This window comes from Marinobacterium stanieri, from assembly GCF_900155945.1.
In the GTDB taxonomy this organism is placed as follows: domain Bacteria; phylum Pseudomonadota; class Gammaproteobacteria; order Pseudomonadales; family Balneatricaceae; genus Marinobacterium; species Marinobacterium stanieri.
In genome coordinates this window covers 173,015-230,685 of the sequence record NZ_FTMN01000001.1, presented here as the reverse complement: position 1 = coordinate 230,685, position 57,671 = coordinate 173,015, and the positions used below count along the sequence as shown (strand labels likewise).

General features: G+C 56.8%; 51 protein-coding genes and 1 pseudogene (2 of these 52 running past the window's edge). 34 read left to right on the top strand and 18 right to left on the bottom strand.

Annotation, left to right across the window (positions count from 1 at the left end; genetic code table 11):
* Together BW956_RS01050 and BW956_RS01045 are read left to right on the top strand one after the other, a co-directional pair.
* Nucleotides 1–787 carry the 3' portion of an NAD(P)/FAD-dependent oxidoreductase gene (locus BW956_RS01050; RefSeq protein WP_010321748.1) on the top strand. 503 nt of this gene lie to the left of the window's left edge, so only the last 787 of its 1,290 coding nucleotides appear in the window; its start codon lies off the left edge, out of view; its stop codon occupies nt 785–787.
* A 91-nt stretch (nt 788–878) separates the two neighbouring features.
* Entirely contained in the window at nt 879–2,381 is a 1,503-nt protein-coding gene (locus BW956_RS01045) for a Na+/H+ antiporter NhaC family protein (protein ID WP_010321747.1), read from the top strand.
* Nucleotides 2,382–2,506: 125 nt separating this feature from the next.
* Here BW956_RS01045 and BW956_RS01040 read toward each other — a convergent pair whose 3' ends face one another.
* On the bottom strand, nt 2,507–3,409 hold the full coding sequence (locus BW956_RS01040) for a LysR family transcriptional regulator (RefSeq protein ID WP_076460145.1): 903 nt from the start codon (nt 3,407–3,409) through the stop codon (nt 2,507–2,509).
* 192 nt (nt 3,410–3,601) lie between these two features.
* Between BW956_RS01040 and BW956_RS01035 the strand changes: the two genes are divergently transcribed.
* From BW956_RS01035 to BW956_RS00995, 9 genes are all read left to right on the top strand, one after another.
* A complete protein-coding gene (locus BW956_RS01035; RefSeq protein WP_076460143.1) occupies nt 3,602–4,918 on the top strand; it encodes an aminotransferase family protein in 1,317 nt (438 codons plus the stop codon).
* 27 nt (nt 4,919–4,945) lie between these two features.
* Complete coding sequence (locus BW956_RS01030; protein WP_217695076.1) at nt 4,946–5,710, top strand: ABC transporter substrate-binding protein; 765 nt, start codon at nt 4,946–4,948, stop codon at nt 5,708–5,710.
* Between the two features lie 11 nt (nt 5,711–5,721).
* Nucleotides 5,722–6,384: an amino acid ABC transporter permease gene (locus BW956_RS01025; protein WP_076460141.1), complete on the top strand. Its 663-nt coding sequence runs from the start codon at nt 5,722–5,724 to the stop codon at nt 6,382–6,384.
* 2 nt (nt 6,385–6,386) lie between these two features.
* On the top strand, nt 6,387–7,145 hold the full coding sequence (locus tag BW956_RS01020; RefSeq protein ID WP_076460139.1) for an amino acid ABC transporter ATP-binding protein: 759 nt from the start codon (nt 6,387–6,389) through the stop codon (nt 7,143–7,145).
* Nucleotides 7,142–7,837: a CoA transferase subunit A gene (locus BW956_RS01015; RefSeq protein WP_076460137.1), complete on the top strand. Its 696-nt coding sequence runs from the start codon at nt 7,142–7,144 to the stop codon at nt 7,835–7,837. The genes BW956_RS01020 and BW956_RS01015 overlap by 4 nt, the downstream gene beginning before the upstream one ends.
* Nucleotides 7,824–8,471: a 3-oxoacid CoA-transferase subunit B gene (locus BW956_RS01010; RefSeq protein WP_175611945.1), complete on the top strand. Its 648-nt coding sequence runs from the start codon at nt 7,824–7,826 to the stop codon at nt 8,469–8,471. Before BW956_RS01015 ends, BW956_RS01010 begins: the two co-directional genes overlap by 14 nt.
* Entirely contained in the window at nt 8,468–9,742 is a 1,275-nt protein-coding gene (locus BW956_RS01005; protein WP_076460135.1) for an ArgE/DapE family deacylase, read from the top strand. The genes BW956_RS01010 and BW956_RS01005 overlap by 4 nt, the downstream gene beginning before the upstream one ends.
* Nucleotides 9,739–10,920 carry an acetyl-CoA C-acyltransferase gene (locus BW956_RS01000; RefSeq protein ID WP_076460132.1) on the top strand — a complete coding sequence of 394 codons (1,182 nt, stop codon included), beginning with the start codon at nt 9,739–9,741 and terminating at the stop codon, nt 10,918–10,920. Before BW956_RS01005 ends, BW956_RS01000 begins: the two co-directional genes overlap by 4 nt.
* Before the next feature lie 122 nt (nt 10,921–11,042).
* Nucleotides 11,043–11,501: a methyltransferase family protein gene (locus tag BW956_RS00995; RefSeq protein WP_083702931.1), complete on the top strand. Its 459-nt coding sequence runs from the start codon at nt 11,043–11,045 to the stop codon at nt 11,499–11,501.
* A 16-nt stretch (nt 11,502–11,517) separates the two neighbouring features.
* Here BW956_RS00995 and BW956_RS22830 read toward each other — a convergent pair whose 3' ends face one another.
* The 9 genes and pseudogenes from BW956_RS22830 to doeB2 form a co-directional block, all read right to left on the bottom strand.
* Entirely contained in the window at nt 11,518–12,519 is a 1,002-nt protein-coding gene (locus BW956_RS22830; RefSeq protein ID WP_420811599.1) for a substrate-binding periplasmic protein, read from the bottom strand.
* A 108-nt stretch (nt 12,520–12,627) separates the two neighbouring features.
* Nucleotides 12,628–12,939, bottom strand: a pseudogene (locus BW956_RS22825) (methyl-accepting chemotaxis protein); the annotation flags it as partial.
* Nucleotides 12,940–13,522: 583 nt separating this feature from the next.
* Nucleotides 13,523–15,259 (bottom strand): SulP family inorganic anion transporter, encoded by a 1,737-nt coding sequence (locus BW956_RS00985; RefSeq protein ID WP_076460126.1) that lies wholly within the window; start codon nt 15,257–15,259, stop codon nt 13,523–13,525.
* Between the two features lie 42 nt (nt 15,260–15,301).
* On the bottom strand, nt 15,302–17,035 hold the full coding sequence (locus BW956_RS00980) for a bifunctional protein tyrosine phosphatase family protein/NAD(P)/FAD-dependent oxidoreductase (RefSeq protein WP_076460124.1): 1,734 nt from the start codon (nt 17,033–17,035) through the stop codon (nt 15,302–15,304).
* Nucleotides 17,036–17,079: 44 nt separating this feature from the next.
* Entirely contained in the window at nt 17,080–17,943 is an 864-nt protein-coding gene (locus tag BW956_RS00975) for an MBL fold metallo-hydrolase (RefSeq protein ID WP_076460122.1), read from the bottom strand.
* A 222-nt stretch (nt 17,944–18,165) separates the two neighbouring features.
* Nucleotides 18,166–19,536: an NAD-dependent succinate-semialdehyde dehydrogenase gene (locus tag BW956_RS00970; protein WP_076460120.1), complete on the bottom strand. Its 1,371-nt coding sequence runs from the start codon at nt 19,534–19,536 to the stop codon at nt 18,166–18,168.
* A gap of 10 nt (nt 19,537–19,546) precedes the next feature.
* Complete coding sequence (gene doeA / locus BW956_RS00965; protein ID WP_076460118.1) at nt 19,547–20,824, bottom strand: ectoine hydrolase; 1,278 nt, start codon at nt 20,822–20,824, stop codon at nt 19,547–19,549.
* Nucleotides 20,824–22,080 (bottom strand): diaminobutyrate--2-oxoglutarate transaminase, encoded by a 1,257-nt coding sequence (gene ectB, locus BW956_RS00960; protein WP_010321739.1) that lies wholly within the window; start codon nt 22,078–22,080, stop codon nt 20,824–20,826. The genes doeA and ectB overlap by 1 nt, the downstream gene beginning before the upstream one ends.
* A 235-nt stretch (nt 22,081–22,315) precedes the next feature.
* Nucleotides 22,316–23,488, bottom strand: coding sequence for a N(2)-acetyl-L-2,4-diaminobutanoate deacetylase DoeB2 (gene doeB2, locus BW956_RS00955; protein ID WP_076460116.1), 1,173 nt, complete (start codon nt 23,486–23,488; stop codon nt 22,316–22,318).
* A gap of 213 nt (nt 23,489–23,701) precedes the next feature.
* On the opposite strand from doeB2, the gene BW956_RS00950 reads away from it, so the two are divergent.
* The 8 genes from BW956_RS00950 to BW956_RS00915 all read left to right on the top strand — a co-directional run bounded on the left by BW956_RS00950 (nt 23,702) and on the right by BW956_RS00915 (nt 32,514).
* The gene (locus tag BW956_RS00950) at nt 23,702–24,277 is read left to right on the top strand and encodes a response regulator (RefSeq protein WP_010321737.1); all 576 of its coding nucleotides are present in this window, start codon (nt 23,702–23,704) and stop codon (nt 24,275–24,277) included.
* Between the two features lie 36 nt (nt 24,278–24,313).
* Entirely contained in the window at nt 24,314–26,299 is a 1,986-nt protein-coding gene (locus BW956_RS00945) for an EAL domain-containing response regulator (protein ID WP_083702884.1), read from the top strand.
* Nucleotides 26,292–27,428, top strand: a complete 1,137-nt coding sequence (locus BW956_RS00940; protein ID WP_076460113.1) for an HDOD domain-containing protein — start codon at nt 26,292–26,294, stop codon at nt 27,426–27,428. The genes BW956_RS00945 and BW956_RS00940 overlap by 8 nt, the downstream gene beginning before the upstream one ends.
* 117 nt (nt 27,429–27,545) lie before the next feature.
* On the top strand, nt 27,546–28,997 hold the full coding sequence (locus tag BW956_RS00935) for a DNA recombination protein RmuC (protein ID WP_076460111.1): 1,452 nt from the start codon (nt 27,546–27,548) through the stop codon (nt 28,995–28,997).
* 38 nt (nt 28,998–29,035) lie between these two features.
* On the top strand, nt 29,036–29,905 hold the full coding sequence (locus tag BW956_RS00930) for an oxygenase MpaB family protein (RefSeq protein WP_076460110.1): 870 nt from the start codon (nt 29,036–29,038) through the stop codon (nt 29,903–29,905).
* A gap of 113 nt (nt 29,906–30,018) precedes the next feature.
* The gene (locus tag BW956_RS00925) at nt 30,019–31,557 is read left to right on the top strand and encodes a diguanylate cyclase (protein ID WP_076460108.1); all 1,539 of its coding nucleotides are present in this window, start codon (nt 30,019–30,021) and stop codon (nt 31,555–31,557) included.
* 45 nt (nt 31,558–31,602) lie between these two features.
* On the top strand, nt 31,603–31,935 hold the full coding sequence (locus BW956_RS00920) for a YnfA family protein (protein ID WP_010321731.1): 333 nt from the start codon (nt 31,603–31,605) through the stop codon (nt 31,933–31,935).
* A 219-nt stretch (nt 31,936–32,154) separates the two neighbouring features.
* Nucleotides 32,155–32,514 (top strand): DUF6559 family protein, encoded by a 360-nt coding sequence (locus BW956_RS00915; RefSeq protein ID WP_010321730.1) that lies wholly within the window; start codon nt 32,155–32,157, stop codon nt 32,512–32,514.
* 86 nt (nt 32,515–32,600) lie between these two features.
* Here BW956_RS00915 and BW956_RS00910 read toward each other — a convergent pair whose 3' ends face one another.
* The gene (locus tag BW956_RS00910) at nt 32,601–33,533 is read right to left on the bottom strand and encodes a DMT family transporter (protein ID WP_076460107.1); all 933 of its coding nucleotides are present in this window, start codon (nt 33,531–33,533) and stop codon (nt 32,601–32,603) included.
* A gap of 166 nt (nt 33,534–33,699) precedes the next feature.
* Between BW956_RS00910 and BW956_RS00905 the strand changes: the two genes are divergently transcribed.
* Nucleotides 33,700–34,530, top strand: coding sequence for an ATP-grasp domain-containing protein (locus tag BW956_RS00905; RefSeq protein WP_076460105.1), 831 nt, complete (start codon nt 33,700–33,702; stop codon nt 34,528–34,530).
* On the opposite strand, the gene BW956_RS00900 is transcribed toward BW956_RS00905, so the two are convergent.
* The 7 genes from BW956_RS00900 to BW956_RS00870 form a co-directional block, all read right to left on the bottom strand.
* On the bottom strand, nt 34,467–34,970 hold the full coding sequence (locus BW956_RS00900) for a hydrogenase maturation protease (RefSeq protein WP_076460104.1): 504 nt from the start codon (nt 34,968–34,970) through the stop codon (nt 34,467–34,469). The two genes, BW956_RS00905 and BW956_RS00900, sit on opposite strands and share 64 nt — an antisense overlap.
* Nucleotides 34,967–36,265, bottom strand: coding sequence for a Ni/Fe hydrogenase subunit alpha (locus BW956_RS00895; protein WP_076460102.1), 1,299 nt, complete (start codon nt 36,263–36,265; stop codon nt 34,967–34,969). Before BW956_RS00895 ends, BW956_RS00900 begins: the two co-directional genes overlap by 4 nt.
* Nucleotides 36,258–37,055 carry an NADH-quinone oxidoreductase subunit B family protein gene (locus BW956_RS00890; protein WP_076460101.1) on the bottom strand — a complete coding sequence of 266 codons (798 nt, stop codon included), beginning with the start codon at nt 37,053–37,055 and terminating at the stop codon, nt 36,258–36,260. The genes BW956_RS00895 and BW956_RS00890 overlap by 8 nt, the downstream gene beginning before the upstream one ends.
* A complete protein-coding gene (locus BW956_RS00885) occupies nt 37,055–37,930 on the bottom strand; it encodes an FAD/NAD(P)-binding protein (RefSeq protein WP_076461251.1) in 876 nt (291 codons plus the stop codon). The genes BW956_RS00890 and BW956_RS00885 overlap by 1 nt, the downstream gene beginning before the upstream one ends.
* Nucleotides 37,931–38,119: 189 nt before the next feature.
* Nucleotides 38,120–39,271 carry an iron-containing alcohol dehydrogenase gene (locus BW956_RS00880; protein WP_076460099.1) on the bottom strand — a complete coding sequence of 384 codons (1,152 nt, stop codon included), beginning with the start codon at nt 39,269–39,271 and terminating at the stop codon, nt 38,120–38,122.
* A gap of 157 nt (nt 39,272–39,428) precedes the next feature.
* Complete coding sequence (locus BW956_RS00875) at nt 39,429–40,514, bottom strand: 4Fe-4S dicluster domain-containing protein (protein ID WP_076460098.1); 1,086 nt, start codon at nt 40,512–40,514, stop codon at nt 39,429–39,431.
* 60 nt (nt 40,515–40,574) lie between these two features.
* Nucleotides 40,575–42,554 carry a GGDEF domain-containing protein gene (locus BW956_RS00870; protein WP_076460096.1) on the bottom strand — a complete coding sequence of 660 codons (1,980 nt, stop codon included), beginning with the start codon at nt 42,552–42,554 and terminating at the stop codon, nt 40,575–40,577.
* A gap of 452 nt (nt 42,555–43,006) precedes the next feature.
* Here BW956_RS00870 and mraZ point away from each other — a divergent pair, with 452 nt between their 5' ends.
* The 14 genes in view from mraZ to ftsA are tightly spaced (at most 41 nt apart) and all read left to right on the top strand, a layout consistent with a single transcriptional unit that may run on beyond the window.
* Entirely contained in the window at nt 43,007–43,492 is a 486-nt protein-coding gene (mraZ, locus tag BW956_RS00865) for a division/cell wall cluster transcriptional repressor MraZ (RefSeq protein WP_010321720.1), read from the top strand.
* Between the two features lie 19 nt (nt 43,493–43,511).
* Nucleotides 43,512–44,450 (top strand): 16S rRNA (cytosine(1402)-N(4))-methyltransferase RsmH, encoded by a 939-nt coding sequence (gene rsmH / locus BW956_RS00860; RefSeq protein WP_076460094.1) that lies wholly within the window; start codon nt 43,512–43,514, stop codon nt 44,448–44,450.
* Nucleotides 44,447–44,878 carry a cell division protein FtsL gene (gene ftsL, locus BW956_RS00855; RefSeq protein ID WP_244894307.1) on the top strand — a complete coding sequence of 144 codons (432 nt, stop codon included), beginning with the start codon at nt 44,447–44,449 and terminating at the stop codon, nt 44,876–44,878. Before rsmH ends, ftsL begins: the two co-directional genes overlap by 4 nt.
* Nucleotides 44,865–46,583 carry a peptidoglycan D,D-transpeptidase FtsI family protein gene (locus BW956_RS00850; RefSeq protein WP_010321717.1) on the top strand — a complete coding sequence of 573 codons (1,719 nt, stop codon included), beginning with the start codon at nt 44,865–44,867 and terminating at the stop codon, nt 46,581–46,583. The genes ftsL and BW956_RS00850 overlap by 14 nt, the downstream gene beginning before the upstream one ends.
* A complete protein-coding gene (locus BW956_RS00845) occupies nt 46,580–48,094 on the top strand; it encodes a UDP-N-acetylmuramoyl-L-alanyl-D-glutamate--2,6-diaminopimelate ligase (RefSeq protein WP_076460093.1) in 1,515 nt (504 codons plus the stop codon). Before BW956_RS00850 ends, BW956_RS00845 begins: the two co-directional genes overlap by 4 nt.
* Nucleotides 48,091–49,464 (top strand): UDP-N-acetylmuramoyl-tripeptide--D-alanyl-D-alanine ligase, encoded by a 1,374-nt coding sequence (locus BW956_RS00840; RefSeq protein WP_076460091.1) that lies wholly within the window; start codon nt 48,091–48,093, stop codon nt 49,462–49,464. The genes BW956_RS00845 and BW956_RS00840 overlap by 4 nt, the downstream gene beginning before the upstream one ends.
* Before the next feature lie 4 nt (nt 49,465–49,468).
* A complete protein-coding gene (mraY, locus tag BW956_RS00835; protein ID WP_010321714.1) occupies nt 49,469–50,551 on the top strand; it encodes a phospho-N-acetylmuramoyl-pentapeptide-transferase in 1,083 nt (360 codons plus the stop codon).
* A gap of 9 nt (nt 50,552–50,560) precedes the next feature.
* The gene (gene murD / locus BW956_RS00830; protein ID WP_076460089.1) at nt 50,561–51,910 is read left to right on the top strand and encodes a UDP-N-acetylmuramoyl-L-alanine--D-glutamate ligase; all 1,350 of its coding nucleotides are present in this window, start codon (nt 50,561–50,563) and stop codon (nt 51,908–51,910) included.
* A complete protein-coding gene (gene ftsW / locus BW956_RS00825) occupies nt 51,907–53,139 on the top strand; it encodes a putative lipid II flippase FtsW (RefSeq protein ID WP_076460088.1) in 1,233 nt (410 codons plus the stop codon). Before murD ends, ftsW begins: the two co-directional genes overlap by 4 nt.
* The gene (gene murG, locus BW956_RS00820; protein ID WP_076460086.1) at nt 53,136–54,215 is read left to right on the top strand and encodes an undecaprenyldiphospho-muramoylpentapeptide beta-N-acetylglucosaminyltransferase; all 1,080 of its coding nucleotides are present in this window, start codon (nt 53,136–53,138) and stop codon (nt 54,213–54,215) included. Before ftsW ends, murG begins: the two co-directional genes overlap by 4 nt.
* 41 nt (nt 54,216–54,256) lie before the next feature.
* A complete protein-coding gene (gene murC, locus BW956_RS00815) occupies nt 54,257–55,675 on the top strand; it encodes a UDP-N-acetylmuramate--L-alanine ligase (RefSeq protein WP_217695089.1) in 1,419 nt (472 codons plus the stop codon).
* Nucleotides 55,662–56,606 (top strand): D-alanine--D-alanine ligase, encoded by a 945-nt coding sequence (locus BW956_RS00810; protein WP_076460083.1) that lies wholly within the window; start codon nt 55,662–55,664, stop codon nt 56,604–56,606. Before murC ends, BW956_RS00810 begins: the two co-directional genes overlap by 14 nt.
* A 2-nt stretch (nt 56,607–56,608) precedes the next feature.
* The gene (locus BW956_RS00805; RefSeq protein ID WP_076460081.1) at nt 56,609–57,361 is read left to right on the top strand and encodes a cell division protein FtsQ/DivIB; all 753 of its coding nucleotides are present in this window, start codon (nt 56,609–56,611) and stop codon (nt 57,359–57,361) included.
* A protein-coding gene (ftsA, locus tag BW956_RS00800) for a cell division protein FtsA (RefSeq protein WP_083702882.1) crosses the window boundary here: on the top strand, nt 57,351–57,671 show its beginning. It continues 981 nt past the right edge of the window; 321 of the gene's 1,302 nt are visible here — the first part of the coding sequence; the start codon lies at nt 57,351–57,353; the stop codon falls past the right edge of the window. The genes BW956_RS00805 and ftsA overlap by 11 nt, the downstream gene beginning before the upstream one ends.

The window sequence follows — 57,671 nt, the reverse complement described above, 5'->3', positions numbered from 1 at the left end:
AAGCCGTTACGAAGGCGCACTGCTGGATAAATCCGGCGGTCATTTCCACCCATTGAACCTGGTGCTGGGTGAAGCCCAGGCCGTTGAGTCCATGGGCGGTGTCATCTACGAAGGCTCACCCGCTGTGAAAGTGGAAGAGGGTGAGAAGGTTAAGGTTCACACGCCCAAAGGCTGTGTAACCGCCAACTTTATCGTGGTGGCTGGCAATGCTTACCTCGGTGACCTTATTCCCAAACTACAGGCCCAGGCGATGCCCTGTGGCACTCAGGTGATCACCACTGAACCTCTGAGTGAAGCCCAGCAGCGTGACCTGCTGCCGCAGGATCAGTGCGTGGAAGACTGTAACTACCTGCTTGATTACTATCGCCTCTCTGGCGACGGTCGTCTGATCTACGGCGGCGGCGTGACCTATGGCGCTCGCGAGCCGGGTAAAATTGAATCCCTAATCGTGCCGAAGATGCTGAAAACCTTCCCGCATCTGAAAGAGACCAAAGTGGACTTCGCCTGGACCGGCAACTTCCTGCTGACCCTGATGCGCCTGCCCCAGTTTGGTCGTGTCGGTGCCAATGCCAACATCTACTACGCCCAGGGCTACAGCGGCCATGGTGTGACCTGTTCACATCTGGCGGGCAAGGTGCTGTCGGATGCCATTCAGGGCCAGGCCGAACGCTACGACATCTTTGCATCCCTGCCGCAATACCCCTTCCCGGGCGGCCGCATGATGCGCATCCCCTATACCGCGATGGGCGCCTTCTACTACAACCTGCGCGACAAGCTGGGTATCTGATTCCGGTAAACCCTGTTGGTTGGTGATCTGAAGCGCCAGATCATCAACCGACCTTGAAATAAGCATAATAAATCAAACAACAGGTCATTTTATGAATAGTAACCCGACCGTTTCTGCAGGCCCCCTGACGCAGAATCATCGTCAAAACCTGTCCCAGAAAACCCGCTGGATTCTGTTCTACAGTGCCATTATGGCGGGCTTTGGGTACCTTTCCACGCAATATGCTGACTCCGGCAATTTCGGCTTTATCAGCATCATGCCCGCTATTCTGACACTCTGTGTCGCGGTCTACAGCAAGCGCTCGCTGGAAGCCATCTTCGCCGGGATTATCGCCGGCTTGATTCTGCTCAACCCGATGGAAGTCGTTACCGGTCTGGGGGATCTCTCCATCAACGTGGTGATGAATGAGACCATCGCCTGGATCGTACTGGTGTGCGGCATGATGGGCGGTTTGATCAATATTCTGGAGCGGGGCGGCAGTGTCGTCAGCTTCGGTGAGATTCTGGCCCGTCGCATCAAAACCAAGCGCGGTACCATGCTGACCACTTGTTCTCTGGGCATCATGGTATTCATCGATGACTACCTCAACTCCCTTGCGGTGTCGGCATCGATGAAGACGCTGACCGACAAGTACAAAATCTCCCGCGAGAAACTGGCCTATCTGGTCGACTCCACTGCAGCACCGGTCTGCATTCTGGTACCGATCTCCACCTGGGCGGTCTACTTTGCTGCTCTGCTGGAAGAGAACGGTGCGACCGAATCCGGTAAAGGCATGTCGCTCTACATCGAATCCATCCCCTTTATGGCCTACGGCTGGGTGGCGCTGCTGGTGGTTTTCCTGGTCGCTGCAGGCGTGATTGGCAACCTGGGTGCCATGAAGCAGGCTGAAGCCCGTGCGCAGAAAGGTGAAACCGTACCCCCGGGCGTGGCGCAGGATGGCTTCGATACCTCGAAGATCAAAAAAGTGTCGCCCATGGTTGGCCTGATCAACTTCCTGCTGCCGATGGCCGTACTGGTCGGTGCCAGTGTTTACTATGAAATCGACCTGCTGCTGGGTGCCCTGACTGCATCCCTGTTCACCATGGTGCTGTACTACTGGCAGAGCCTGCTGAACTTTGGTCAGATGGTCGACTCAATGCTGGATGGTTTCAAAGTCATGCTGCATCCGATCGCCGTGGTCTGCGCAGGCTTCATGCTCAAGGACGTCAATGATCAGCTGGGTATGACCCCGTACATCATCGAGTCCATCACGCCTTATCTGTCAAAAGAGCTGCTGCCGGCACTGGTGTTCGCTGTCATGGCGGCGGTGGTATTCGCCACCGGTTCCAGCTGGGGCGTGTTCGTGGTGTCTCTGCCGATCGTGATTCCCATTGCCCAGACCATCGATATGTCCATGCCGCTGACCGTTGGTGCACTGCTCTCAGCGTCCGCATTTGGCAGCCACGCCTGCTTCTTCAGTGACTCCACTGTTCTGTCGGCACAAGGCTCCGGCTGTACCTCCATGCAGCATGCCTGGACCCAGATTCCTTACGCTCTGCTGGGTTCAGTGTTCGCCTTTATCGCCTTCCTGGTGCTGGGCTTCGCCTTCGCCTGATCCCTGCCTCACCCGACCCCTGTCATCCGGCCCCGACCGGGTGGCTGGGGTCACCCTCTACTCAAAGTTTCTGATACCGCCAAACTCTCTCTCCCCACTGGTATCGCTTTGTCATCCCGGGCGCGTCAAAATTCAGGCTGATTGGGCAGGCTTTCCCGCAGGTGTTGAATCAGCTGATTGCCGGACCAGCTCTGCCGATAGGCCAGACCAAAACTGTAGTGAAAACTGGGCTCAAAGGGTTTGATGACAAAGTCCCGGCTGGCGGCCAGGTTATCGAAAGCGGTAATCGGGTTGATCAGGCTTATCCCCACGCCGTTGGCAACCAGTGAACAGATCGCAGCAATATTGGCCTCGGTTTTACCGGCAATTCTGATGTTGTTTTCATTGATGAGTGCCAGAAGCTGATCAGCAGCCAGGTTTGGCTGGTTGGGTATTACCAGATGCTGGCCGCGCAGGTCTTTTACATGAATGGTTTCCAAGTCTGCCAATGGGTGGTCTTTGGGGACCAGGCAGACGGCTTTTACACTGAAGAGTTCTTCTACAACCAGCGCCTGTGAGTTGACCGGCAAGGTTACAAAGCCTGCATCAAAGTGTCCTGCCTCGATGGAGCGCACCACTTCGGGGCTGGGCATGATGTCGAAGTAAATGCTGTATTTCGGGTTGATCCTGAGAATGTTGGCAATCAGCTTGGGGACAAAGGCGAAGCCCAGCGCGGGTGCCGATGCCAAACGCATGCGTGAGGCACCAAATTCTCTGAGAGCAACAATGCTGTGCTTCATCTCCTCAAGGTTGTCCATCAACCTGAGAATTTCACCATAGAGCTCATCCGCCTCCGGCATGGGAACCAGCCGTTTCTTATGCCGGATGAACAGCGCCATATTGATATTTTCTTCCAGTTGAGCCAGCGAACGGCTGACCCCGGACTGGGTTATGCCCAGCTCCTTGGCCGTCCGTGTGGCTGTTCCCTGCTCATAAAGCGTCTTGAAAATAATCAGGGATTTCAGCGAATTCAGATTAATGTCAGCCATTACCAGTGCCCATCTTGTTGTTTTCTATTCGGTTTTAACCGGATTAGACGTGATCAAACTGTCATTATAGTTGATGACTAAAAATCATATTTTAATGAAAAAACATTATGCGTTGAAATAATAAAAAATATCTCCCTATAATCATTTCCATACTAAAAACAACAGAATTTTGACAACGGAGTATTTGATTCCATGACCGGGAACGCTCTCTTTTATCAAGCCAGTGGCCAGTTGCCGCTGGTCTCACACGCAGACGGCATCTACATCTGGGATGTCGATGGCAAGCGTTATATTGATGCCTGTTCGGGTGCCATTACCTGCAATCTCGGTCACAACCATCCGGCTGTTAAAGCGGCAATGGCTGAGCAACTGGGCCGCGTTGCATTCAGTTATCGCACCCAGTTTGAAAGCCAGGTGGCGATTGATCTGGCAGAAGAACTCGTCGAGCTGACGCAAGGGGATCTGGATAAGGTTTTCTTTGTCGGAAGCGGATCGGAAGCGGTTGAGAGTGCCATGAAGCTGGCACGGCAATATTTTGTCAGTATTGGTCAATCACAGCGTACCCATTTTGTCTCCCTGCGACCCTCCTACCACGGCAGTACCCTCGGCGCGCTGAGTTTAACCGGCTACCAACCCCTGGAAGCACCTTTCACGGATATCACATTGGGGTCGATCAAGGTTCCTTCTCCTGATTTCTACCGCTATCAAGAAAACACCCTGGAAGAGCATGTTGCGTCCGTATTGGCTGAAACCGATGCGGCCATTGCCGAGGTGGGCGGTGAACACATCATCGCGATTGCCATCGAGCCTGTTGGCGGGGCCAGCACCGGAGCACGCATGCTCAACCGTCAGTACATGGAAGGCATTCGCGAGATCTGTGACCGCCATGGCTGTCTGCTGATTCTGGACGAAGTGCTCTCTGGAATGGGCCGTACAGGCGAATGGTTTGCCTACCAACACTGGGGCGTCAAACCCGATCTGATCGCGTTGGCCAAGGGGATGGGGGCCGGCTATTACCCGGTGGCCGCCATGATGGCCAGACAGGAACTGGTTGACCAGGTGTTGGAGACGGGCGGTTTCATGCATGGCCACACCTATGCCGGCAATCCTCTGGCCTGTGCTACGGCTCTGGCCGTTGTCAGAGCAACCAAGGAGCAGGAGCTGGTTGCCAATGCTGCCCGTCAGGGAGCCTATCTGAGAGAAGGCCTGGATAAGTTGGCAGAAAAGCATGCCTGTATCGGTCAGGTGCGTGGCGTAGGTCTGCTTCAGGGCGTCGAGTTTGTCGCTGATCGTGACAGCAAAACCCCATATCCCGCTGAAGACAACATTTTCAATGAGATCACTCGCCTGGCCAAAGCACGTGGCTTGCTGGTGTATCCAAGACGAACCCTGGACGGTGTGCGTGGTGATCATGTGCTGATCACTCCACCGCTGACGGTAACACGAGAGGAAATCGACGAAATTCTGCGCCTGTTCGATCAGTCACTGGCTGATCTGAGTGGCCGGTAATACTCCAAAAACGAAAGGGGAAATGCAATGTTGAAAAAAATGATAATGACAGCCTGTTTCGGGCTGGCACTTGCATCAAACGCTCAGGCTGCCGGTGGCCTGGAGACGGTTAAAAGCGAAAATGAACTGACTTTTGCCATGTCCGGTGCCTACCCTCCGTTCAACTTTGTAGATGAACAGGGTGATCTGGCGGGGTTCGATGTTGAGATCGGCCGTGAAATTGCCAAACGCATCGGCGTTGAAGGCGAGCCGATCGCAACGGCCTGGGATGGCATCATCGCTGGCCTTCTGGCTAACCGTTACGACACGATTATTGGCTCCATGGCCATTACCGATGAGCGTCTCAAAACCATCGATTTCTCCAACCCTTACTACCGCTCAGGCGCTCAGCTTTTTGTTAAGAAAGGCGCCGAATCGACCAGCCTGGCAGAGCTGAAAGGCGCCAAAATCGGCGTCACCCTGGGGACCACCTTTGAAGGCTGGCTGCGTGAAAATGCACCGGATGTAGAAGTACGCACCTACAAGGGTGTTCCCCAGATGATGATGGAAACCCAGTCCGGGCGTTTGTCTGGCTTTGTCACTGACCGTCTCACCGGGCTGATGGCCATTCAGGAACGGGATATGCCGATTCAGATGGCGGGTGACCTGCTGTATCCGGAGCTGATTGGCATTGCCATGCAGAAAGATAACCCTGAGCTGCTCAGCGCCATCAACAAGGCACTTGCTGATATGCAGGCTGACGGGACCTATCAGCAGATCAGTGAAAAGTGGTTCGGTACTGATATCCGATAAGGGGCGCGGCAATGTTCGACTGGGCAATCATCGTTAAGTATTTTCCGATTCTTTCGGAAGCAGCACTGCTGACACTGTATATCTCGGTTATCTCTCTGGTACTGGGGCTTATATTCGGTTTGGCGGCTGCGCTGGCACGGCTATCCAGTAATCGCGTGCTTTTTGGTATCGCCAGTTTCTACATCTGGCTGATCCGTTCCACTCCGCTGCTGGTGCAGCTGTTCCTGATCTACTACGGGTTGCCTCAGTTCGGATTGGAGTTGTCTCCATTTGTATCAGGGGTATTGGGGCTGGCACTCAATGTGGGGGCCTACAACGCCGAAACCATTCGTGCCGGCATTCAATCCATCAGCCATGGTCAGACCGAGGCGGCGCTTTCAATCGGCATGACCCATGCGCAAGCCATGCGCAGGATCATTCTCCCGCAGGCGGTACGTAACATCATTCCGCCCTTGGGGAATAACTTTATCATCCTGATCAAGGATACCTCTCTGGTGTCGACCATCACTCTGGTGGAGCTCACCATGAAAACCCAGCAGCTGGTGGGTACAACCTATAAACCCTTCGAGCTGTATCTGGCGGCCACCATCCTCTATGCCATCCTGACGTCCGCAACCGCACTGGCGCTGCGAGCCGTCGAAAAACGGATGCACCTGAAGACCCAAAGGAGTTAACCATGAGTGACGCTATCGTCAGAGTCGAGGCGCTGAGAAAGTGTTACGGCGACCTGGAAGTGCTGCGGTCGGTGGATCTGCAGGTTGAAGCCGGGGAAGTCATTTGCATCATCGGGCCCAGCGGGTCTGGCAAAAGTACGCTGTTGCGCACCATTAACCACCTGGAAGTCCCCACTGCCGGGGAGATCCATGTCAATGGCATGTTTATCAACGATACCTCCCTGAAGGGCAAAGCGTTTGATAAGCACCTGTGCGAAGTGCGGACCAACCTGGGCATGGTGTTCCAGCACTTTCACCTGTTCCCCCACATGAGCATCCTGCAAAACGTCATTGAAGGCCCTGTGCAGGTGCTTAAACAGAACAAGGCCGAGGCTGAGGAGAAGGCGATGCAGCTGCTGACCAGTGTCGGTTTGGCAGACAAGCGTGATGCCTATCCCGACATGCTGTCCGGCGGCCAGAAACAGCGTGTGGCGATTGTGCGTGCGCTGGCCATGAACCCGAGCGTCATGCTGTTTGATGAGCCTACCTCAGCACTGGACCCGGAGTTGGTCGGCGAAGTGCTGTCGGTGATGGAGGGCCTGGCCAAAGAGGGCATGACCATGCTGATCGTGACCCATGAGATGGAGTTTGCCCGCAAGGTAGCCGACCGCGTCATTTTTATGGATGGCGGTTTCATTGTGGAGCAGGGGACACCGGATCAGGTCTTCGGCAATCCTCAGCATCAACGTACCCAACAATTTCTGGCCAGTATCCACTCATGAACAAGCAGCAAACAATTGAGCAGGCCATTGCTCAGATCCCGGACGGGGCAAGCATCATGGTCGGAGGCTTCGGCAGCCCGGGCACACCCTTTGCGCTGATCGATGAACTGCTTAAGCAGGGACAGAAGCACCTTACCCTGATCAAGAACGATGCCAATGAAATGGGCATCGGTATCAGCAAGCTGATTGAAAACGGGCAGGTCGATAAGCTGGTCTCGACCCATATCGGCCTGAACCGCCGCGTCATCGAGCTGATGAATGAAGGTGTGCTGGAAGTGGAATTTCACCCCCAGGGCATTTTTGCGGAAAAGATCCGCACGGCCGGTGCCGGCAGCTTCGGTTTTCTCTCCGATATCGGTTTAGAGTCTGAAATTACCAAGCCTGAGGACCTGCTCGACTGGAAAGGTGCACGATACAAGGTGGAGATGGCATTGGGGGCTGACTTTGCCCTGATCCATGCGGCCCAGGCCGACACCTTTGGCAACCTGGTGTACCAGGGCAGTGCCATTAATTTCAGCCCGTTGATGGCCATGGCGGCGAATCAGGTGATCGTGGAAACCGCCCACTGCCGTGCGCCGGGTGAGCTTGAGCCTGCCTGTATCCACACTCCCAGTGCTTTTGTAAGCAGTCTGGTGGTGTTACCCGCCCTGACGAATGACTACGGGATTATGGAACATCATGTCCGACATTAATCGCATTATCAGTCGTGCTGCCCGCGAAATTCAGCCGGGCAATATCGTGAATCTGGGGATAGGGTTGCCGACTCAGGTTATCCATCACCTGCCGGAGGATATGGACGTTCTTATCCATACCGAAAATGGCGTGCTGGGGGCCTGGAAGCAGGCGCAGCCGGAGCAGATGGATCCGTTTCTGATCGACTCTGCTGGCGCATATATCGCGACGCGCCCTGGCAGCGCCTTTTTCGACAGTGCCGTGTCCTTTGCCATGATACGTCGCGGCAAACTGGATCTGACCATGATTGGCGCTTTTGAAGTCGATCAGCAGGGCAATCTGGCCAACTGGAAGATTCCGGGCAAGTTCTCCCCTGGTATCGGTGGCGCCATGGAGCTGGCGCAGAAAACGCCGCGTATTGTGGTGTTAACCACCCATTGCGATAAGAAGGGCGCCCCCAAGGTCCTTAAGCACTGCCGTTTACCGCTTACCGCAGCGGCCTGTATCTCGCGCATTATCACCGAGAAGGCCGTGATCGATGTGACGCCGGAAGGGTTGGTAGTGCGAGAGAAGCTGGAGCCCATCAGCAACGAAGCGCTGCAGGCAATAACGGAAGCCGAGCTGATCTTCCCGCCGGAACTGGAGGCATCATGAGTCTTGCCGAGCATGAACAGCAGATACTGAAAAGCTGTGATCAGGTCTTTGATGACGCCATTGCTTTCACCAAGGATATGGTGCGTCAGTATGCCGTGTTGAATCAGGAACAGGGTGTGCTCAATGTGGTTGAAGGCCAGTTGAACGACCTTGGCCTGCCGGCGCAGCGCGTAGAGATGAAGCATGACGCCATGTGCGGTCATTCGCTGTATGCGCCTGTGGAGTGGGATCACGAGAACAAATACAACCTGGTCTCCCAGTTGAACCGGGGGGAAGAAGGCAAAACACTGGTGCTCAATGGCCACCTGGATGTGGTCAGTGCCGATCCGCCGGATATGTGGACACACCTGCCGAATGAGCCCTGGGAGAAAGATGGCTGGCTCTATGGCCGTGGTGCCGGTGATATGCAGTCCGGTGTGGCCGCCATGATCTACGCAGTGCATGCCGTGCGTCATGCCGGTTTTGAGATCAAATCGCCCCTGACGATACAGGCCGTTGTAGAAGAGGAATGCTCCGGTAATGGTGCTCTGGCCTGCCTGCAACAGGGTTTTGGCGGCGATTTTGTCTTGATCCCTGAGCCGTTCGGCCCGCAAATCTACACCGGTCAAGTGGGCGTGCTCTGGTTCAAGGTGGTGGTGAGGGGCAAGCCCGCGCACGTGCTGGATACCTCTGCTGGGCAGAATGCCATCGAAAAACTGCAGCTGCTGATTCCCTGGCTCAAATCACTGGAAGACGAGTTGAACTCCAACTTCCGTGCGTCTCCTTATGATGCGATTGAACGGCCCTTCAACTTGAACATCGGCACCATTCAGGGCGGTAACTGGGCATCCAGTGTGCCTTCGCATGCGCAGATGGAAGGTCGAATCGGTTTTCCTCCCGGCATGTCCGCCAATGAGATCATGCAACGGGTAAATGACTGCATCGAGCAGGCTGCGCGAACGGAGAAGGCCTTTGTCACGGAAAAGCCGGTTTTGCGCTTTCACGGCTTTCGTTCCGAAGGGCATCTGGTCGATATGGCTGATCCGGGCATCAACCTGTTAAGTGGCTGTCATGAGTCGCTGACTCAGGAGCGGCCCAAAGAATACCTGTCGACCTGTACCACTGACCTGCGTGCCTTCCATTTTTATAGCCGTACGGCCGGTACCTGCTACGGGCCAGTTGCGCGCAATATTCATGGCATCGACGAGAGCGTTGATATCGAGTCCATCCGCCATGTTCTGAAAACTTATGCCCTGTTTATCAGCCGCTGGTGCAAACTGGAGCCCGCATGAAACCTGTTTTTATTACCGATTATGCGCGCACTGCATTCAGCCGCGCGCACCCGAAAAAAACCGAAGTCGATGCTTTGGCAGAGCAGCCCGCTGACAGGCTTTTGGCTGAATTGATTGATTACTCGCTGGAACGTCGCCGAGTAGACCCGATGCTGGTTGATGACTTTAATCTGGGCTGTGCACTGGCGGTAAAAGAGCAGTGGAGCTTTGGCGGGCGTTACCCGCTGTTTGAGAGCCGCTTGGGGGACCAGTGCGCCAGTCGTCAGATTGATCAGCAATGTGGCTCGGGCCTGGCAGCACTTCGTTTCTCGGCATGGAGTATTGCTTCAGGCTCGGCGGATATTGCTCTGGCTGGAGGCTATGAGCACATGACGCGCGTTCCAATGGGGCCGGTCCTGTTTCAGGACGGTGTGCTTACGATACCCGAGTTGCCGACTGACACTGGCAAATCCTATGAGATGTCAGTGGTAATGAATATGGGGCTAACTGCGGAGCGACTGGCGACTCAGGCAGGCATCTCCCGTGAGCAGATGGATACATTCGCAGTCCGCTCTCATTCGTTGGCGGCACGGGCACAGCAGGCAGGTGTCTGGGCTGACGAGATCATGCCGGTCCAGCTTGCGAACGAAGAGGTATTTCAGCAGGACGCCAACATCCGTGCGGATACCCGGCTGGACGTTTTGGCAGCCCTGACCCCGGTGTTTGCCGAACAGGGACAGGTAACGGCCGGTAACAGTTCCCCCCTGACCAGCGGTGCCGCGCTTGCAACGCTGATGTCAGAAGAAGCGCTGAAAACCCATAGCCAGGAGCCTTTGGCTCGGGTGCTGGGGTGTGTTGACCGGGGCGTGAAGCCCGAGTTGATGGGCGCCGGGGTTGTGCCGGCTGTGCAGCGGCTCTTGGCTCAGTTTGATCTCAAGCCTGAGCAAGTTGACCTTTGGGAGATCAATGAAGCCTTCAGCGTAGTGCCGCTCTATGCCATTCAGGCCCTGAATCTGGACCCTGAAAAGGTCAATCTTCATGGCGGGGCTTTGGCCCTGGGTCATCCGCTTGGCGCAACCGGTATTCGTTTGGCGGGTACGCTGGCGCATAGCCTCAAGCGTGAAGGCAAAAAAATGGGTGTAGCCGCCGCCTGCATTGGGGGTGGTCAAGGTATAGCGGTACTTATCGAAAGCTGCTGAGTGTGGGCAAAGCAAAGGGTTTGGACATCGCTGATGCCTGAGGTATAACCATAGATAGCAGCCAGAGATGATGAAAGTGCTCTGGTAGCTGCACTGTGTTTCTACTGATGGAGCCGATGCAGATGTCAGCCCTTGAGTTAAAGCTCCCGCCACCGCTGGTCACTGTACTGGTCGCCTTGCTGATCTATGGCGGGCAGCGAATGACACCCTCAAGCCTGAGCGTTTCGATTGCACCTGGCTGGGCGCTGCTGCCCCTGGGCGTTTCCTTGCTGCTCGCGGTAATGGCGGTAGCGCATTTTTTCAAGGCCGGTACCACGGTGCATCCGCATTGCCCCGAGAAAAGCAGTTCTCTCGTCGCGCACGGCATCTACCGCTACAGCCGCAACCCCATGTATCTGGCGCTTCTCTTGATGCTGGTGGCCTGGTCTTTGTATCTGGGCTGGCTGTTGGCTCCGCTGGGCTGGGCGCTGTTTGTATTCTGGATTACCCGGTTCCAAATCCTGCCTGAAGAACGCACCCTCACGCGTCTGTTTGAAGATGAATACCGGGCTTACTGCCAGCGCGTCAGGCGCTGGCTCTGACAATATTCGAGAATATTCAAGCGGCGTTGTACATGGATTGCAGCTCCTCCATCCCCTTCAGATTACCGGGCAGGTCTCGATGACTGAGGGTGTCGGTTATGACTTGTCCTTGCCATTCCTGCTCCAGACGGTTGCGCTCCGGTGTGGATTTGAACTGGGCAATGAACCGGTTCACCTCGCTTAACAGGTTTGCATTTTCCGGATCTGCGGCCACGGCCATGGAATAGAAGTAGGATTGTTCAGCCAGATTGCCGGACAGGATCTCGATCTTGTCGTACCATGGGCTTTCCGGGTTGTTACAGGCCCAGTAGTAGATCGGCAGGTCGACCATGAAGGCATCGACGATGCCGTTGGCCAGGCAATCGTGGATGCGGCTCTGGTCGGAGTACGCCAGCAGGTTGGAAAGCTGGATCTTGTTGCCTGCACCGGTGCCGACACCCAGGCTCTCCAGCACGGCAAAGGCAGCCGGGTCGTTGATAATGCCCAGTGTTTTACCCTGAAGGTCTTTGATCTGGTTGATTCGGCTGTCGCCTTTGCGACGCGCCAGTACACAGTGCAGGTAGGTGTAGGGCTCGGAATAGGCGACGTGGGCGTAATCTGCGTCAGGCGGCAGGGCGCTGATCACGATATCAGCTGGTGCACCGCCGGGCTTGTCGCTGCTGAACAGCCGCTCGGTGCACAAGTCCCAGGGTGTTTCGACAAACTCGCAGCGTACGCCCAAATGACGCGCCAGGGCTTCGGCATAACTGATATCAAGGCCTCTCAGAGCACTGCCCTGTTTCTGGCGGAACGACAGGCCGACGAACTGGGGTTCGACGGCAACGCGCAGGCTGCCACGCTGCCGGATCAGGCTGAGGCGGTCTTGCCCCCGACTGAGCCCAAGCTGTCGGTTCATGCGCTCGACCGGCATCTGGGCGGAGGATAGGTTCTCCATATCCGCAGGCAGATGCTCCAGCCCCTGCCCGACTTGAGTCGCGAGCTCACTGATCCAGGTCTGCTTGTCCTGTACGCGCCCCATCACGTCCTGCAGCAGGTGCAGGGTCTCAAACAGGATATCGGTATTCTCGCGCACCTGACCAATATCGTCATTGATATGACTGAACAGCTTGCCAAGACGCTCGCTGGAAAAGTTAACGGCCTCATCTGAGGCTTCCAGTTTATCCATGCTGTGTTGGCGCAGGCTGGACAGGTCTTCTTCTATGGCCGAGAAGTTGAGCTGCTCACGGGCTTCTTCCACATGCTTTACGGTGACTTCTGCCAGATTGCGCACTTCGTTGGCTACAACTGCGAAGCCTCGTCCGTGTTCGCCTGCGCGTGCAGCCTCGATGGCAGCATTCAATGCCAGCAGGTTGATTTGCGCACCAATGCGAGTGATGTTTTCCAGTACGGCGTGGGCACTGTCGGCCTTGGCTTCCAGCTTGCCGGCGATGCCTTCCATCGCTTCAATGACGGCATTACTGGTATCGCCCACCGTTTCACGGAGCGTATGTTGCAGCTGACGCACTTCATCCCAGGACTGGCCCACCTTGTCAGCGGCTGCGTTCAGTTCCTGCTCCAGCTGTTGTGAACGCTGGTCCATCTGTTGAATCAATCCCTCCTGTTGCGCCAGGGCGCGGTTGGCGTGACCCGTGAACAGCTGCACACGTTGCAGCAGGCCGGCGATGGACTGGGTCAGGGTGTGCAGAGCACCGCCCTGATGTGAGCTTTCCTGAGTCCTTAGTTGCCCTTGAAGTTCGACCAGACACTGGCGCAGGGCGGGGTCTGGCAGGCTGCGTTCATCCAGTTGGGCTGTTTGCAAATGTGACAGCAGTTCCACCAGTGTTTGACTGGAAGGGCCGGGACGGCGATGGCGACGAAATAGCATGATGGAGGCTCCACAATATCTTTATTGCGGGTAAAGCAAATTTCGTTCCAGTAAAGGCTTAGGCGGATTTGCGGCCTGTGACCAAGGCGAGGGTATTCAGGAGGGCGCCAAGCGCGTGCAGCTGCACCTGAGTGGTGCAGCTGTTTTGCGACAGGTGTCAACGGATTGCGGCAACGGTTTTCGCCTGTTCGGCCTTACTCAGGGTTTGCCAGGCATCGTACTGACTCAGGAATACTTCACCGGTGAGTTCATCCAGGAAGTGGGTCAGCTTGAGTTTATCCATAACCGGCCCTTTGACTTCAGACAGGTGGAAGCGTACCCCGCTGTCCTGCAGTCGCTGGTTGATCGCTTCCAGGCTTTCCAGCGCCGAGGCATCAATCAGGTTGACCGCCGGACACATCAAGACCAGATGTTCCAGCTCGGGCTGTTTGGCGACCAGGTCGTAGATACGGTCTTCCAGATAACGTGCGTTGGCAAAGTAGAGGCTCTCGTCCACGCGCAAGGTGAGCACACGCTTGCAGGTTTCCACATCGAAGCGGTCCACGTTTCGGAAATGCTGAGTACCCGGCACACGACCGACAATGGCGCTATGAGGTTTGCTGGTACGGTATAGATATAATAGCACCGATAGGCCGACACCGGCGATGATGCCCAGCTCCACACCTTCAACCAGGGTTAACACGATGGTCGCCAACATGGCGGCAAAGTCACTGCGGGAATAGTCCCAGGTGCGTTTCAGCGCGCTCAAATCCACCAGTGACAACACGGCAACAATAATGGTGGCCGCCAGTGTTGCCTTGGGCAGGAAAAAGATCAGCGGTGTCAGTACCAGGGTCGCGATGGCAATACCCACGGCAGTAAAGGCTCCGGCTGCAGGGGTTTCCGCACCGGCATCGAAATTGACCACGGAGCGTGAAAAGCCGCCGGTCACCGGGAAGCCGCCGGAGGCTGCTGAAGCCACGTTGGAAGCCCCAAGGCCGATCAACTCCTGGTCCGGGGAGATACGCTGGCGGCGCTTGGCAGCGAGGGTTTGTGCCACAGACACGGATTCGACAAAGCCCACTACGCTGATCAACAGTGCAGAGACAAACAGTTGCTGCCAGAGGTCGGCGTCAAAGCTGGGCAGATGCAGGCCGGGCAGGCCTGTGGGAACCGTACCTACGACTTTCACACCTTGTTCATCAAGACTGAGTCCCCAGGTTGCGACTGTGGTGGCGACTACCGCCAGTACAGGCCCTGCCTTGGCAACAATATCTGCCAGCCGCTCGCCCATGCCGAAGTTGATCAACATCGGCTTGAGCTGCTTACGCACCCAGAACAGGAACGCGGTTGCGGTAACACCGATCACCAGTGTCGGCAGGTTGATCTGGTTCAGTTTGGAACCCAGTGCCAACAGAATGTCGAGCAGGTTATGGCCTGAGGCATCCACCCCCAGGATATGTTTGAGCTGGCTGGCGGCAATGATAATGCCGGAAGCAGTGATGAAACCTGAAATAACCGGGTGGCTGAGAAAGTTGGCCAGGATGCCCAGTCGCATCAGCCCCATCAGAATCAGGATGCCGCCGGAAATAAATGCCAGCGCTGTGGCGGCCGCGAGGTATTCCGCGGTGCCCTGAAGTGCCAGGTTGCCTACGGCTGCAGCCGTCATGAGTGACACCACGGCCACCGGCCCAACCGCCAGGGTGCGGCTGGTACCGAAAATGGCGTAGGCCACCAGTGGCAGGATACTGGCATAGAGTCCGACCTCCGCCGGCAAGCCGGCCAGCAGTGCATAGGCCAGCGACTGCGGGATCAGCATGATCGTAACGATCAGGGCTGCCACCAGGTCACTGGTAAAGGTGCTCCGGTTATACACCCGGAGCCACTGCAGTATGGGAAGGTAGCGTTCTAGCATGCGAGTATCCTTACGGCTTTTTGGTGAGCCGATTAAGCGAGCTTATTTCTTGTCGGCAAAGTTGCAGGCTTCCTGGGCTTCCTGCTCGGTAGGCCGGTGCCGCAATACTTCAGGTTTGGCCATCCATTCATGTCCTTTCAGCATGGCGTTCCAGTAAATCCAGGGCAGCATCTTTTCCTTCAGCATCCATGAGAAGCGGCTGGGCTGTTTGCCATCCACCAGCCACTCCGGGAAGCTGGGTAGCAGCTTGCCGCCGTAGCCGAATTCCGCCAGGACAATCTTGCCGCGCTCAACCGTTAACGGGCAGGAACCATAGCCGTCGTAGACAGCCCTTGGCGCTTCGCCCTTGAGCGCACGCAGGATATTTTCTGCGACCACGGGGGCTTGCTTGCGAACGGCTGCTGCTGTCTTGGCGTTGGGTGTGTTGCCGGCATCGCCCAGTCCGAAGATGTCGCCGTAGCGGCTGTGCTGCAGGGTTTCCGGATTCAGCTCGATCCAGCCGGCGGCGTCAGCCAGGGGGCTTTCGCTGATGAATTTGGGTGCACGCTGAGGAGGGCAGACGTGTATCATGTCGAAGGCCTTTTCGATCTGTGTTGTGTTGCCTTCGGGGTCGGTGACGTTAAAGACAGCCGTTTTCCCAGAGCCATCGACAGACACCAGGTTATGCTGGAAGTTGAGCTGGATGCCATATTTTTCCACGTACTGCATCAGTGCCGGCACATAGTCGGCAACGCCGAACAGGGCTGCACCGGCGGTGCAAAACTCGACTTGAAGGTCCTGCAGCCGCGACTGGCGAGACCAGTGGTCGCAGGCCAGGTACATGGCCTTCTGGGGCGCACCGGCACATTTGATCGGCATGGGCGGCTGGGTAAACAGCGCCTTGCCCTTGCGGGTGCTTTGCACCAGTTCCCAGGTGTAGGGAGCCAGGTCGAACAGGTAATTGGATGTGACACCATTCTGCCCAAGGGTATCTTTGAGGCCCGGAATCGCCTCCCAATCCAATGCCAGACCAGGCGCAACCACCAGAATGCTATAGCCCAGTCGTTCACCATCTTCCAGTACCACCTGGCGCTGTTCCGGCTCGAAAGCGTGAGCGGCAGCCTGATACCACTTCACCTGCTGCGGCATTACATCCGACATGTTGCGCACGGTTTCACGGCGCTCGAATACACCCCCGCCGACCAGCGTCCAGCCGGGCTGATAGTAATGTTCCTGGCGTGGTTCGATAATGGCGATATCAAGATCCGGATTCCGCTGCAGCAGGCTGCCAGCGACGGACTGGCCGGCAGCACCGCCACCGACAATCAACACTTCATGGCGCCGCCCGGTTGCCCTGACCGGGTTCTCTGACTCGTGTGTCGCCATTGTCTGCAGACGTTCACGCTGGGCGCTGAGGTCATAGCCGGCATTTTGGGCGGCATTGAGGATGGCATCAGCATCCAGGTGGTGGGCCTCGGATAGTGCCCAGAGAGTGCAGCAGCGGGTGCCGGTGCGACAAAATGCCAGGACCGGCCCTTGGAGACTTTCCATCAACTCACGAAAACGGCTTATATCTGCATCGGTAATCTGGCCGGAAATGACCGGCTGATAATGCCAGGCCAGACCATGACGCTCTGCGGCAGAACGGATTTCAGCCATGTCCGGCTGGTCCTCGCTTTCGTTTTCAGGGCGATTACAGATGATCGATTTGAAGCCTTTGGCAGCCGCAAGGCCCACATCCGCAGCGGTAATCTGGGGGCTGACACTGAGAAAGGGCGTGAGTTGATGTAAATCCATGTTTGTCTCCGAGGCACTTATAGTTATTGTCGTTTCAAAACGGCTCAGAACAGGTTGATCGGTACTTTCAGATAGACCTGATCGTTATCTTCGGCTGGTGGCATCTGGCCGGCACGCATGTTGACCTGAACCGAGGGCAGGATCAGACGTGGCATGGCCAGCGTCGCATCGCGTTCAGTGCGCATGCGGACGAAGTCTTCCTCGCTGATGCCTTCCTTGACGTGAATATTGTGCTGGCGCTCGTCGGCAACGGTGGTTTCGTTGGCATATTCATCACGGCCCGGTGCCTTGTAGTCATGGCACATGAACAGTCGTGTCTCCGAGGGCAGGGAGAAAACACGCTGGATGGACTGGTACAGGGTGCGGGCATCGCCACCCGGGAAGTCACAGCGTGCAGTGCCGTAATCGGGCATGAACAGGGTATCGCCTACAAAGGCGGCATCGCCGAACACATAGGTCATGCAGGCCGGTGTGTGACCCGGTGTGTGCATGGCCTGACCGGTCAGCTCGCCGATACGGATTTCATCCCCATCCTGGAGCAGGGCATCAAACTGGCTGCCGTCGCGGGCGAACTCGGTGCCGGCATTAAAAGCCTTGCCGAACGTATCCTGCACGGTGGTGATGTGTGAACCAATGGCCAGTTTGGCACCGGTCTTTTCCTGCAGGTAAGGGGCTGCAGAGAGGTGATCGGCGTGGACATGGGTTTCCAGAATCCAGTCGACACTCAGGCCTTCTGCCTTGATGAATGCGAGGATCTCGTCGGCGGAACGCGTATCGGTTTTGCCCGCGGCATAATCGAAATCCAGCACTGAGTCGACAATGGCACAGTGGTGGGATGTGGGGTCTTGCACCACATAGCTGTAGGTGAAAGTCGGCTCATCAAAAAATGCCGTCACTTTGGGTTGCATAACGCCTCCGATCCTTAAGTGCTTATAGTTATATGCTTATAACGATTTAATTTATTCTAATATCGAAAGCTTAGGCAGGGAAAGACTAAATCGTTATAAACGCACTCTTGCTCATGCTTGGATGAAAAGCAGCGGGTTTTGACAGGAGAGGGAGGGATGTTGAAGCAGCGGACGAAACAAGTGCAGGGCCTGAATAGGCCCTGCAGGTAGGGAGTCTAAGGATCAGCCCTGCTTGGGGCCTACCCAGACTTGCTGGATATTGACGAACTCCATGATGCCGTGAGGGCCAAGCTCACGCCCATAGCCGGAGCGCTTGATCCCCCCGCTGGGCAGTCGTGGGTCGGTTTTGACGAGGCCATTCACCACTACCTGACCGGTTTCCAGGTCTGCAGCCATGGCTTCGCCACGTGCCCGGTCTGTCCAGATTGAGCCGGCCAGACCGTATTCGCTGTCGTTGGCGATAGCCAGTGCCTGCTCGGCATTTTCAGCTTTCAACACTACGGCCACAGGGCCAAAGGTTTCCTCGCGACAGGCCGGCATGTCGTTGGTCACGTCGGCCAGCAGGGTAACCGGGTAAAAGTACCCCGGCCCATCCAGCGGTTCGCCACCCAGCAGACAACGGGCCCCGGCGGCCTTGGTCTGCTCAACCTGACGTGCCAACTCGGCACGCAAGTCCTCACGTGCAATCGGGCCGATATCCGTATCTTCGTTGGCCGGGTCACCCACTTTCAAGGGAGCCAGTCGCGCTTCCAGCAGCTCAACAAAACGGTCATAGACGGGCGCTTCGACAATGATGCGCTTGGCTGCAATGCAGGACTGGCCTGCGTTGATGATGCGGGAAAAGCCGATCAGATCGGCAGCCTGTTCCAGGTCGGCATCAGCCAGCACGATGGCCGGGTCCGAGCCCCCCAGTTCCAGTACAGCCGGTTTCAGTTCCGATGCGGCCATGGACGCGACTTTGCTGCCACCGCCACTGGAGCCTGTAAAGGAGATCGCACGTACGGCCTTATGCCGAATGGCCGCTTCAACATCCGGGGTCTGCAGCGGCAGGTTCTGCACCACGCCTTCAGGGGCTTCTGCCTGTACAAACAGGTCGGCGATGGCTTCAGCGCACGCAGGCACATGGGGGTCATGTTTAATCAGGCAGGTATTGCCGGCCATTAATGCGGGTGCGCAGAAGCGAAACGCCAGCCAGAAAGGCGCGTTCCAGGGCAGAATGCCCATAACAGGCCCCAATGGCAGGTGTTGGATGTAGCTATGGCTGGCGTCGGATGCCAGGTCGTAGGTTTTCAGGTAATCCTCACCGTGCTCCGCATAGTGTTCGGCGCACCAGGCCGCTTTTTGCACTTCGCCGCGGGCTTCCTTGATAGGCTTGCCCATTTCATCGGTCATCAGGCGAGCCAGGCGTTCTTCTTGAGCACGCATCAGGTTGGCGACGCGTTGCAATAACTGGGCGCGTTCGCTGAATGAGGTCTTGCGCCACTGGCTGAAGCCCTGCAAGGCTGTGTCGATACGTGCCTCCATACCGGCACGATCCAGCGCCGGAACGGAGTGCAAGGTCTGTCCGTTGGTCGGGTTAATAACCGTCAGCATAGATCCCTCCTTAGCGCTTCTCGGCGACTTTCTGTTTTTTCTCGGGCTGTTTGTCTTCGGTTGCCGGTACTTTCACCAGCTCCGGGCCTTTTTCAGGCTTGGCCGCGGGCTTGGTGCTGCTGCCTGGGCGGATGAAGAAATCCTGGGGCACATCTTCGAAGAAAGAGCCGCACCCTTTATCGGTTATGTAGAAGGTGTCGGAAATGCCACAGGTCTTGTCACCATCCACGCCCCACATCCAGGGGATAACGTGGAAGGTCATGCCGGGCTCCAGCACTGAGCTGTCGCCGCCCTTGAGGCTGACGATATAGCCCTCATCCCAGCTGGGAGGGAAGGCGATACCGATGGAGTATCCTGAGCGGGTAATCAGACGTGCGCCTACATCGTTATCGGTAATGATGGAGCGAACGATGTGGTCGGCGTCGGATACCGTCAGTCCCGGGCGCATCTCTTCGCGGATCTGGCGCAAGGCCAGCTTCATGGTTTCCTGGGCGCGGTACATGGAGTCCGTCAGTTCGCCGCAAATGACGGTGCGCATCAGGGCCGTGTGGTAGCGACGGTAGCAGCCACCGATTTCCAGAAATACATGCTCGCCCGGCTGAACGGTACGTCCTTCCCAGGTGGCGTGACCGATCATGGTGCGCGGGCCAGAGGTGACATAAGGCATCACGGCCGGGAAGTCACCGCCGGCGGCGAACATGGCCTGGCTGATGGCGCCACCGATTTCATTCTCGGTTACGCCGGCCTGACAGGCTTCAACGCCCGCAAAAAGGCCGGCGCGTGCCGCATCTGCGGATTTGCGCATGGCATCCAGTTCATAACTGGATTTGCACTTGCGACCCTCTTCGACAATGCCGAAGCAGTCCATCAGGCGGCTGCCTTTGAATGCCGTTTTAAGGTAATCCTGATGATAGGCCGGGAAGAAGTAACTGTTGCGCTCGTATCCCAACACTTTCTCGGAAAGGCCGAACTCACGCAGTGACTCGATCAGCATCTGAATGGCGTCACCGGTATCCGAGTAGGGACGTGTTTTTTCCACCCAGGTACGGGCGTGCACATTCGACTCCTCCATCATGCGTGTGATCATGTAGGGTTCGTCGTCGATGGGCACGACCAGTGCCTGAAAGAAGGAGTAGCCTGATGTCTGATAGTCGGTCAGATACATCAGGTTCTCCGGGTCGGTGATGATCACCACATCCAGCAAACGCTTGGCCATGCGCTGGCGCAGGTCGCCAATTCGCCGCTGGTATTCCTCAAACGGGAAGGTCATATCATCGCGTTCGCGCATCAGGCACCTCCTAGTACGCTGTCCACGGCCTGTTCCAGAATGCTCAGACCCTGTTCGAGGTCTTCATCCGGTGTAGTCAGTGGCGGGATCAACTTGATAACGCGGCCACCTACGCCGCAAGGGCCGACCAGCAGTCCGGTTTCAAAGCAGGTCTTGGCGATCTCCTTGGCCTTGGCGCCATCCATGATATCCAGGGCCTGAATCATGCCCTTGCCACGGACTTCGACACCCTGTGCCTTGTACTTCTCGGCGATGGACTGCAAGCGGGCATTGATCATCTCGCCGCGTTCGCGGGTCTGCTGCATCAGGCTGTCATCGTCAAAGTAACGCAAGGCTTCACGGCCCGCGACAAAGGAGAAACCCTGGCCACGGAAGGTGCCGGTATGCTCGCCGGGTTGCCAATGGGCATCATGTTCGGGTTTCACCAGATTCATGGCCAGCGGCGTACCAAAACCGCCGATGCCTTTGGCCAGGCAGACGATATCCGGGTCCAGCCCCATATCGTCGAAACTGAAGTAGCTGCCGGTGCGGCCACAGCCGACCTGGATGTCATCAATGATCAGCAGGGCACCGACATCACGGGCCAGTTTTTGCAGCTCCTGCAGCCATTCCTTGCTGGCGATGTTGACACCGCCCTCGGCCTGAATGGTTTCAATAATAAAGGCAGCAGGCGGTTCATAGCCGCTGGAGCTGTTTTCCAGCGATTCGCGCAGGGTGTTAAGGCAGCCCATGCCGCACCCGGATGTGGTTTCAAACGGTGCATGGTTGACGTGGTTCAAGGGTACGCCCGAGGCGTTACGGAAGTACTGGTTGGCAGTACAGGCCAGCGCCCCCAGTGTCATGCCGTGGAAGCCCTGGCTGAAAGCGATAACCTGTGAGCGCCCTGTTACACGGCGCGCGAGTTTCAGAGCCGCTTCGACGGCGTTGGTGCCGGTCGGACCCATGAACTGCATCTTGTAGTTCATGTTGCGTGGCTTGAGCACGGTATCGATAAAGGCCTGCATAAACTCACGTTTGGCAGTGGTTGCCATATCCAGGCTATGTGCGACGCCGTCAGATTCGATAAATCGAATCAGCGCCTCTTTCATGCGTGGATTGTTGTGCCCGAAGTTGAGCACCCCGGCCCCGGCAAAGAAGTCGATATAACTTCGTCCCTGTTCATCCACCTGACGAGCATTAGACGCCGAAGCAAAAACTGTCGGATAGGCTCGGGAGTAACCGCGAATGTCGGATTCCCACTTTTCGAACAGTTCCATGCTGATCTCCTTGTGCGAAAGAGCCACTGCAGGCAGTTCACAAGTGTGTTCTGTCTGTGGCGTGAGTGATGTTGTAACCGGTTGTTTTACCCGGAGGTGTTCAGAGAGAAACTCAAGGCCTTGAAGGCCGCGACCTGAAGTGGTCCATTTCAAGCTAGGAGAGAAAATCCCACTCATCAAGCCTGATAGGAAAAAAAATTTCCTATCAGGGGGAGTGGATGCTGTTGCCCGGGCTTCAGAGCGGCGTGTTATCCGGTAATGGAGCGCCAACCAGGCGTGAAAAAACTTCGACCACAGAGCCGATCAAATCATCATTGAACGCGTATTCAGGACTGTGACAGGGTGCCTGATAGGCATCGGTTTTCGACATGCCGATCAACGCAAAGGCACCTGGAACCTGATTAAGGTAGTAGCTGAAATCCTCCGATGCCATGATGGGCAGGTGCATGTCTTTGTATTGCCAATCAGGCCCCAAGGTTTCGCCAAGGGCATTGCGATAGGCCTCCGCAGCCTGAGCGTTGTTGACGGTGGCTTCGTAGCGCTTCACGGTAGTGACTTGGGCACTGACACCGTAGGTGCGTGCGGTATCTTCGCTGATCTCGGTGATCAGGCGGTCTATGGTGTCTCGCAACTCCGGCTGCGCCAGGCGGATGCTGCCGCCAATGCGAACGCGGTCGGGAATGACCGTTGGTGCGTTGATGGCGTCGATGGAGGTAACACTGACCACGCTGGCAGACTGAGGAGGTAAGCGACGGCTGACAATCTGTTGCAGGTTGAGCGTAATGGCAGCCGCAGCCAGCACGGGGTCGCGGCAGATTTCCGGCTGACTGGCATGACCACCTTTGCCCTTGAGTTCGATCTCGAACGTCCCGTTACCGGACATGACCGGTCCGTCGGGGCAAACAGCCTGACCATAGGGGATTGCAGGCCAGTTGTGCCAGCCGTAAATGCGGTCGATGCCTTCCAGTGCACCTTCTTCAATCATGCTGCGGGCACCATGGCCGCCTTCCTCCGCCGGCTGAAATACCAGGGTGACAGGCCCGGGCAGGTCGGCTTCATGTGCCTTGAGCCAGGCGGCGGTGGCCCAGAGCGCAGCAGTATGACCGTCGTGGCCACACGCATGCATCTTGCCGGCAACTTCGGATTTATAGGGCAGGTCGGTCAATTCGTGGATCGGCAGGGCGTCGATGTCGCCGCGCAGAGCAATATGAGGGCCCTTGGCATCAGCGGCCAGTGTGGCCAGGGTGCCGTAACGGGCACAACTGCGCCAGGAAATGTCGAGTGCATCCAGCTGGGCGCGAATGCTGCTGCTGGTGTTTTCTTCTTCCCAGGTAAGCTCGGGCTGACGGTGTAATTGATGCCTGAACTGGATTGCCTGATGAAGAATCGTCTGCCATCTATCCTGCATAGTCTATCTTCCCTTTGCTGGTGAGCGTCAGGTTCAGGCTAGTTGCTAGGCAGGCTATGAACAAGTCTCAGGCTCTGGACAGGTTATTCGTCCGAGGAGAGGCGATGAGCCAGGCTTGATAAAATGCGGATTGTCTCAATTGTCACATTTGCTTCAGATGGCTTTTGTGCTATAAAGTGCCTGACTAGATCAATTCCAATTCAAGGCTGACACATGAAAACACTGACCACCGGTGAAATCGCCAAAATCTGTGATGTGAATCTTCGCACGGTGATACGATGGATCGAGCGTGGCGAGCTGAAGGGCTTTAAACTGCCCGGGCGAGGCAACAACCGGGTTCTGGTTGAAGACTTTGTCAGCTTTCTTGAACAGCATGGCATGCCAATTCCGCCAGAGTTTGCGCCTAAAAACAACCGTCGGGTGCTGGTGCTGGATGACGAGCCTGCCATTACGCGCTTGATCAGCCGAATTCTGCGCTCAGGCGGCTACGAGGTCGATGTGGCCACTGATGGTTTCCAGGGGGGCGCCAAATTGCTGCAGGACCGTCCCGCGCTGATTACACTGGACCTGAGTATGCCGGGGCTGGATGGTTTTCAGGTGTTGGACTTCATCCGCTCTACCAGCGAGATCAAAAATACCAAAGTTGTTGTGGTTTCGGCACTCAGCACAGCAGACTTGAACCGAGCATTGGAAGCAGGTGCGGACGCCGTGTTGCAAAAGCCCTTCCAGAATCAGGAGCTGACTGAGGTGGTTGATCGGTTGCTTAAGGATTCTGTCCAGACGGGGTAGCACGCGCCCAAACCTCATCAGGAGGCAGTTGGGACGATGGATAGAAAACTATTACTAGTGGACGATGAATCGGCGATACTGCGCTCCTTGAAGCGGCTGTTTCGCCGTTCAGGCTACCAGCTGCTGATGGCGGAAACGGCTGAAGAAGGCCTTGCCATCTGCTCCCAGGAATCACCGCAAGTGATTCTCTCCGACTTTATGCTGCCGGGCATGAACGGCAGCGAGCTGCTGCAGAAAACTTCTACGCTTGTACCCCCGCCCGTGGGCATACTGCTCAGCGGGCAAGCTGAATTGAATCTGGTACTGGACGCTCTGAACAGTGGTCAGGTTTTCAAGTTCATCACCAAGCCCTGGGATGACCAGGATCTGCTTGACCAGGTCGAACGAGCGTTCAAGCTTTTCGAGTCTCAAGTACTGCCTCCATTTGTCCCCGGTCCTGGGCAGTGTGTGCTGAAACTGGGCGCCAACGGTGCCCTTTTGCAGGCGAGCACTGAAGCCGATCAAATGTTGCAGGTCCAGCAACATTTTATGGCGGGCGCACGTCTGGATGAACTGTTGCCGGGCATGACACCCGCAAAGTGTGATTATCTGTTGCATCACCCAGGCAGTAGCATCACCTTGGGGCAGGAATACGGCTCCGGTCGATTCAGTTTGTGTTCCAGGGTTGAGGCTGCAGGTGAGCATGAAGTCCTTTTAGCCAGCCTGGGCGGACCTGCTGCAGAAGTTGCAATCGAGCAGAAAAATCGTGCGTTGGGACAATCGCAGATACTTGAGCGCATTCGTAGCCATCTCGAAGAACCCGACACCCCCTGCATGGTTGCCTGTATGGAAGTGGCCCGTTTCCGGGAGCTGAACCGCCAGCTTGGGTTCATGGCGTCATCGTCTCTATTAAGCCTGCTGGGCCAATGCATCCATAAGCACTTGCCGCCGGAAGTGTCGTTCGGGGTGTTGGGTGCTGAACAGTTTGCATTGCTCATTCCGGCGACTGAAGCTGAAGGCGTCAAACAGCTTACCCGCCTGCTAGAGCACTTCTCCGAGCCTCAGGCATTGATGGGGCGTTCAGTTATGGTGCCTCTGTATGCCGGGTATTCTCTCGCGGGGCCTGAACATGGCGCCAATGAGGCCGAGTCTTTGCTACAGCAGGCGGCATCGGCCGTGCACTCGCAAGCCTGTGCCGGTGTGGTGAGTGAGCCTCGCCGATATGACCCTCTGCTGGATGAGGATGTAGCCAATCGCGACCGTATTGAAAATGCCTTGTTTGGTGCGCTGGAACGCAACGAATTCAGCCTGGTGTACCAACCCAAGGTGCAGCTGGAAACCGGTACGATTGTGGGTGCTGAAGCGCTGCTGCGTTGGAAAAATAATGAGCTGGGTAATATCAGCCCGGCCACTTTTATTCCCATGGCTGAAGAGAACGGGCTGATCAATATTATCGGTGACTGGGTATTGGCAGCTGCCTGCGCACAGGTTCGCGTCTGGCGCCTGCAAGAAGTGGCAACGGTCCCCATCTCCGTCAACCTGGCGGCACCGCAACTGCGCAATGATTCGCTGGTCAGCAAGGTAACCGGGATCATTAACGAGTCCGGTTCTTCGCCTCAGGATTTGAAAATTGAGCTGACCGAGACCTCTCTGATCCAGGATATCGAAAGCAGTGCAGAGCGTATTGAAGAGCTGAGAACGCTGGGGGTGGGGATCGCGCTGGATGATTTTGGTACCGGCTACTCCTCCCTGAGTTATCTGCACCGCCTGCCGATTGATGTACTCAAGATCGACAAGTGTTTCATTGATGAGATCAGCCCTGACAGCGGCCGTGGGCGGCTGGTTAAGCACATCATCAATATGGCCCATGATATGGGCTATGAGGTGATTGCCGAAGGGGTGGAAAGTCCCTATCAGCTGGAGGTGCTACGCGAGTTTGGCTGCGATATAGTACAGGGATACGTCTATAGTGCACCGGTCGCGCCCAATACGCTGCGCGAAATGCTTGTTGAACAACCTTTTGAGAACCAGGCTTTTGTCTAAACAGATTTTGGCTGCTCGCGTTAAGCTCCCGGAGCAGCCCTCGGTACTTGTTGTCGATGATGAAAAAGCGGTTTTGCTTGCAGCGCGGCGATTGATCCGGCGTTACCATCCCGAATGGGATGTGCTCCAGGCGCAGTCGGTTGAATCTGCCCATGAGCTGTTGAATGAGCAGTCACCCTGGGTAGTGATTGCCGACAAGCAGATGCCGGGAGAGGGCGGTGCCGGGCTGCTGGCCAGTATTGAAGACTCCCATCCGTTGGTGCTCAGAGTCATGTTGACGGGTGATGCTTCACCTCAAGCCTGGTTGGAAGGTACAGCGTCAGCTCACCTGACGTTTGCCAAACCCTATGATCCTGAGGCAATTGTATCGGTGCTGGACCGTGCTGCCCGAATTCATCAATTACCGATACCACTCGACGTAAAGTTGGCACTCGGGCGGCTCAAGCAGCTGCCGGTAGTATCTTCGACGTTTACCCGGTTATCGCTGGAACTGTCCAAAGATGAGGTGTCGATGGATCGTGTCGTCGACCTTGTCAGTGAAGACCAGGCGTTGACCGCGCGCCTGCTGCAATTGGCCAATTCCGCTTTCTTTGGTTTCACCACCGAGGCTGTGAGTATTCGTGACGCTGTCATCCGGCTTGGTAGCGAGTTGATTCGTGCTATCGTCCTGGCATTGGAACTCTTCCATCCGGGGCGTAGCTCAAGCAGTGACAGCTTTCAGTCCAACAACTTCACTTTGGCACGGGGCGTAGCCGAGCGCGCACTGCTTCTGGCCAAGGAGCTTGGACTGGGACGCAAAGAGCGTGATCGCGTTTTTATTGCGGGCCTGCTGCATAATTTGGGCGCACTCGTTGAGCTGGAACTGGACTCTGTCCACGATGATAACCATCAGGAAGCCATGTTGGGCGCCTACCTCCTGACGCTCTGGGGCTTCAAGGCCGAGCAGGTCGAGCTGGTGCAAAACATGCGTTTTCCGAGTGCGTCGACAGATCCGGATAAGGCGCTGGCTGCCTTGCACCTGGCCTGGATTCTCGAAGCGGCAGGCGTGGATGGTGAATCGTTGGACCGAGACTTCCTGCAAAGCCAGGGGCTGGGTCTTGATGAGCAGGCTAACCCGATTCTGCTGTGAAGCCGTCTATCTTGAGGTTTTTGCCTTGAAATCAAATGATTGCAGGTGAGACAACCGGCGAGGGTCTGCTAACATGCCAGTAATAACTCTGGCCACTCAGCTGCGAACTGGATTTTGATGACCCCGGATATTCTGCTGCCTGCCGCGCTTGCTTCTACTCTGGTTGCTATCAGTGTGTGGGCACTCACCCGCTGGCAAGCCTCCATTCCCTTACAACAGGCGCAAGCCCGTATCGAGCAGCTCGGCTTGCAGGCCGAGCAACTTCAGGATGAGGCTGACATGTTGCGCGACCAGACCCTTTCGTTACAGGAAGAGAAGGGGCAGCTTCAGGTTGAGCTGGGGCGGCTGCAAACACGCGCGGATGAGCGTGATCAGGCGTTGCGCCAATATCAGGGCTGGTGGCAGCAGGAGCAGCAGCGCTATCAGGAGCTGCAAAGCGAATACCAGCAGCTGCAATCAGATCATAGCGCCCTGGTGTCGCGCCGTGAGCAGCAGGAAAAACACTTTCAGGAACAGCTGCAGCAACTTGAACAGAGCCGGGAGCTGCTGAAGACGGAGTTTGAACAGCTGGCCAGTGAAATACTTGAGCGTAAGGGCAAGGCGTTCAGTGAAATGAGCCAGCAGAGTCTGAATCATTTGCTGAACCCTATTCAGAATGAAATGAAAGGTTTTCGCGAGAAGGTTGAAAATATACACCTGCGTGAAACCGAGCAGCGCGTTCAGCTGCGCACCGAGCTACAAAACCTGCAGCAGCTTAACCAGGCGATTACCGATCAGGCCGAGAAACTCACCACCGCTCTGCAGGGGCAGAAAAAAGTCCAGGGCAACTGGGGTGAGCTGATGCTGGAAAATGTATTGGATAATGCCGGCCTCAGGTTGGGCAGGGATTACAAGCGTGAAGTCAGTATCAATACTGAGGAGGGGCGTCAGCGCCCTGATGCCATTGTCTATTTGCCTGGCGACAAGCACCTGATCATTGATGCCAAAACCTCGCTGGCGGCTTATACCCGTTATGTTAATGCGGAGCAGGAGACGGAGCGGCAGCAGGCGTTGCGAGAGCATGCCCGTGCCGTGTCTGACCGTATTAAGGAACTGGCCGACCGGCGTTATGACCGCTTGCCGGGGCTGAACTCACCCGAGATTGTGATCATGTTTATCCCGGTCGAGTCTGCCTACGTTGAAGCACTGAAAGCAGATGAAACACTTTACCAGCGTGCTTTGGAGCAGAATGTGCTGGTTGCCACACCGACTACTTTGCTGACCAGCCTGAACATTGTGCGTCAGCTTTGGCGGTTCGAGGATCAAAGTCGTCATACCGCTGAATTGGCGGACCGTGCGGAAAAATTCTACACCAAGCTCAATAGCTTTCTGACCAGCATGCAGGATGTGGGCAAGAAGCTTGATGGGGCTCGTGCCAGTTACGACCGCGCTTTTGGCCAGCTTTACTCGGGGCGTGGCAACCTGATTAAACAGGCCGCTGAGTTCAAGGATCTGGGTGTCTCGGTACAAAAGGAATTGCCCAGCGAGCTTGTCGACAAGGCACGCCTTGAGCTGGATAGCGGCACCTGAAGCCGGATTCAGGAACTAAAGGAACCCAGGGCAATTAGATGGAATTTATCAGGCGCCGCATCGAGCAGCAGGTATTCAGCCTGACCGGGCTATCACTGAATCAGATCGATTATGAAAACCCGAAAGGGGATCCGGGGCTGTTTGGTCCTGAGAGTATCTGCTGGAAGGTGCATGCGGATTTTCCCTCCATGTTATGTGGCGGAATTGGCGCGCTGATGCTGCAAATGCTGCATCCGCTGGCGCTTGCGGGTGTCTGGGATCACTCCAGCTTCCGGCAGGATATGATCGGCCGCTTGCGCAGAACCAGTCAGTTTGTTGCCGGTACTACCTTTGCAGCCACGGCGGATGCTCATCGGCTGATCGACCAGGTGTGCGAAATTCATCGCCGAGTAAAAGGTGTTGCCCCTGACGGCAGGCCCTATGCTGCGACCGATCCTGATTTGCTGACCTGGGTACACGTGGCCGAAGTGCGAAGCTTTATGGCTGGCTATCTGCGCTATGGTGATCCAGACCTGAGTCGTGAAGATCAGGATCGTTATTTCGCTGAAGTAGCCCTGATTGCAGAGTCTCTGGGAGCAGTAGAGGTTCCCCGCACCCGTCAGCAAATTGATGCCTACCTTGAACAAATGCGCCCGCAGCTGTGCTTTGATGAGAGAACCGCTGAAGTGCTACAGCTGCTGCTTACGGCACCGGCGCCCAACCTGTTGACCCGTCCTGCAGGCTACCTGATGGCCCGTGCCGGTATTGATCTGCTGCCTGAATGGGGCCGGGAAATGGCGGGTATAGGATTGAGCCCGGTTCAGCGGAACATGGTTCATGCCGGTATGCACGTGCTGGTTATGACTTTGCGATGGGCACTTCGTAACGGCGTGTCCCGTCGTGCCAAGCGGCGCGTGGGGCTTAGCTGAGCAGTACTCTGTACAGATTTTGCAATTCCCGGTGTTTACGTCTCTAATGACTGGATTGACTCGAAAATGGTCGCCCAATCCTTTCATAAGCGCAGTAAGGTCAGGAAAGCCAGGTGCGAAACCGCTACTCAACTTACTATCTAGCATTGTTGATACTGATCGCTGCTGCGGGTGCCTTTGGTGCCTGGAAGGCATATAGCGTATCGCGGCTGCTGGAAGAGAAACGGGTTGATGACAACCTTCGCGAACTGGCCCAGATTCAGGCTTTCCGTGCCCAGGACTTGCTCAGTGATGCAGAGCGCGTGCTGGAAGCCTTTACTGCTTATTTTCAGTCATCCGAGCAGGTGACCGAGTCTGAATTCCGCCGCTTTTCCAGCGTGTTACTGCCTGGTCGTAACGATGTCTACGCGGTCCATTGGGCACCAAAGGTGTTATCTTCTGAGCGCAAGGCACATGAAGCAGCTATGCAGGCGCGAGGCCTGGCGCCCAAAGGAATTTTTGAGCTTGCACTGCCATCCCTGTCGCCGGTCCCGGCTTTGCCTCGTCCCCGGTATTTCCCTATTACCTTCACTGAGCCGCTGGAGCAGAACCGCAGAGCAGTAGGGCTGGATGCAGCCCTGAGGTTTAGCCAGCCTGCAGATGGACCGATTGAAATGGCACTTCAGGGGCGCTCTTATACAACCGGTGCTTTCCCTATTGTTCAGGATGAAAAGGGTCCCTTGGCTGTCGCGATTTTTCAGCCTGTGCATGTGTACGGCACGGACAGTTGGACGATGCAGCAACTGCGAGGGTTTTTGCTATTGCTGCTCAGGCCGGAAATCCTGCTTACCGAGCGGCTCGAGCCCATTAGTGGGCAGCCTTATCAGGTGCGCCTTAGTGACATCAGTGGCGCCGACCCGAAGCAGATTTATCCACGCGGTAATGTTGCCCCTGCAGCGGGGCCTGAATACAGCTTTCCTTTAGCGCTGGGCAGTCGTGAATGGCAGGTGGATATTGCCTTTGAAGAACCTGTCAGGGTCAGTCATGCACCGGCTGCTATTGCAGGCCTGATTATTCTGCTCACGCTGGTCGTGATGTTTGCCCTGACACGCAGTCTGCGGCAGTCTTCCGCGCTGCTGGTCGCTAATAACAAGTTATCCTTGCTGGCGAACAGGGACCCACTGACGGGGTTGGCCAACCGCAGGAGTATTGAGGAGCTGGCGCATGAAGTGCTGGCCCTTGAAACCCGTGGCGAAGGGTTTAGTGCGGTGTGTGTGGTTGACCTCGATAACTTCAAGAAAGTGAATGACAGTCTGGGGCACCAGCAGGGCGATATCCTGCTGATGGAGCTGGCAGAGCTGTTTCAGCAAACCCTCAGGAGCAGTGATATTGCTGCCCGTATAGGCGGTGATGAGTTTGTGCTGCTGATGCCTCAGCTCAAATCACTTAATGACGTGACCGGAGCACTGCAGCGGCTGGTGAATAGCATTCGCGCGTATGCAGAAGATCATGAGCAGGTCAGTTATGTGTCGGCCAGTATCGGCGTAGCCCTTTCCGGCAGCGATTGCCGGGATTTCATTTTGCTCCAGCAGCGAGCAGACCGTGCAATGTATGAAGCGAAGAAAGCGGGCAAGAACCGATACCTTATCTGGTCACCGGATTTAATGAGCTAGCCAAAACCTGCGGTTGCCTGGTTTTACTGACTGGAGTCTGACATCGTGCCTGAATTAAAAACGCTGGGCCTGTTCCTGGTGACGGCCATTGCCGAAATTGTTGGCTGCTACCTGCCATACCTATGGCTACGTGAAGGTAAAACTGTTTGGTTGCTGCTACCGGGAATAATCAGCTTGGTGATTTTTGCCTGGCTGCTATCACTGCATCCCACTGCAGCGGGGCGTGTTTATGCAGCTTACGGCGGTGTCTATATCTTTGTCGCCATTTTTTGGCTATGGGGTGTGGATGGCATACGCCCCACAGGCTGGGACTTGCTGGGCGCAACCGTAGCGCTGATTGGAATGGCTATTATCATGTTTGCTCCGCGCGGGGGTTAAGTGTAATAAGTGCTGCTATGAGGGCTTCATATCACTTCAGGTGGGCACCGCTGTTGTTAAAAGGATTTGAATGTTTACTCGAAGGTACTTCCTGACTACAGGTCAATTAGAGCTATACAAGCAAAATTGAATATAGGTGCCTTCGCACTAAAACGCGCTAATCAATATCACTCGCCGATTACACGAAGTGTAGCTGGCACTAGAAACAGGGAGTCAAGGATGAACTCATGCGCGCTGTCGCCAACGGATAAAAAAGCCTATGCAAAGGATGTGGGGCAGATCCTGGTACACAAGCACGGCAAACAGAAATTTTACACGCCACGCCAGGTGAAACAGGCATCATCTCAATCAAGGTATACCGTTGATTGGCATTGTTGGGCGATGTGCCTGTACTCCTCGCCCGCAGATTTTAATGACTACCATGCTGCTACGGGCGAGAACTGTGACTATGCGGCAATGAAAGCTGAAATGGCAACGGCCTTGACGGATGGGGCTTCGGAATCCTGGTTTGATTTCGACCTCTCCTGGCTCGAATGGCCGGATTTTGATCTGCCCTCAATTTTCGATATTTTTGACTAGTTTGTAATTTCGGGGCGGCGTCAATGAGTGCCCAACACCTGCCGGAACATGAATGCGTGTTCACAGGTATTGGGCTGGTACGTTTATCAGGAGTCCATTGCCTCACTCACGCGTCTGCTTTTACGTCTGTTAAGCAGGTCTTTGGCACTGACCAGGAAGATGCCGGCTACAACCAACAGGCCGCCGGTTACAAAGCTGGGGCTCAGCACTTCATCCAGAATCAGTACACCAAAGAGTACGCCCAGCAGCGGGGTAATGAAGACAAAGGTCGCCATGCGCGATGCCAGGTAGCGTTTGAGTAGCCAGAACCAGGTCAGATAACTGGCCAGGGCGATGAAAACGGCCTGGAAAGCCATGTTCACGGTGGTTTCTGGTGTCCAGTTCATATCGCCATTGCCCATCATAAAAGCAGCGACTATGAGCATGATGGCGGCGGCAGCCATCTGGTAAAACAGGGTTTTAACGGCCGGCGCTTCCGACAGCCTGGAGCCTCGAATCACGACAGTGGTGAAGCCCCAGATAGCGCCTGCGGCCAGGGCGAGGGCGTCACCATAAAGGCTGGTGCCTTCGCTGTTGCTTGGGTCCAGGAAGGCGATGCAGACGCCCGCAAACGCCAGTGCTATACCGGCCCACTGCAAGCGGCTGAGGCGCTCGTCAGGGTGGACGAAGTGCATGCCCAGTGCGGTAAAAATGGGGGAGGTATAGAGGAAGACGACCATATGAGAAGCGCTGGTATGGGCCAGCCCCTCACCAACGAACAGGAACTCCAGTGCAAACATGAAACCGGCGACCAGGCCTGATATCAGCGTGCCATCACTGAACAGCTTAAGCCCTTCGCTGCGCAGCAGCAGTAATAGCAACACGAAAGCCGCGAACGCAGAGCGCAGGCCAATCTGGAGCGTTGGCGCGATATCCCCGGCAGCCAGTTTTATGGCGATTTGCTGAAAGCCCCAGCCCAAACAGAGCACCATCAGCACACTGACGGCGAAGAAATCTAGGTGTCGACGTGTGCCTGTCATGGGGACCTCCGGGCTGCTCAGTGGCTAAAAAGTAACGTAGGTTACATTTTATTGGTGATGAATGCAGTAACGCTGCACAAAAAGTGCTGTCAGGCATGAAATTTTGCTTTGTGCCGCTTTGAATCGGAACTAAAATCCGCGCTTTAACCGTTCAGGTAGCGCCTGTATGAAATGCGTATCCTTCGATGCGTTCCGAACCCTTCACCTTCTCGGTGTCAGCTATATCAAACCCGAGCACATGTTTGCCGAACGCGCCCGTATTGAAGCGGCGGACTGGGTGCTCTTCCCTGAATATTGGCAGATTAATGCACTGGTGTTCGGGTTGAAAAAGCGTATTTTCCCCAGCTTGTCTTCCTACCTTATCGGTCACGATAAGGTGCAGATGACACGTGCGTTTCAGATGCTGTTTCCTGCTCATGTGCCCTGGACGTTGATTGAGCCGAATGATGCACAGAGTGCGGAACGGGTGTGGCACAAAATGCATACGCCCTTTGTAGCCAAAATTCCAAAAAGCAGCATGGGGCAGGGCGTCTTTCTGATCGAAAGTCGTGATGATTGGCAACAGTATCTGGCAAAAACACCGGTCATCTATGCGCAGGAATTGTTGCCGATTGATCGTGATCTTCGTCTTATCGTTGTGGGGGGCAAGCTGGTAAACGGGTTCTGGCGTTGTCAGGGGGACAATGGTTTTCATAATAACCTGTCCCAGGGCGGTTATGTAGATAACCAAACGCCTTTGCCTCCGGCTGCTGTTGATTTGGTTGAGCGGGTTGCTCGGGCGCTGGATCTGGATCATGCCGGTTTCGATGTAGCCATGGTGGAAGGCTATCCGTACCTGATTGAGTTTAACCGCCTGTTCGGGAATCGAGGATTGCCGGGGTTAAGCCAGCAGGTATCGGATGCGATGTTACAGCACCTGAAAGCGGCCAATGATCATGATGGCGATGATGATGACGACCCCAAGGATCCTACACCACCGCTGCCCATTGCGGTTTGATGGGCTTTAAGAAGTTGTTGGGCCAGCGCTTCGGCAGCGCTGGCAACTTCAGGGCTCATTACTGTATCCACCGACGTTTGCTTGATCGTTATGGCCAGCAGCTGAAGGTCTTTTGGTAGCTGGTGCAGAGCGTGGGCCAATGACAGGGTTTGCGCCAGGCCAAAACCATGGCTGGATGTTGAGTTTGCTTGCGCCAGTTGAGCCGGTGTGAGTGCCATACACTGGCCGGGCGGGTAATCTTCTGTCAGCAGGGCATCAATCAGCGTGACGCGGCCTTTGCTCTGCATCAGTTCAATCAATTCAGGGCCGGGGCGGTCCAGGCTCAAGAGCTTCAGGGTAGCGGGTGGCGAAGCCGCCTGCAGGCCTTCAATAACAGCCCAGCCGGCGCGGTCATCGCCAAAGGGCGAGCCGATGCCAATAATCAGCTCGGGAGCGGTCATTCTATTTCCTGTTTTTCCAGAGTCAGAAAGTGGGTGGCGCAGGAGATGCAAGGGTCGTAATTGCGGATTACCTGCTCGGCCCTGAGCCTGAGTGCGTCTTCATCATTATCCAGTCCAAATGCGGTCAGTGAGCGGTGCAGATCGGCCTCAATGCGCGCCTGATTTTGACTGGTGGGCGGTACAATGCGTGCTGCCTGTATCAGGCCCTTATCATCCAGCTCATAGCGGTGCCAAAGCAGCCCTCTGGGGGCTTCGCTCATGCCGTATCCCGAACCAGCCTGTAATGTCAGTGGCGTGAAAGGCGAAGCCGGATGCATATAATCCTGCAACAGCCGGATCGCTTCAGCGATCACCAGTTCAATCTCCAGCGCGCGTGCAATCAGGCTCATGAACATGTTGTTGCAGGGCAGGCTTAGTCCAATTTCATTGAGGCGCTGCTGCAAAAATGGCGGTAATTGGCTGTAGTTCAGGTTAAGGCGAGCCAGAGGCCCGGTTAGATAGGGTTCGCCATTGAAGTCAGACCAAAGTGCGGTGGAATCCGGCTTGTGGGTCTCGTGAAAGTGCTGCTCAAACTGGTCCGCCGTCAGCTCCAGCCCGGTGCTGGTTCGAAGTGTGCCTCTTTCAATCGCGTAGCAATCAGTGTGGTGCAGCGCAACTGAGATGAAGGTTTGCGGGTCTTCAGGCAAAGGCAGGCGGGCACAAAAACGTGTCAGGTCCGCGGCATCGCTTTGAGCCTGTTGCAGGGATGCTATCAGTGCACGAACATCTTCAGCCTCTGGCGCATGATGGAAGCCTCCCAGGCGTGCGCCGACAGGGTGGACCGAGCGCCCGCCAAACAGACGGATAAGCGAGTTGCCCAGCCCCTGCAGTTGCAAGCCTCGCTTTACTTCATTCGGATGCCGCTCAGCCATGGCGATGGCGTTATCAAAGCCGAGAAAATCCGGTAACGCCAGCAGGTGGATATGCAGGGCATGGCTCTGCAGCCATTCGCCGCAGTAGAACACGCGCCGCATCTGTTGGACCCAGTGACCTGGTGAATCGTTCGAGAGGGATTCCAGCGCATTCAGCGCACTCATCTGGTAGGCCACCGGGCAGATGCCGCAGATACGGGCCACAATATCGACCACTTCCTCGGCTTCCCGGCCTTCCAGGAATTTTTCGAAAAAACGCGGGGGTTCAAAGATCGATAGCCCAAGCTCATGCAGCTGACCATCGCGTACCTCAAGTCGCAGCGAGCCTTCACCCTCGACGCGGGTGAGTGCAGGCACATCGATGCGAATGCGGCGGCTAGTCATCCTGATCTCCTGTGCCTGAGTGATAAAAAACCTTGCCGGTGTGCAGGAAGGCCGGGGCCTGGGAGTTAATCAGCAGGAAGCGGCGAGCTATGGCATCGGGCAGCAGGCCAAAACCGGCAAAACGCTGGGCCAGGGTGTCTGTCTGCGGGGTTTCACTGGGCCCGTAGCAACCATAGCAGGCACGCCCAAAACGCGGGCACAGGGCACCGCAGCCGGTGCGGGTTACCGGGCCCATGCAGGGGGCGGCTCCGGTGACTAGTACACACACGGCTTGTTGGCGCTTGCACTCCAGACAAACCCGGTCGCGATCGTCGATCGGAGCGACATCAAACAGGAGTGCTCGTATTGCGGCGAGTATCTGAGCGCTGCTGACCGGGCAGCCCCAGAGTTCGAGATCTACCTGGACGGCTGCGGCGATGGGCTGCACTTCCTTGAGTGTCTGGATGAACTCGGGGCGGGCGTAGATGGCGTCGCGCCAGTTGTCGTGTTGACCCTCAAGGTTGCGCAGGGCCTGCAGACCTCCGCTGGTTGCGCAGGCGCCGATGCTAACCAGATAGCGACTGTTGGCACGTACCTGCTGGATGCGTTCCAGCTCGTTAGGGGTCGACAGGCTGCCCTCAACAAAGGCGATGTCCACTTCCGTTTCGGCATCGCTCATGCCGGCTTCCAGAAAATGCAGAATCTCGACCTGTTCGTTCAGTTGCAGCAGGGCTTCACCCAGATTCAGAAAGGTGAGCTGGCAGCCATCGCAGGAGCTGAATTTGTGAACGGCGATGCGTGGTTTGTTCATTACACGCCCTCCAGGCCCAGACGGTCGCGCAGCCGTGGGTAGGGCATGACCGGACCGTCGCGGCAAATGAAGTCGGCGCCAAACTGGCAATGCCCGCAATGACCAGTCGCGCACTGCATATTGCGCTCCATGCTGAGCCAGATGGCATCCGCCGGTACCTGCTGGCGTATCAGTTGTTCGGCACTGGCCTGCATCATGGGTTCAGGGCCGCAGCAGCAAACCAGTGTTTGCGCAGGCTTGAGGGGGAGGCGCTTGATCAGTTCAGTCACCCGTCCGCTGTACCAGGGCCAGCCTGGTGCTGCCACATCCGCAGCCATCATGACCGTCGTTTCCGGTTGCTGTGCCCAGTACTCATAACGACTGCGCCAGAGCAGGTCGGCAGAATGTTTTACGCCCTGAATGATATGGATGTGCCCGTATAAAGCGCGATGAGCAAAAGCATGTTCGATGATGGACACGGCTGGGGCACAGCCAAGGCCACCCGTGACAACGCACAGATCCATGTTTTCGGCCTGGTGCAGCGGCCAACCTTGCCCAAAAGGACCGCGCAGACCAATGCGCTCCACTGGTTTCAGTGCGGCCAGTGCCCGGCTGACTCGCCCGACAGCCCGGATCGTATGTTCCAGTACAGGCTGTCCCTGGTCGTCTTCGCCAAGCGCTTTGAAGGAGATAGGGATTTCGCCCACACCAAAACGGTAGAGCATGTTGAACTGGCCAGGTTGTATGCCCAGGCGCCATTGCTGCTCCGGGTCTGTCAGGCGCAGCTGCAGAGTGAAGATATCCTCGGTTTCCTGAATGCGACCGAGAATCACGGCTTCAGTGGGCAGTGCCGGGTTGGCTGGGGCCTGGTGTTGCAAGCAGGCGTGTCCGCTCATGGCAAGTTGCTCAGGATAACGGCTGAGCATTTCTTGGGCTGTTCAGGCATAGGCAGTTCCCTGACAAGTGACTCCTTATACGTTAGGTCGGGTCAGGCTGGGGAACAAGTGCAATTGCGGACTAAAACAAGGTGAGCTGACCAGGCTCAGGAAGGGGCTGAGCCTGGTCGTGTGAATCCGTAGGTCGAATTAGAGCGCCGAACGATAGATGGCAGCTACTTCTTCGTCGGTGAATTTACGTGGGTTGGTCAGCGCGCAGACATCCTTTTGCGCATTACCCACCATGGTGGGAATATCTTCATCCTTAACACCCAGCTCACTCAGGGTGCGCGGAATGCCGACGTCCTGAGACAGCGCTTCGATGGCGTCAATCGCCAGGTAGGCAGCATCGCGTTCGGACAGGCCTTCGGTTACTTCACCCAGCGCATCGGCAATATCCGCAAAACGTTCACTGCAAGCCATCAGGTTGACGCGGCAAACATGAGGCAACAGCAGTGCATTGCAGACACCGTGGGGCAGGTTGTAGAAACCGCCCAGCTGGTGTGACATGGCATGCACGTAGCCCAGGCTGGCGTTATTGAAGGCCATGCCAGCCAGGTACTCGGCGTACGCCATTTTGTCACGGGCTTCCATATCTTCACCGCGTGCAACCGCCTTGCGCAGGTACTGGCCGATCAGACGGATCGCCTGCAGGGCGCAGGCATCGGTGATCGGTGTGGCGGCGGTGGAGACATAGGCCTCGATGGCATGGGTCAGTGCGTCCATGCCGGTGGCTGCGGTCAGCGAGGGCGGCATATCCACCATCAGAGCCGGATCGTTGATGGCTACATCCGGGGTCAGACGCCAGTCCACCAGCGCCATCTTCACGTGGTTGGAGCTGTTGGTGATGATGGTGAAACGGGTCATTTCGCTGGCGGTACCAGCAGTGGTGTTGATGGCGATATAAGGCGGCAGAGGCAGGGATAGCTGATCCAGGCCCTCATAGTCCTGAATGGAGCCGCCGTTGGTGGCGAGAATACCGATGCCCTTGCAGCAGTCGTGGGCGCTGCCACCACCCAATGAGATCAGCATGTCGCAGCCTTCTGAGTGATACAGGGCTGTACCCTCATCTACATTGTGGTCGGTGGGGTTAGGGACGGTACCGTCGTAAACAGCACAGGGAATGTCGGCGTCTTCCAGCATCTTGACGATGCGCTGGGTATAACCGAGTTCTGTCATGCCGCCATCGGCGACCAGCAGTGGCTTCTTGCCCTCCAGCATTTTTACGCGTTCAGCCAGAGAGGCGAGGCAGCCTTCACCCATCAGGGATACGGTGGGGACGAAAAACGCTTCGATAGCCATTGATCTCTTCCTTGTATTCGGCCGGTGCGGGGTGCACCGAGTCCGGTTGCACATTCGACTTCAGGTTACGCTGATGGTTGCACAGGTATATGAGGGAAGGGCCGTAAAGTGAACGGAATCATAGTGTTGCATGACGGAGGTCAGTATTGTCCCGTGCTCAGGACTGGGTCTCGCCCAGCTGAGTGAGCACCTGAAGCGGGTCGATACCGACCGGGCACCAGCTGATGCAGCGCCCGCAACCGGTACAGCCGCTTCGCCCATACTGCTCCACCCAGCTGCCGAACTTGTGTGTCAGCCATTGGCGATAGCGCCCTTTGGTGTCGGGGCGGAAGCGGTGGCCATGGATGTAGCTGTGCCCTTCGCTGAAACAGGAATCCCACTGACGCTGATGACTGGATTCGGTACCGTTCAGTTCGGGGGCTTCGCTTTCACTGAAGCAGAAGCAGCTGGGACAGACAGAGGTGCAATTGCCGCAGCTAAGGCAGGCATCAGCCACCTCGTCCCAAGCTGTATGCTGATTCAGCTGAATAAGCTCGGCAGGTTCAAAGTCAGGCAGGTGCCGCTGTTGCTGGCGGGCCTGCTCGAGTTGCGACTGCGCTTCCTGATGCTGTTCCAGCGTTGGCTCTGAAACTTGCAACTGCTCCATCAAGGCAGTGCCTTGCTGGCTGCCGGCACGAACCAGAAAACCCTCTTCCAGTTCGCTTAGGGCCAGGTCAAAACCATCTTTGGCATCAGGGCCATCCCGGGTGCTGGCGCAAAAGCAGGTATCGGCAGGGTGTGAGCAGTCGATGGCAATTAACAGCAGTGATTGACGGCGCTGCTGGTAATAGGGGTCTCCGGCGAAGTGCTGATCCTGCAGTGCCAGGGCCGCCAGGTCGCAGCCACGTACACCCAATACGGCAGTGGGCTCGGGAGGATCGATGCTTTCGTGAAATTTGAGAGTGCCGTCCGGTTGTGCCTCAGAGCGCCAGAGGGTTTCGCGCGGCACAAAGGTAAGAGGCTTAAGGGCCTGAGGGCCGTTAGCCCAACTGAAATGGCGCAACCCCTGAGTCTGCTGCAGGCGGTACTCCCCCGGTGCCTGTGTCTGTTCCAGTCCCTTGGGTAGCTGTGATGTGCTGTTCAGTGGACGCATGAGTATGGCGCCATCGATCACCTGAGGGCCCTTAAGGGTGTAGCCCTGGCTGACGATCAGGTCGAGCAGGCATTGCAGATCACGGCGGGGCAGGTAAACACTGGCTGGCATGGCGGCTATCCATTAATCGTCCTGTTTCTACGTTAGGCAGGCGGGCGATGGAATACAAGCTCAGCTGGCGAGACAGACGCGGTTACGCCCCCGGGCCTTGGCTTCATACATGGCTCTGTCAGCCGCACGTATGAGGTCGCTGGGCGTTTGTGCCTGGCTCGGAAAAACGGCAATGCCAATAGAGATGGTGAGTGCCGGGATTGGCTGGCCGTTTTCCGTGAATAACTGCAGGCTGCGCACGCTTTCACAGAGGCGCTGTGCCTTGGCTGCTGCGTTGCGCTGGTCGGTTTCGGCCAGAGCCAGCAGAATCTCCTCGCCGCCCAGGCGGCAGGCGATATCGTTGTGGCGAATCATGCTGCTGAGGTGGTCGCTCAGCCCCTGCAGGGCCTTGTCGCCTGCGTCGTGCCCGAGTGAATCGTTCAGCGCCTTGAAATGATCGATGTCGATCAGCAGCAGGCTGAGCTGGCGCTCATGGCGACGGCAGCGTTCGAACTCGTTTTGCAGCCAGGTATACAGAAACCGGCGATTGTAGAGGCCGGTGAGCGGATCGTGGGTGGCCTCATCCAGCAGGCGCTCACGCAGACGCAGGTTGGTCAATGCCAGCGACAGGTGCTCTCCCAGTGTGTGCAGTACCTGTTTTACTACCCGGTCTTCCTTGGGTGGCTGGCCCAGCAGAATCGCGCCTGCCAGGTGCTGGTCCGAGAGCAGGGGTATGACATGTTGTATCCCCAGTTTGCCATCGGGATCATAGAGGTGAGGGTTATGCCAGTTGTCGGTGATATCGGGTAGCTCAAGATGCTCTGCTTGTTGTCTGCCCATAAGGGCGTAGCGACCCCAATGCAGCAGAATTTCGGTGTGGCCATCGGGTGTGATGCGACAGAGAACGCCTTCCATTTGTGGTAACAGGCGCGGCAGGTATTCCTCCAGTACGGCAATAACGTCGGGTGCGTTGTTGGCGGCGTGCAAGCGGGAATCAAGTTGCGCCATCAGGCTGAGCATCTGGTAACCCTGCTGAAGTTCGGCCTGTATCTTTTCACGTTCATGGACTTCGGCATTCAGGCGGCGGTTGGTGCGCATGATCTGCTGATGGGACTGGGTCAGTCGTGCCGACCAGTCCCGGAACAGGTAAACCCCGAATAGTGCCATGGCGGTCATCAAAATACCCAACACCACAACCTGAGCCTTAAGTGAATCCTTGGCCATCAGCGCTACAGGCTGCCAGACATGGGCATCACGGCTGAACGCGGCGATGCTCAGTGCTTCCTGAGTCAAGTAGGCGCTGAGCCAGGTATACACCAGTGCGGTACAGATCAGCGTCAGTGCAACCAGCAGGGTCTGCTGTAAGGTGCGGCGCCCCGGATGCTTTCGTTGCCAAAGCCGGGTTTTTCCTTGCCAGTGCCTGACAGCCGGGTCAAACAGCAACAGCAGTGGCAATACAAATACTACGTTCTGTAACCAGAAGCCGAGCCACCAGCCTTCCCATATCGGGAATAGCCCGGTGATGGGTGATTGGGTGGCATGGCTCCAGATGAACGCACCGACGGAGCTGATAACGGCGCCGGCAAAGCTCACCAGAATAAACAGCAGGCTGTTAACAGGGCGATTGATTGCAATGGCGCCGGGGATGGCTCGGTAGATCATGGCGATAAGTGCCAGGCCCAAAGGGTCGGAGAACGCAAACAGGAAGGCCCAGCCCGGCGCCATGCCGTAATGGGTGGCCAGAATAAATGTGGTTATCCAGGTCGGAATACAGGCCCACCAGAAGCCAAACCAGAACAGCCAGAACATGGCGATAATCAGCGGTGGGTAAAAGGTAATGTGGAAGTTGTGCTCACCGAGGCTAACCGGGAGTGCGCTCCAGTCTAACTCCACTGCAACCACACCCAGTGCAATGGACAGCGCTGTGCTCGCGGCCCAGAGCAGTAGAATCAGCCATCGTCCGGTTCTGTTTCGTCCAGACAGCAGGAAGCGCAGGCTGAGTTTGCCTGCGACACTGGTGGGGGCAGATGAGGTCTTGTCGTTCGGCATCACAAAGATCACGTCACCTGTTTCCCTTATTTATAGCGAACCTGAACCGCCAGTTCATCTTTTTAATGTAAAAATGTTGGTTTTTAGTGACGCCAGATAGTCTTTACGTGTTTTTCCCACTCACGGGTATAAAAGCGGCCCGTCGAACAAAAAAAGCACTTGTGGAGAGTGCCTTGTGCTCGAAGGGAGTGTTCCAAAGCAGAATCATTTGGCCAAATCTGTTTCATTCATGAAAAACCACTATTTCCATCAAGAAAATCAAGAGCCTCCCACTGTCCACCACTTTGCCATGTAAAAGAGGTGTCTGTTTTATGATCAATATACAAGTCTTTGATATGTAGAGTGTTATTACGGGTTTTGGCGTGTGTACTCCAGCCCTTGTGAAGCCTCCAGAACTGTACATGTCACCTTGCATCCGCTGTGCTTACTACCTATAGTGTCGCCTAGTGGGAAATTGTGGATGAATGTGGGGAATTTTGGGTGCTGCGGTGGAAATAATGTTCCGCGGAGTGAATCCGATCAATCTTGATGCCAAGGGTCGTATGGCGCTTCCGGCTCGCTATCGCGAGACGGTGAAAAGCCATTGCGAGGGCCGAATGGTGGTCACGATTGACCCTGAAGACTCATGTTTATTGCTCTATCCACAGCCCGAATGGGATGAGATTCAGGCAAAGATCATCGCGCTGTCAGGGTTTAACAAGTCAGTGCGACGTATTCAGCGTTTGCTGATCGGTCATGCAACGGATCTGGAGCTGGACGCCAACGGGCGTATGCTGCTGCCGGCGCCGCTGCGCGATTATGCCGAACTGGATAAAAAAATCATCCTGCTTGGGCAGGGTAACAAGTTTGAAATCTGGAGCGAGACGCTCTGGAACAGCACTCGGGACGAGTATCTGCAGGCGGAAAACGACGAAGAAATTCCGGCTGAATTGCAGGCTCTGTCGCTTTAACTGACGGACTGGGGACACGATGAGTCAGACATTCAGCCACATAACAGTGCTGTTGGACGAGGCTGTGCGCGAGTTGGTGCACGACCCGGATGGATTTTATATCGACGGCACCTTTGGTCGCGGTGGGCACAGTGCGCTGGTGCTGGAACAGCTCTCCGAGCAGGGGCAGCTGATGGCAATCGACAAGGACCCTGAAGCGATTGCCCATGCTCATAAGCGCTTTGCGGATGACGAGCGCTTCAGTATTGAGCATGGCTCCTTTGCCGAGCTTCAATCCTTTGTAGAAAAGCGCGGCCTGATGGGCAAAGTCAGCGGCGTACTGCTGGATCTGGGTGTCAGCTCTCCCCAGCTGGATGATCCTGATCGCGGCTTCAGCTTTATCAATGACGGTCCTCTCGATATGCGCATGGATACCAGCAGCGGTGAAAGTGCTGCGGACTGGATCAATCGTGCCTCCGAGACCGAGATTGCCGATGTCATGTACCAATACGGTGAGGAGCGTTTCTCCCGCCGCATGGCGCGTGCAATTGTCGAGCAGCGCGCTGAAGAGCCGATCACGACCACAGCACGCCTGGCCAAAATCATCTCTGAAGCCAACCCGCGCTGGGAGAAGGGGAAGCATCCCGCCACACGGGCCTTTCAGGGGATTCGCATTCATATCAACCGCGAGCTGGCTGATGTCGAAGCTTGTCTGGATCAGGCACTGGAAGTGCTGGAGCCGGGCGGTCGTCTGGTAGTTATCAGTTTCCACTCGCTGGAAGACCGTCTGGTAAAACGCTTCATTCGTCGTCATGTCAAAGGTGATGAGCACCTACCGCCGGGTGTGCCGTTTACGGATGACATGCTCAAGCGTCGTTTGAAATCGGTCGGGAAGGCCATGCGTGCAGGCAAGGATGAGTTGAACCGAAACCCCAGAGCGCGCAGTGCTGTGATGCGCGCGGCTATCAAGCTGGCATGAAAAAACTGGATGCGCTCAAGGCGCGTCTGGCTCCCGGGGTGATGTTTCGCCCACTTGTGGAGCGTTGGGCGGCGCTGAGTGAAAAGTGGTCACCCAAACCGGCGGCTAAAGCTGAATCCAAGCCCGCCCCCATGTTGTCGGGAGGCGAGCTGCTGCTGCCGGTGTCGGTCGTATCAGGGCTGACGTTGCTGGTGATGATCAGTGCCATGATGGTGATCTTCTCAGCCTATGAATACCGTCGACTGTTTAACCAGCATCAGGTGCTGGTCAGTCAATGGGATGAATTACAGGTGGAATGGGGGCAGTACCTGCTGGAGCAGAGTGTCTGGTCGTCCCATAACCGTGTAGAAACCCTGGCCGCCGACCAGCTGGAAATGGTTGTGCCAGATACCGAAACCATCGAGATCGTACGCCATGAGCAACGCTGAAGATCCGACAGTACAGACGCATGCCGCACGCAGCTGGCGCATCTGGCTGGTTGTGGTCTTGTTGGTGCTGATTGTCGCGGGCATTACATCAAAGCTGTTGTCGCTCTACGGCGATGATCAGGCGTTTCTGCGCAGTCAGGGTGATGCGCGTACCGTCAGGACTATGCTGATCCCGGCCCACCGTGGCCTGATTACGGATCGCAACGGTGAACCTTTGGCAGTGAGTGCGCCGGTGGCCACCATCTGGGCCGATCCTTTGCGCACAGATTTGCAACATACCGGCTTGAGCCGGTTATCTCATCTGCTGGAAATTCCCAGCCAGTCTCTGATGGCGGACTTGAGGGATAATCGCGAGCGCCGTTTCATGTACCTCAAGCGCCAGGTCACTCCCGAGTTGGCCGAGGCGGTGGATGAGCTCGATATCCCCGGTATTCACGTGGATCGCGAGTACAAGCGTTATTATCCGGCCGGTGAAGTCACCACTCATCTGGTTGGTTTTACCAATGTGGACGGTGAAGGGCAGGAAGGGCTGGAACTGGCTTATAACCAGAGCCTTCGTGGCGAACCTGGGCGCAAGCTGGTACTCAAGGATCGCGTCGGTCGTACCATCAAGCACATCCGTTCTATCCAGGCGGCAGATCCGGGTGAAGATCTGCAGCTGAGTATCGACCTGCGCGTGCAATATATGGCCTACCGTGAGCTCAAGGCAGCGGTCGAAGTACATCAGGCTGACTCCGGCTCGGTGGTGGTCCTGGATACACGTACCGGAGAGGTCCTCGCACTGGTCAATCAGCTGTCCTACAACCCCAATGACCGCTCCAACTTGAACACCTCTGCATTGCGCAACCGCGCCATGACTGACCTTTTTGAGCCCGGCTCCACGATCAAGCCCTTCACCGTTGCGGCAGCCATGATGAGTGGGCAGTACACCCGTGATTCGATTGTGGATACCTCGCCTGGTTATATCCGGGTATCCGGTGCCACCATCAAGGATTTTCGCAACTACGGTGAGCTGGATTTGACCACCATTATTACCAAGTCCAGTAACGTGGGTGTGACCAAGCTGGCCCTGTCCATGGAGCCCGATGCTGTCCGTAACCTGCTGCAAAACGTGGGGCTGGGGCGCGATACCGGAACCGGATTCCCGGGTGAACGTACCGGTGTCCTGCCGTTTTTGAATGAGCGTCAGCGCGTGGAAAGAGCCACCATGTCCTATGGCTACGGCCTCTCCACAACTTTGCTGCAGCTGGCGCAGGCTTATGTGCCGCTGGCCTCGGATGGCATCATGCATCAGGCCACGTTACTGAAGCAGGAGCAGCCGCCTACCGGCAAACGTGTGATTCCGCCCGGCATTGCGCCTCAGGTACTGGAAATGATGGAAACCGTGATCGGGCCGCGTGGTACCGGTCGTCGTGCCGCCGTTGATGGTTATCGCGTGGCTGGCAAGACCGGTACTGTGCACAAGGCCAGCGGTGGTGGTTATGCGGAAGACCGGTATGTGGCGGTGTTTTCCGGCATCGCACCGGTCAGTAACCCGCGCCTGGCGGTTGCGATCATGATCGATAACCCCAAAGGGCAGGAGTACGGCGGTGGCGTGGTTGCCGCGCCTATTTTCTCCCGTATCGCCGCCGGGGCGCTGCGCTTGTTAAATGTTCCGCCGGATAAGTGGCCCGAGCCGGCAAAAGATCAGGTGGCAATGCAATGAGCACTCTCACCCACTCACTTATGAAATTGCTGCCGCAGGTGTTTGAAGCATCTGCGGCACAGGCACATCTGGCGAATGTGAACGTCAGCGGATTGGCCCTGGACAGTCGTCGCGTGCAAGCTGGCGATCTGTTTTTCGCCCGCAACGGCGCTCAGCTGAGGGGGGCGGACTTCCTGTCAGGTGCCCAAACCAAAGGTGCTTGTGCAGCGCTGGTCCCCAGAGGGGAGTTGAGCGATGACGAACGCCAGGGGCTAACATTGCCGATCATTGAAGTGGATGATCTTGACCGCTGCATTGGAGAGGTCTCCAGCCGTTTTTATGGCGAGCCGAGTCAGCGTTGCAAGGTCATCGGCATTACCGGCACTAATGGCAAAACGTCCTGTGCCAGCTTTATGGTGCAGGCGCTGAATCAATTGGGTCATAAGGCAGCTCTGATAGGCACCCTCGGAAACGGTTTCTGGGGACAGCTGGATACGGCCAGTCACACAACCCCCGATCCCATTTCACTGCAGGCGCTCATGGCTGAGTTGGTCGAGGCCGGCGCTGAATACATCGTTATGGAAGTCTCCAGTCATGCACTTGACCAGCAGAGAGTCGCCGGCGTGCGTTTCGAGGCCGGGGCCTTTACCAATCTGACCCGTGATCACCTTGACTACCACGGTGATATGGAAGCCTATGGCGATGCCAAGGCTCGCCTGTTTGCCGATTATCAGCCGTCTATCCAGCTGCTTAATCTTGATGATGTGTTCGGCCGCACGCTTTGGGAGCGGCTGGAACCGGCGCCAGGTCGTGTGCTGGGTTTCGCGCTGTCCGACCCGAATGCTGATCTGACGCTTGCTGATTTGACCTTCACGCCTGCAGGCCAGGGGTTCCGCTATCTGGGAGTGCAGGGTGAAGTTCAGGTCGATGCGCCTATGATGGGCAGCTTCAATGCCAGCAACCTGTTGCTTTGTACCGGTTTGCTGGAGGCGCTTGGGTTTGATCTGCCGGCCATTGGCAAGGTGCTGTCTAACCTGGAGCCCGTCCCGGGGCGCATGCAGCCGATACCTGCCGATACCAGCAAACCTTCCGTGGTAGTGGATTTTGCTCATACGCCGGATGCTCTGGCCCAGGCGCTGCAGGCATTGAGGCTTCACAGCGGCAGTCAGGGTGAGTTGATCTGTGTGTTTGGTTGCGGTGGCGACCGGGATCGTGGCAAGCGCGCTGAAATGGCCGCAGTGGCCGAGCGTCATGCTGACCGGGTGGTTGTGACCAGCGATAACCCGCGTTCGGAAGACCCGCGTGCCATTGTGGAGGACGTGTTGGCCGGCTTTGCAAAGCCGGAAAATGTCATTGTCTGTGTTGAACGGGATCAGGCGATACGGCAGGCCATCGAAATGGCCGCTGCAGGCGATCTGGTGCTGTTGGCCGGCAAGGGGCATGAGCAATATCAGGAAGTCGCCGGAGTGCGGCATCCTTTCAGTGATTTTGATTACGCCTGGCATGTATTGAATGAAGGAGCTGATGTATGATGCGCGCCCTCGAATTGAGTGAGCTTGAACGTCCACTGGACGCGCAACGGCTGGGCGCTGATTGCCAGATCACCCGCGTGGTGACGGATAGTCGTCAGCTGGCAGAGGGTGATCTGTTTGTTGCTCTGAAAGGCCCGAATTTTGACGGGCACGATTTTGTCGGTGCTGCCGAGTTGAAGGGGGCTGCCGCGGTTCTGGTCGACCACCAGGTCGAGACCAGGCTGCCGCAGTTGGTTGTCACCGACACCTTAACAGCGCTGGGACAGCTGGGCGGCTATAACCGCTCGCTGTTCCGTGCGCCCGTGTTTGCCGTCACTGGCAGTGGCGGCAAAACCACGGTCAAGGAGATGCTGGCCGGGCTGCTGGCTACGCGTGGCGAGGTGCTGGCGACACAGGGCAACCTCAATAATGAGGTCGGCGCCCCGTTAACCCTGCTGCAAATGGCTCCGGAGCATCGGGCGGCCGTGATTGAGCTGGGTGCCAATGCGCGCGGTGAAATTGCCCGCACGGTGTCTTACACCCGCCCGGATGTGGCCATTCTGAATAATGCCATGGGGGCCCACCTTGAGGGGTTCGGTGGTATTGAAGGGGTTGTTAAGGCCAAAGCCGAGATTTTTGGCGGTTTGAAAGAAGGCGGTGTGGGTGTCGTGAACCTGGATTCGCCCCATGCATCGGTTTGGATGGATACGCTGACACGGCTGAAACGTCGGATATTCAGCTTTGGTGTGGAAAATGGCGCCGCCGACCTCAGTGCGCACGAGCTGGAGATGAATGCGGATGGCAGCTGGCGCTTTGTGCTGGATGATGGCACTACCCGCTTGCCCGTCTCGCTACAGATTCTGGGCCGGCACAACGTGTCGAACGCAGCGGCAGCCGCTGCGGCCTGGGTCGCGGCGGGCCAGCCATTGACGGATATTGCCGGCGTGCTGGATCAGTTTACGCCGGTGCCGGGGCGTTTAAGCCCACATGCGCTGGAGCAGGGTGCACTGGTCATTGATGACAGTTATAACGCCAATGCCGATGCGATCATGGCCGCGACCGACCTGCTGGCTCAACTGCCGGGGCAGCGCATTCTGGTGTTGGGGGATATGGCCGAGCTGGGGGACGAGTCCCTGCAGCTGCACGCTGATGTGGGGCGCTATGCGGCTGAACGCGGTCTGGAACACCTGTTGGCAACAGGGCCACAAATGCAGGAAGCAGTTAAGGCATTTAATGCCGTGAAAACGGGGGCGGAGCATTTTGCTGCGCAGACACAATTGATCGAACGCCTGCGTCCGATGCTGACACCGGAGACCCGCATTCTGGTGAAAGGCTCGCGAAGTGCGGCGATGGACAGAGTGGTAAACGCTCTGTTGAAAGGGGAAGACTGACACCATGCTTTTGTTGCTGGCCGATTATCTGGCTCAATTTAACAGTGGCTTCGGGGTATTTCGCTACATAACCCTGCGGGGGATTATGGGCATCCTGACGGCGCTTGGCCTGTCACTGTTTTTGGGTCCATGGCTCATTACGCGCCTGAAAGAAAAGCAGATCGGCCAGGCCGTTCGGGATGATGGTCCTCAGTCTCACCTGAGCAAGGCCGGTACGCCAACCATGGGTGGCGCCTTGATTTTGCTGTCGATTGCCATCAGCACCCTGTTGTGGAGTGACCTGAGTAGCCGCTATGTCTGGGTTACGCTGATTGTTACCCTGATTTTTGGTGCCGTAGGCTGGGTCGATGACTGGCGCAAGGTTGTCGAGAAAAACCCGCGTGGCCTGCCTGCACGCTGGAAGTATTTCTGGCAATCCATCGGCGGCATTGGTGCGGCTGTGGTGCTTTACATGACCGCCCAGTCCCCGATTGAAACCCAGTTGATTCTGCCGTTCTTCAAGGACGTGGCGATCGATATGGGCATTTTCTTCATTGTCTTTACCTATTTCGTGATCGTAGGCAGCTCCAACGCTGTCAACCTGACCGATGGCCTCGATGGCCTGGCCATTATGCCAACGGTGATGGTATCGGCTGCGCTGGCCGTGTTTGCCTATCTGAGCGGCCACGTTGAATTTGCCAACTACCTGCATATTCCTTATGTCGCCGGTTCCGGCGAATTGATTATCTTTTGTGGCGCCATTGTCGGTGCCGGCCTTGGTTTCCTCTGGTTCAACACCTACCCGGCTCAGGTGTTCATGGGCGACGTGGGCGCGCTCTCATTGGGTGCAGCCCTGGGGGTGATTGCCGTAATTGTGCGCCAGGAGCTGGTGCTGGTGATTATGGGTGGCGTTTTCGTGATGGAAACCGTGTCGGTCATTCTGCAGGTGGCGTCTTTTAAACTGACCGGTCGCCGTATTTTCCGCATGGCACCGATTCATCACCACTTTGAGCTCAAGGGCTGGCCGGAGCCGCGCGTGATTGTGCGTTTCTGGATTATCACCGTTGTACTGGTGCTGATTGGCCTGGCCTCATTGAAGATTCGATAGGAGACAGCTGTGAGCCTGATAGCCACTGACAAGCGGCGCATTATCATCGGTCTGGGACAGACCGGGCTCTCCTGTGCCCGTTATCTCAAACGGCGCGGGCAGGCTTTTGCTGTCTGCGATACACGTGAAGCGCCTGCGTCTGCGGATGCCTTCAGAGCTGAATTCCCGGGTGTGGAGCTGCGTCTGGGCGATCTGGACCTGGCGTGGTTGAGCCAGGCCGATGAGCTGATTATCAGCCCCGGTGTGGACAAGCGTCACTCGGTAATCCAGCAGGCTGTCGCTGGTGGGGTCCCGCTGCTAGGAGACGTTGACCTGTTCTGCCGTGAAGCAACAGCGCCTATCGTGGCCATCACCGGCTCCAATGCCAAAAGCACTGTGACAACGCTGGTTGGTCAGATGGCTGAGCAGGCGGGGCTCGCAGTCGGCGTCGGCGGCAACATCGGCACGCCCATGCTGGATCTGCTGGAGCAGGCCTGTGATCTGTATGTGCTGGAATTGTCCAGCTTCCAGCTGGAAACGGCCAATGAACTGAAAGCAGCAGTGGCCACGGTGCTGAATATCAGCCCGGATCATCTGGATCGCTATAACGGCATGCAGGATTACGTGCTGACCAAGCAGCGTATCTACCGAGGCGCCGCAAAAGTACTGGCGAATCGTGACGATCAGCTGACTCAGCCGTTGATGGCACAGGGTGTTGAGCTCAAACGTTTCGGTTTGGGAGCGCCCGATCTCAAGGATTATGGTCTCTGCGAGCATGAAGGCGAAACCTGGCTGTGCCAGGGGCTGACGCCGCTGTTGCCGGTTTCGGCCATGAAAATACGGGGGCAGCATAACTACGCCAATGCGTTGGCAGCGCTGGCACTTGCCGATGCGGTCGATATTCCGCGTGAACCAGCCTTGAGTGCGCTACGTGAATTTGCCGGGCTGGAACATCGCTGTCAGTGGGTCGCGGAACACCAGGGCGTTGGTTACTTCAATGACTCCAAAGGCACCAACGTCGGGGCGACACTGGCGGCTCTGGAAGGGCTGGGTGCCACTTTGGGCGAAGGAAATCGCCTGATTCTGCTGGCCGGCGGCGTTGGCAAGGACCAGGCCTTTGGTGACCTGTCCGCCCCTCTGCAGCGCTATGGACGTGCCCTGGTGCTGTTCGGTCGCGATGCTCAGCAGATAGCTACCGAAGTCAGCGGTATTGAAACCCACTTTGCCGACAGCCTGGAAACCGCCGTGAAAGCTGCGGCTCAGCTGGCGCAGCCCGGGGATCTGGTATTGCTGTCGCCGGCCTGTGCCAGCTTTGACATGTTCTCCGGTTATCCGGAGCGCGGTCGCGCCTTCGTCACGGCGGTGGAGGCCCTGTCATGAAGCTGGCCCTGCGACTGCCCATACCCACTTTGCCCCCGGCGCTGCAGGCACCGCAGGGCACGGCGCCGGTTGATCCTCTGCTGTTGGTCAGTGCGTTCGCGTTGATGCTGACCGGTCTGGTGATGATCACTTCGGCGTCCATGGATGTGGCGGCGCGGGATTTTGGCTCGCCGGTGCACTTTATCGTGCGCCATGGCAGCTTTTTTGTATTGGCCATGATCGCGGGCACCCTGTCGGTGATGATTCCGATTAGGGCCTGGGAAAAGTACAGCGTTCCCTTGCTGATTTTCGGTGTGGTGCTGCTGGCGCTGGTTCTGGTGCCGGGGATCGGACGTGAAGTGAATGGTTCCCGTCGCTGGATCGGGCTGGGGCCGGTAAACCTGCAGGCTTCGGAGATTGCCAAGGCCTGCATGGTGATCTTTATCAGCGGTTATCTGGTGCGTCGTCTGGATGAGGTGCGCAACAGCTGGTGGGGTGTGATCAAGCCGATTCTGCCCATGGGCGCCTATGGCGTGCTGCTGCTGTTCGAACCTGACTACGGTGCGCTGGTCGTCATGGTCGGCACCGTCGCCGGCATGGTGTTCCTGGGCGGCATGCGCTTTGCCCAGCTGGTTGTTGTAGTGCTGGGTGGTGGTGGCCTCATCGGCCTGCTGGCATTTGCCCAGCCCTATCGAATGGAACGTTTGAAAAGCTTCACCGACCCCTGGGCCGACCCCTATGGTGCCGGCTACCAGTTGTCGCAGGCGCAGATTGCTTTTGGCCGCGGTGACTGGCTGGGAACCGGGCTGGGTAACAGTGTCCAAAAGCTGTTTTACCTGCCCGAGGCCCATACCGACTTCGTCTACTCGGTACTGGCTGAAGAGTTGGGTTTGATTGGTGCGCTGCTGGTAGTGGCGCTTTATGTGCTTCTGGTGGCACGTATTTTCATTATTGGCCGCAAGGCGGAAAAGGCACGTCAGTTCTTTATGGGTTATCTGACCTACGGCTTCGGTTTCATCATCGCCGGCCAGGCGCTGATCAATATCGGCGTTAATGTGGGGGCACTGCCGACCAAAGGCCTGACCTTGCCGCTGTTGAGCTACGGTGGCTCCAGCCTGTTGGTCTGTGCCTGCATGATCGCCATTGTTCTGCGTGTGGACTATGAACTCAAGTGCCTGCAGCTCAAACAACCGCCACGGGAAATCCCCTGGCTTAGACGCCTGCTCAGACTGGAGGAGAAAGCCGCATGACGGACCGCAAGCGCAAAGTACTGATCATGGCAGGTGGTACCGGCGGGCATGTTTTTCCTGCGCTGGCAACGGCTGAGAAGTTGCAGCAGCAGGGTGTGGATGTTGAATGGCTGGGCAGCCTCAAGGGTATCGAGAATGAAGTCGTGCCTAAAAACGGCATACCTTTGTACCGAATTTCCGTTACCGGCCTGCGTGGCAAGGGGCGGTTAAGCCTGTTGCTGGCACCCTTCCGTATCGCTCGTGCCGTGGGGCAGGCGTTGGGTGTTATTCACCGGGCCAAGCCCGATGCCGTGCTGGGCATGGGCGGGTTTGCTTCCGGCCCGGGCGGGCTAGCCGCCTGGCTGTGCCGTGTACCGGTAGTGGTGCACGAACAGAATGCCATACCCGGCATGACGAACCGCACCCTGGCCAAACTGGCGAAACGCGTATTGCAGGCGTTTCCTCAGGCCTTCAAGGGAAGCAAGGTGGAAACCACAGGTAACCCGGTACGTGGCCCGATTCTGGACTTGCCGGCACCGGCTGAGCGTTTGCAGACGCGTGAAGGCCCGATACGCCTGCTGGTGGTCGGTGGCAGTCTGGGCGCTCTGGCGATTAACAAGATTCTGCCTGAAGCCCTCGCGCGTTTGCCTGCAGAAGCGCGACCTCAGGTGTGGCACCAGACAGGGAAAAATCATCTGGACGTGACTCAGCAGGCCTATACCGGTGCCGGTGTCGAGGCCAGTGTGGTGCCCTTTATTGACCGCATGGATCGCGCTTATGAATGGGCCGATCTTGTCCTGTGCCGTGCCGGCGCATTGACGGTCAGTGAGATTGAGATCGCGGGCCTGGCGGCTATTTTCGTGCCTTTTCCCCACGCGGTAGACGACCACCAGACGGCGAATGCGCGTCATCTGGAGCAGCAGGGTGCTGCCCGTCTGGTACAGCAGAAAGAATTGGATGCGCCCTCACTGGCCAAGTTGCTGGCTGAGTTGAGCGATCGACAGGAATTATTGAGCATGGCCGAGCGTGCCCGCGAGCAGGCACGGCCGGATGCTGGTGACAGGGTGGCGCAGGTCTGCCTGGAGGTAATGAAGTGAAAGCGGTCAACCGCAGCGTAAATGTATATGAAGTGCCCGAGATGCGCCGTATTCGTCGTATCCACTTTGTCGGTATTGGCGGCGTCGGCATGTGCGGTATTGCCGAGGTGTTGCTGAACCAGGGCTATGACATCACCGGCTCGGATATTCGTCCTTCGGCCACTACCGATCGACTGGAAGCGCTGGGTGCAGGCATTTTTATCGGCCATGCCGAAGGCAACATCGCTGAAGCTGATGTGGTGGTGACTTCCACTGCGGTTAAAGAGGATAACCCGGAAGTGGCGTCGGCTCGTGAACGTCGTATTCCGGTTGTACGTCGCGCTGAAATGCTGGCCGAACTGATGCGTTACCGTCATGGCATCGCCGTGGCCGGTACCCATGGCAAAACGACGACTACCAGCCTGATGGCTTCCATCATGGCTGAAGCGGAACTGGATCCAACCTTCGTGATTGGTGGCCGCCTGAATAGCGCGGGCACCAATGCTCAGCTGGGTGGCAGTCGTTACCTGGTGGCCGAAGCGGACGAAAGTGACGCTTCCTTCCTGCATCTGCAGCCGATGGTGGCCATTGTGACCAACATCGATGCCGATCACATGGATACCTACGGTGGCGATTTCGGCAAGCTGAAACAGACCTTTGTCAGCTTCCTGCACAACCTGCCGTTCTACGGCCTGGCCGTGCTCTGCACCGATGACCCGGTAGTGCGCGAAATTCTGCCTGAAGTAAGCCGCCCGGTAATGACCTATGGCTTCCATGAGGGTGCGGATTACCAGGCGGTAGAGCTGGAACAGGCCGGCATGCAGACACGTTTTAAAGTGCTGCGCCCGGGGAATCTCAAGCCGCTGCAGGTATGTCTCAACATGCCGGGCCGACATAACGTTTTGAATGCGCTGGCATGCATTGCCGTTGCCTCCGATGAGGGCATTGATGATGGTGCCATCGAGCGTGCTCTGGAGAAGTTCGAGGGTGTAGGGCGCCGCTTCCAGGTACTGGGCGAGCTGCCCGTCGACGGTGGCAGCGTGACACTTGTTGATGACTACGGCCACCACCCCACGGAAGTGCAGGCAGTCATCAAGGCGATCCGCGAGGGCTGGCCCGAACGACGTCTGGTGATGATTCATCAGCCGCATCGATATACCCGTACCCGCGATCTCTATGAGGACTTTGTTCAGGTCTTGTCTGATGTGGACCTGCTGCTGTTGATGGAGGTCTATCCGGCGGGTGAAGAACCCATTCCCGGAGCTGATGCGCGCAGTATGTGCCGCAGCATCCGTCAGCGTGGAGTGGAGCCGGTGTTTGTTGAAGGGCCTGAAAAAGTGGCTGAAATACTGCGCAATGTGCTGCAGCCGGGTGATCTGCTGCTGACCCAGGGGGCCGGTAATATCACCAGCCTGGCGCACACGCTGAAAAATACATCCCTGCTGCGAGCAGCCAAGGAGAACAGTGATGAGCCTAGCTGAGCGCCAGATTGATCCGGCCCGTTTTGGACGTGTCGCCGTGATCCTCGGCGGTACCTCTGCTGAGCGCGAGATCTCCTTGCGCAGCGGTGCCCAGGTACTGCAAGGGTTGCTTAATGCCGGTGTTGATGCCTTTGCCATCGACCTGGGAGGGGATGGGCAGGAGCCTATCGCACAGCTGCTGGAAGCCCGCTTTGACCGTGCCTTTCTCATTCTGCATGGTCGTGGTGGCGAAGACGGCACTATCCAGGGTGTGCTGGAAATGATGGGCAAACCCTACACCGGCAGTGGTGTGGCGGCTTCGGCTCTGGGCATGGACAAACTGCGCAGCAAGCAGCTGTGGCAGGGTGCAGGTTTGCCGACACCGGCTTTCGCCATTCTGGATGATGCAGTTGAACTCACTGAAGTCGAGCAGCGTCTTGGCTACCCGATGATGGTGAAGCCGGTGCACGAGGGCTCCAGTATCGGTATGAGCAAGGTGCGTAATCTGGATGAACTCAAGGCGGCCTATGCCTCGGCCCGTGAATACGATCGCTGCGTACTGGCTGAGCAATGGGTCAACGGCCCCGAGTTCACCATTGCGCTGTTGGCGGGGCAGGCACTGCCGGTGATTCGTCTGGAAACGCCACATGATTTCTATGACTTCGATGCCAAGTATCAGGCGGGCGATACGCATTACCACTTTGATACAGGGCTGGATGCCGACAAGGCGGCCGCGTTGCAGGCACTGGCATTGACGGCTTTTGAAACGGCGGGCTGCCGTGGCTGGGGCCGTGTTGATGCGATGATGGATGCGGACGGTCAGTTCCAGCTGCTGGAAGTGAATACAGCGCCGGGCATGACCGATCACAGCCTGGTGCCTATGGCGGCACGCGAAGCGGGCCTCTCGTTTGAGGCACTGGTGCTGCAGATTTTGGATACGGTAGAGGGCTGAACATGAGTCAGAGCCAGGCAGCCGAAACGCAAGGGTTGGATCGATACTGGAGCACGGTAGTGGTGTTGACGCTGCTGGTTGTGTTTCTGGGTATCGGCAGCTCTGTGGCAGGCGAGTTCTGGCGTTGGCTGAACCGCCCGGTGGAAGAGGTCAGGGTGGCAGGGCCGACACGACACTTGGACAAGGTGGCCGTGGCCGAGCGCCTGGCGGCCGGTCTGGACAAGCCCCTGTTGCAGCTCGATTTGACGGTTCTGCAACAGCGCCTGGTGGAAGATCCCTGGATTCACAGTGCACAGTTGAAGCGGGAATGGCCGCCCGCGCTGGAGGTGGTACTGGAAGAGGAAGTACCCGTTGCGCGTTGGGGCGACAAGGGGCTGTTGAACCACCAGGGCGATATTTTCTGGCCCAGCCTCAAGCCCGAGTATGCCAGCCTGCCGCGTCTGAGTGGCCCGGCCCATGAGACCGTGCGGATCATGCAGCAATACCATGACCTGAACCGCATGTTCTCCGCCGCAGGCCTGCGCCTGACCGGGTTGATGCTGGAAACCCGCGGTGCCTGGACACTTGAGCTGGACAATGGCATTCGAGTGGTCGCCGGTCGTGAAGAGCTGGTACCGCGCCTGAAGCGCTTTTTACAGATTTACCGTGAACGCCTGGTGGCGGATGCTGCCCGGATTCAACAAGTGGATATTCGATATACCAATGGCGTAGCCGTTAGCTGGCGCGCAGAAACAGGACAAGAAAATGCAGGTTAATGACGATATGGCAGGCAACATGATTGTTGCGCTCGATATCGGTACCTCCAAGGTCGTGTGCCTCGTCGGTGAGCTGACACCGCAGGGCACTATCGAGATCGTAGGCGTGGGATCACACCCGTCAAGGGGCCTCAAGCGAGGCGTAGTGGTCAACATTGAATCGACGGTGAGCTCGATTCAGCGCGCGGTGGAGGAAGCCGAGCTGATGGCCGGGTGCAAGGTGCACGGTGTCACTGTGGGCATCGCGGGTAGCCATATCAGCAGCCTTAACTCCCACGGGATTGTGGCGGTACGTGACCGTGAGGTCTCC

Coding starts and splice junctions, on each gene's coding strand:
- murG (WP_076460086.1), top strand. CDS start 53,136: ATGACGGACCGCAAGCGCAAAGTACTGATCATGGCAGGTGGTACCGGC.
- BW956_RS00950 (WP_010321737.1), top strand. CDS start 23,702: ATGAAAACACTGACCACCGGTGAAATCGCCAAAATCTGTGATGTGAAT.
- BW956_RS01035 (WP_076460143.1), top strand. CDS start 3,602: ATGACCGGGAACGCTCTCTTTTATCAAGCCAGTGGCCAGTTGCCGCTG.
- mraZ (WP_010321720.1), top strand. CDS start 43,007: ATGTGGGGAATTTTGGGTGCTGCGGTGGAAATAATGTTCCGCGGAGTG.
- mraY (WP_010321714.1), top strand. CDS start 49,469: ATGCTTTTGTTGCTGGCCGATTATCTGGCTCAATTTAACAGTGGCTTC.
- BW956_RS00915 (WP_010321730.1), top strand. CDS start 32,155: ATGAACTCATGCGCGCTGTCGCCAACGGATAAAAAAGCCTATGCAAAG.
- BW956_RS00935 (WP_076460111.1), top strand. CDS start 27,546: ATGACCCCGGATATTCTGCTGCCTGCCGCGCTTGCTTCTACTCTGGTT.
- BW956_RS01015 (WP_076460137.1), top strand. CDS start 7,142: ATGAACAAGCAGCAAACAATTGAGCAGGCCATTGCTCAGATCCCGGAC.
- rsmH (WP_076460094.1), top strand. CDS start 43,512: ATGAGTCAGACATTCAGCCACATAACAGTGCTGTTGGACGAGGCTGTG.
- BW956_RS01000 (WP_076460132.1), top strand. CDS start 9,739: ATGAAACCTGTTTTTATTACCGATTATGCGCGCACTGCATTCAGCCGC.
- doeB2 (WP_076460116.1), bottom strand. CDS start 23,488: ATGCAGGATAGATGGCAGACGATTCTTCATCAGGCAATCCAGTTCAGG.
- BW956_RS00905 (WP_076460105.1), top strand. CDS start 33,700: ATGAAATGCGTATCCTTCGATGCGTTCCGAACCCTTCACCTTCTCGGT.
- BW956_RS00970 (WP_076460120.1), bottom strand. CDS start 19,536: ATGCTGACGGTTATTAACCCGACCAACGGACAGACCTTGCACTCCGTT.
- BW956_RS00885 (WP_076461251.1), bottom strand. CDS start 37,930: ATGAGCGGACACGCCTGCTTGCAACACCAGGCCCCAGCCAACCCGGCA.
- BW956_RS01005 (WP_076460135.1), top strand. CDS start 8,468: ATGAGTCTTGCCGAGCATGAACAGCAGATACTGAAAAGCTGTGATCAG.
- BW956_RS00840 (WP_076460091.1), top strand. CDS start 48,091: ATGATGCGCGCCCTCGAATTGAGTGAGCTTGAACGTCCACTGGACGCG.
- doeA (WP_076460118.1), bottom strand. CDS start 20,824: ATGCGCGAACGCGATGATATGACCTTCCCGTTTGAGGAATACCAGCGG.
- BW956_RS00980 (WP_076460124.1), bottom strand. CDS start 17,035: ATGGATTTACATCAACTCACGCCCTTTCTCAGTGTCAGCCCCCAGATT.
- BW956_RS00930 (WP_076460110.1), top strand. CDS start 29,036: ATGGAATTTATCAGGCGCCGCATCGAGCAGCAGGTATTCAGCCTGACC.
- BW956_RS22830 (WP_420811599.1), bottom strand. CDS start 12,519: ATGGGGCGCGTACAGGACAAGCAGACCTGGATCAGTGAGCTCGCGACT.
- BW956_RS00900 (WP_076460104.1), bottom strand. CDS start 34,970: ATGACCGCTCCCGAGCTGATTATTGGCATCGGCTCGCCCTTTGGCGAT.
- BW956_RS01040 (WP_076460145.1), bottom strand. CDS start 3,409: ATGGCTGACATTAATCTGAATTCGCTGAAATCCCTGATTATTTTCAAG.
- BW956_RS00890 (WP_076460101.1), bottom strand. CDS start 37,055: ATGAACAAACCACGCATCGCCGTTCACAAATTCAGCTCCTGCGATGGC.
- BW956_RS00910 (WP_076460107.1), bottom strand. CDS start 33,533: ATGACAGGCACACGTCGACACCTAGATTTCTTCGCCGTCAGTGTGCTG.
- BW956_RS00975 (WP_076460122.1), bottom strand. CDS start 17,943: ATGCAACCCAAAGTGACGGCATTTTTTGATGAGCCGACTTTCACCTAC.
- murC (WP_217695089.1), top strand. CDS start 54,257: ATGCGCCGTATTCGTCGTATCCACTTTGTCGGTATTGGCGGCGTCGGC.
- BW956_RS00845 (WP_076460093.1), top strand. CDS start 46,580: ATGAGCACTCTCACCCACTCACTTATGAAATTGCTGCCGCAGGTGTTT.
- BW956_RS00945 (WP_083702884.1), top strand. CDS start 24,314: ATGGATAGAAAACTATTACTAGTGGACGATGAATCGGCGATACTGCGC.
- BW956_RS00880 (WP_076460099.1), bottom strand. CDS start 39,271: ATGGCTATCGAAGCGTTTTTCGTCCCCACCGTATCCCTGATGGGTGAA.
- ftsW (WP_076460088.1), top strand. CDS start 51,907: ATGAAGCTGGCCCTGCGACTGCCCATACCCACTTTGCCCCCGGCGCTG.
- BW956_RS01045 (WP_010321747.1), top strand. CDS start 879: ATGAATAGTAACCCGACCGTTTCTGCAGGCCCCCTGACGCAGAATCAT.
- BW956_RS01020 (WP_076460139.1), top strand. CDS start 6,387: ATGAGTGACGCTATCGTCAGAGTCGAGGCGCTGAGAAAGTGTTACGGC.
- BW956_RS00995 (WP_083702931.1), top strand. CDS start 11,043: ATGTCAGCCCTTGAGTTAAAGCTCCCGCCACCGCTGGTCACTGTACTG.
- ectB (WP_010321739.1), bottom strand. CDS start 22,080: ATGGAACTGTTCGAAAAGTGGGAATCCGACATTCGCGGTTACTCCCGA.
- BW956_RS00810 (WP_076460083.1), top strand. CDS start 55,662: ATGAGCCTAGCTGAGCGCCAGATTGATCCGGCCCGTTTTGGACGTGTC.
- BW956_RS00805 (WP_076460081.1), top strand. CDS start 56,609: ATGAGTCAGAGCCAGGCAGCCGAAACGCAAGGGTTGGATCGATACTGG.
- BW956_RS00985 (WP_076460126.1), bottom strand. CDS start 15,259: ATGCTAGAACGCTACCTTCCCATACTGCAGTGGCTCCGGGTGTATAAC.
- ftsL (WP_244894307.1), top strand. CDS start 44,447: ATGAAAAAACTGGATGCGCTCAAGGCGCGTCTGGCTCCCGGGGTGATG.
- BW956_RS00875 (WP_076460098.1), bottom strand. CDS start 40,514: ATGCCAGCCAGTGTTTACCTGCCCCGCCGTGATCTGCAATGCCTGCTC.
- BW956_RS01030 (WP_217695076.1), top strand. CDS start 4,946: ATGTTGAAAAAAATGATAATGACAGCCTGTTTCGGGCTGGCACTTGCA.
- BW956_RS01025 (WP_076460141.1), top strand. CDS start 5,722: ATGTTCGACTGGGCAATCATCGTTAAGTATTTTCCGATTCTTTCGGAA.
- BW956_RS01010 (WP_175611945.1), top strand. CDS start 7,824: ATGTCCGACATTAATCGCATTATCAGTCGTGCTGCCCGCGAAATTCAG.
- BW956_RS00850 (WP_010321717.1), top strand. CDS start 44,865: ATGAGCAACGCTGAAGATCCGACAGTACAGACGCATGCCGCACGCAGC.
- BW956_RS00895 (WP_076460102.1), bottom strand. CDS start 36,265: ATGACTAGCCGCCGCATTCGCATCGATGTGCCTGCACTCACCCGCGTC.